This window comes from Aliivibrio sp. S3MY1 (assembly GCF_028765575.1).
Taxonomy (GTDB): domain Bacteria; phylum Pseudomonadota; class Gammaproteobacteria; order Enterobacterales; family Vibrionaceae; genus Aliivibrio.
In genome coordinates this window covers 57,672-115,342 of sequence record NZ_JARACO010000008.1, presented here as the reverse complement: position 1 = coordinate 115,342, position 57,671 = coordinate 57,672, and the positions used below count along the sequence as shown (strand labels likewise).

At 39.8% G+C, this 57,671-nt stretch carries 53 protein-coding genes (2 of these 53 cut by a window edge); 13 read left to right on the top strand and 40 right to left on the bottom strand.

Annotated features, from left to right (window positions below):
* The 17 genes in view from PVK62_RS07565 to PVK62_RS07485 are tightly spaced (at most 13 nt apart) and all read right to left on the bottom strand, a layout consistent with a single transcriptional unit that may run on beyond the window.
* On the bottom strand, positions 1-792 hold the 5' portion of the coding sequence (locus tag PVK62_RS07565; protein WP_274443797.1) for a beta-ketoacyl-ACP synthase. It extends 444 nt beyond the left edge of the window; only the first 792 of its 1,236 coding nucleotides appear in the window; it begins with the start codon at positions 790-792; the stop codon falls past the left edge of the window.
* Positions 789-1,514 carry a 3-ketoacyl-ACP reductase FabG2 gene (locus PVK62_RS07560; protein WP_274443796.1) on the bottom strand — a complete coding sequence of 242 codons (726 nt, stop codon included), beginning with the start codon at positions 1,512-1,514 and terminating at the stop codon, positions 789-791. Before PVK62_RS07560 ends, PVK62_RS07565 begins: the two co-directional genes overlap by 4 nt.
* An 8-nt stretch (positions 1,515-1,522) precedes the next feature.
* A complete protein-coding gene (locus tag PVK62_RS07555) occupies positions 1,523-1,993 on the bottom strand; it encodes a hotdog family protein (protein WP_274443795.1) in 471 nt (156 codons plus the stop codon).
* A complete protein-coding gene (locus tag PVK62_RS07550; protein WP_274443794.1) occupies positions 1,990-3,180 on the bottom strand; it encodes a beta-ketoacyl-[acyl-carrier-protein] synthase family protein in 1,191 nt (396 codons plus the stop codon). Before PVK62_RS07550 ends, PVK62_RS07555 begins: the two co-directional genes overlap by 4 nt.
* Before the next feature lie 5 nt (positions 3,181-3,185).
* On the bottom strand, positions 3,186-3,815 hold the full coding sequence (locus PVK62_RS07545; RefSeq protein WP_274443793.1) for a DUF3261 domain-containing protein: 630 nt from the start codon (positions 3,813-3,815) through the stop codon (positions 3,186-3,188).
* Positions 3,815-6,151 carry an MMPL family transporter gene (locus PVK62_RS07540; RefSeq protein WP_274443792.1) on the bottom strand — a complete coding sequence of 779 codons (2,337 nt, stop codon included), beginning with the start codon at positions 6,149-6,151 and terminating at the stop codon, positions 3,815-3,817. Before PVK62_RS07540 ends, PVK62_RS07545 begins: the two co-directional genes overlap by 1 nt.
* A gap of 13 nt (positions 6,152-6,164) precedes the next feature.
* Positions 6,165-6,785: a LolA family protein gene (locus tag PVK62_RS07535; protein WP_274443791.1), complete on the bottom strand. Its 621-nt coding sequence runs from the start codon at positions 6,783-6,785 to the stop codon at positions 6,165-6,167.
* Positions 6,778-7,245, bottom strand: coding sequence for an acyl-CoA thioesterase (locus PVK62_RS07530; RefSeq protein WP_274443790.1), 468 nt, complete (start codon positions 7,243-7,245; stop codon positions 6,778-6,780). Before PVK62_RS07530 ends, PVK62_RS07535 begins: the two co-directional genes overlap by 8 nt.
* On the bottom strand, positions 7,245-8,780 hold the full coding sequence (locus PVK62_RS07525) for an HAL/PAL/TAL family ammonia-lyase (RefSeq protein ID WP_130086620.1): 1,536 nt from the start codon (positions 8,778-8,780) through the stop codon (positions 7,245-7,247). Before PVK62_RS07525 ends, PVK62_RS07530 begins: the two co-directional genes overlap by 1 nt.
* Positions 8,770-10,461: a glycosyltransferase family 2 protein gene (locus PVK62_RS07520; protein WP_274443789.1), complete on the bottom strand. Its 1,692-nt coding sequence runs from the start codon at positions 10,459-10,461 to the stop codon at positions 8,770-8,772. Before PVK62_RS07520 ends, PVK62_RS07525 begins: the two co-directional genes overlap by 11 nt.
* 1 nt (position 10,462) lies before the next feature.
* Positions 10,463-10,837 carry a 3-hydroxyacyl-ACP dehydratase FabZ family protein gene (locus PVK62_RS07515; protein ID WP_274443788.1) on the bottom strand — a complete coding sequence of 125 codons (375 nt, stop codon included), beginning with the start codon at positions 10,835-10,837 and terminating at the stop codon, positions 10,463-10,465.
* Positions 10,838-10,848: 11 nt separating this feature from the next.
* Positions 10,849-12,237 (bottom strand): AMP-binding protein, encoded by a 1,389-nt coding sequence (locus tag PVK62_RS07510; RefSeq protein WP_274443819.1) that lies wholly within the window; start codon positions 12,235-12,237, stop codon positions 10,849-10,851.
* Positions 12,213-12,773: a hypothetical protein gene (locus PVK62_RS07505; protein ID WP_274443787.1), complete on the bottom strand. Its 561-nt coding sequence runs from the start codon at positions 12,771-12,773 to the stop codon at positions 12,213-12,215. The genes PVK62_RS07510 and PVK62_RS07505 overlap by 25 nt, the downstream gene beginning before the upstream one ends.
* Complete coding sequence (locus PVK62_RS07500; protein WP_130043148.1) at positions 12,773-13,024, bottom strand: acyl carrier protein; 252 nt, start codon at positions 13,022-13,024, stop codon at positions 12,773-12,775. Before PVK62_RS07500 ends, PVK62_RS07505 begins: the two co-directional genes overlap by 1 nt.
* Positions 13,025-13,035: 11 nt before the next feature.
* A complete protein-coding gene (locus tag PVK62_RS07495) occupies positions 13,036-13,293 on the bottom strand; it encodes a phosphopantetheine-binding protein (RefSeq protein ID WP_242504782.1) in 258 nt (85 codons plus the stop codon).
* Positions 13,294-13,300: 7 nt separating this feature from the next.
* Entirely contained in the window at positions 13,301-14,098 is a 798-nt protein-coding gene (locus PVK62_RS07490; RefSeq protein WP_274443786.1) for a lysophospholipid acyltransferase family protein, read from the bottom strand.
* Positions 14,099-14,101: 3 nt separating this feature from the next.
* Positions 14,102-14,821 carry a beta-ketoacyl synthase chain length factor gene (locus PVK62_RS07485; protein ID WP_274443785.1) on the bottom strand — a complete coding sequence of 240 codons (720 nt, stop codon included), beginning with the start codon at positions 14,819-14,821 and terminating at the stop codon, positions 14,102-14,104.
* A 139-nt stretch (positions 14,822-14,960) separates the two neighbouring features.
* Here PVK62_RS07485 and PVK62_RS07480 point away from each other — a divergent pair, with 139 nt between their 5' ends.
* From PVK62_RS07480 to PVK62_RS07470, 3 genes are all read left to right on the top strand, one after another.
* Complete coding sequence (locus tag PVK62_RS07480) at positions 14,961-15,536, top strand: hypothetical protein (RefSeq protein ID WP_274443784.1); 576 nt, start codon at positions 14,961-14,963, stop codon at positions 15,534-15,536.
* Positions 15,537-15,641: 105 nt separating this feature from the next.
* Complete coding sequence (locus PVK62_RS07475; RefSeq protein ID WP_274443783.1) at positions 15,642-16,709, top strand: methyltransferase; 1,068 nt, start codon at positions 15,642-15,644, stop codon at positions 16,707-16,709.
* Between the two features lie 27 nt (positions 16,710-16,736).
* Complete coding sequence (locus PVK62_RS07470) at positions 16,737-17,975, top strand: NAD(P)/FAD-dependent oxidoreductase (protein ID WP_443111764.1); 1,239 nt, start codon at positions 16,737-16,739, stop codon at positions 17,973-17,975.
* A gap of 83 nt (positions 17,976-18,058) precedes the next feature.
* Here PVK62_RS07470 and PVK62_RS07465 read toward each other — a convergent pair whose 3' ends face one another.
* Positions 18,059-18,655 carry a VOC family protein gene (locus PVK62_RS07465; RefSeq protein ID WP_274443781.1) on the bottom strand — a complete coding sequence of 199 codons (597 nt, stop codon included), beginning with the start codon at positions 18,653-18,655 and terminating at the stop codon, positions 18,059-18,061.
* 207 nt (positions 18,656-18,862) lie between these two features.
* Here PVK62_RS07465 and argS point away from each other — a divergent pair, with 207 nt between their 5' ends.
* Positions 18,863-20,596 carry an arginine--tRNA ligase gene (gene argS / locus PVK62_RS07460; RefSeq protein ID WP_274443780.1) on the top strand — a complete coding sequence of 578 codons (1,734 nt, stop codon included), beginning with the start codon at positions 18,863-18,865 and terminating at the stop codon, positions 20,594-20,596.
* A 105-nt stretch (positions 20,597-20,701) separates the two neighbouring features.
* On the opposite strand, the gene PVK62_RS07455 is transcribed toward argS, so the two are convergent.
* Together PVK62_RS07455 and yfbV are read right to left on the bottom strand one after the other, a co-directional pair.
* Positions 20,702-22,570, bottom strand: a complete 1,869-nt coding sequence (locus PVK62_RS07455) for a methyl-accepting chemotaxis protein (protein WP_274443779.1) — start codon at positions 22,568-22,570, stop codon at positions 20,702-20,704.
* Between the two features lie 253 nt (positions 22,571-22,823).
* The gene (gene yfbV, locus PVK62_RS07450; RefSeq protein WP_274443778.1) at positions 22,824-23,273 is read right to left on the bottom strand and encodes a terminus macrodomain insulation protein YfbV; all 450 of its coding nucleotides are present in this window, start codon (positions 23,271-23,273) and stop codon (positions 22,824-22,826) included.
* Positions 23,274-23,591: 318 nt separating this feature from the next.
* Between yfbV and PVK62_RS07445 the strand changes: the two genes are divergently transcribed.
* Positions 23,592-24,788: an acetate kinase gene (locus PVK62_RS07445; protein ID WP_274443777.1), complete on the top strand. Its 1,197-nt coding sequence runs from the start codon at positions 23,592-23,594 to the stop codon at positions 24,786-24,788.
* 101 nt (positions 24,789-24,889) lie between these two features.
* Positions 24,890-27,055, top strand: a complete 2,166-nt coding sequence (pta, locus tag PVK62_RS07440) for a phosphate acetyltransferase (protein WP_274443776.1) — start codon at positions 24,890-24,892, stop codon at positions 27,053-27,055.
* Positions 27,056-27,202: 147 nt separating this feature from the next.
* Here pta and PVK62_RS07435 read toward each other — a convergent pair whose 3' ends face one another.
* From PVK62_RS07435 to znuA, 6 genes are all read right to left on the bottom strand, one after another.
* Complete coding sequence (locus PVK62_RS07435; RefSeq protein WP_274443775.1) at positions 27,203-27,445, bottom strand: FeoC-like transcriptional regulator; 243 nt, start codon at positions 27,443-27,445, stop codon at positions 27,203-27,205.
* Positions 27,442-29,718: a Fe(2+) transporter permease subunit FeoB gene (gene feoB, locus PVK62_RS07430; protein WP_274443774.1), complete on the bottom strand. Its 2,277-nt coding sequence runs from the start codon at positions 29,716-29,718 to the stop codon at positions 27,442-27,444. Before feoB ends, PVK62_RS07435 begins: the two co-directional genes overlap by 4 nt.
* Before the next feature lies 1 nt (position 29,719).
* Positions 29,720-29,947, bottom strand: coding sequence for a FeoA family protein (locus tag PVK62_RS07425; protein WP_045101569.1), 228 nt, complete (start codon positions 29,945-29,947; stop codon positions 29,720-29,722).
* Between the two features lie 516 nt (positions 29,948-30,463).
* Positions 30,464-33,868, bottom strand: a complete 3,405-nt coding sequence (locus PVK62_RS07420; RefSeq protein WP_274443773.1) for a hybrid sensor histidine kinase/response regulator transcription factor — start codon at positions 33,866-33,868, stop codon at positions 30,464-30,466.
* Positions 33,869-34,027: 159 nt separating this feature from the next.
* Entirely contained in the window at positions 34,028-35,368 is a 1,341-nt protein-coding gene (gene mepM, locus PVK62_RS07415) for a murein DD-endopeptidase MepM (protein WP_274443818.1), read from the bottom strand.
* The gene (gene znuA, locus PVK62_RS07410) at positions 35,365-36,258 is read right to left on the bottom strand and encodes a zinc ABC transporter substrate-binding protein ZnuA (protein WP_274443772.1); all 894 of its coding nucleotides are present in this window, start codon (positions 36,256-36,258) and stop codon (positions 35,365-35,367) included. The genes mepM and znuA overlap by 4 nt, the downstream gene beginning before the upstream one ends.
* 88 nt (positions 36,259-36,346) lie before the next feature.
* Between znuA and znuC the strand changes: the two genes are divergently transcribed.
* Both znuC and znuB read left to right on the top strand, forming a co-directional pair.
* Positions 36,347-37,117, top strand: coding sequence for a zinc ABC transporter ATP-binding protein ZnuC (gene znuC, locus PVK62_RS07405; RefSeq protein WP_274443771.1), 771 nt, complete (start codon positions 36,347-36,349; stop codon positions 37,115-37,117).
* Positions 37,114-37,899 (top strand): zinc ABC transporter permease subunit ZnuB, encoded by a 786-nt coding sequence (gene znuB, locus PVK62_RS07400; protein WP_274443770.1) that lies wholly within the window; start codon positions 37,114-37,116, stop codon positions 37,897-37,899. Before znuC ends, znuB begins: the two co-directional genes overlap by 4 nt.
* A gap of 72 nt (positions 37,900-37,971) precedes the next feature.
* Here znuB and PVK62_RS07395 read toward each other — a convergent pair whose 3' ends face one another.
* From PVK62_RS07395 to sdhC, 9 genes are all read right to left on the bottom strand, one after another.
* Entirely contained in the window at positions 37,972-39,582 is a 1,611-nt protein-coding gene (locus PVK62_RS07395) for a methyl-accepting chemotaxis protein (RefSeq protein WP_274443769.1), read from the bottom strand.
* A gap of 322 nt (positions 39,583-39,904) precedes the next feature.
* Positions 39,905-40,777 (bottom strand): succinate--CoA ligase subunit alpha, encoded by an 873-nt coding sequence (gene sucD / locus PVK62_RS07390; RefSeq protein ID WP_274443768.1) that lies wholly within the window; start codon positions 40,775-40,777, stop codon positions 39,905-39,907.
* Positions 40,777-41,943 (bottom strand): ADP-forming succinate--CoA ligase subunit beta, encoded by a 1,167-nt coding sequence (gene sucC / locus PVK62_RS07385; protein ID WP_130043127.1) that lies wholly within the window; start codon positions 41,941-41,943, stop codon positions 40,777-40,779. The genes sucD and sucC overlap by 1 nt, the downstream gene beginning before the upstream one ends.
* Before the next feature lie 152 nt (positions 41,944-42,095).
* Positions 42,096-43,307: a 2-oxoglutarate dehydrogenase complex dihydrolipoyllysine-residue succinyltransferase gene (gene odhB, locus PVK62_RS07380; protein WP_274443767.1), complete on the bottom strand. Its 1,212-nt coding sequence runs from the start codon at positions 43,305-43,307 to the stop codon at positions 42,096-42,098.
* Between the two features lie 19 nt (positions 43,308-43,326).
* Positions 43,327-46,143: a 2-oxoglutarate dehydrogenase E1 component gene (sucA, locus tag PVK62_RS07375; RefSeq protein ID WP_274449355.1), complete on the bottom strand. Its 2,817-nt coding sequence runs from the start codon at positions 46,141-46,143 to the stop codon at positions 43,327-43,329.
* A 122-nt stretch (positions 46,144-46,265) separates the two neighbouring features.
* A complete protein-coding gene (locus PVK62_RS07370; protein ID WP_274443765.1) occupies positions 46,266-46,979 on the bottom strand; it encodes a succinate dehydrogenase iron-sulfur subunit in 714 nt (237 codons plus the stop codon).
* A gap of 14 nt (positions 46,980-46,993) precedes the next feature.
* On the bottom strand, positions 46,994-48,760 hold the full coding sequence (sdhA, locus tag PVK62_RS07365) for a succinate dehydrogenase flavoprotein subunit (protein WP_274443764.1): 1,767 nt from the start codon (positions 48,758-48,760) through the stop codon (positions 46,994-46,996).
* Complete coding sequence (sdhD, locus tag PVK62_RS07360) at positions 48,760-49,107, bottom strand: succinate dehydrogenase, hydrophobic membrane anchor protein (protein WP_274443763.1); 348 nt, start codon at positions 49,105-49,107, stop codon at positions 48,760-48,762. The genes sdhA and sdhD overlap by 1 nt, the downstream gene beginning before the upstream one ends.
* Positions 49,101-49,496, bottom strand: coding sequence for a succinate dehydrogenase cytochrome b556 subunit (gene sdhC / locus PVK62_RS07355; RefSeq protein WP_274443817.1), 396 nt, complete (start codon positions 49,494-49,496; stop codon positions 49,101-49,103). The genes sdhD and sdhC overlap by 7 nt, the downstream gene beginning before the upstream one ends.
* A 393-nt stretch (positions 49,497-49,889) precedes the next feature.
* Here sdhC and PVK62_RS07350 point away from each other — a divergent pair, with 393 nt between their 5' ends.
* On the top strand, positions 49,890-51,179 hold the full coding sequence (locus PVK62_RS07350) for a citrate synthase (RefSeq protein ID WP_274443762.1): 1,290 nt from the start codon (positions 49,890-49,892) through the stop codon (positions 51,177-51,179).
* A gap of 100 nt (positions 51,180-51,279) precedes the next feature.
* Here PVK62_RS07350 and PVK62_RS07345 read toward each other — a convergent pair whose 3' ends face one another.
* The 3 genes from PVK62_RS07345 to seqA all read right to left on the bottom strand — a co-directional run bounded on the left by PVK62_RS07345 (position 51,280) and on the right by seqA (position 54,445).
* Positions 51,280-52,035 (bottom strand): Nif3-like dinuclear metal center hexameric protein, encoded by a 756-nt coding sequence (locus tag PVK62_RS07345; RefSeq protein ID WP_274443816.1) that lies wholly within the window; start codon positions 52,033-52,035, stop codon positions 51,280-51,282.
* A gap of 73 nt (positions 52,036-52,108) precedes the next feature.
* Positions 52,109-53,755 carry a phosphoglucomutase (alpha-D-glucose-1,6-bisphosphate-dependent) gene (pgm, locus tag PVK62_RS07340; protein WP_274443761.1) on the bottom strand — a complete coding sequence of 549 codons (1,647 nt, stop codon included), beginning with the start codon at positions 53,753-53,755 and terminating at the stop codon, positions 52,109-52,111.
* A 141-nt stretch (positions 53,756-53,896) separates the two neighbouring features.
* Positions 53,897-54,445 (bottom strand): replication initiation negative regulator SeqA, encoded by a 549-nt coding sequence (seqA, locus tag PVK62_RS07335; RefSeq protein ID WP_274443760.1) that lies wholly within the window; start codon positions 54,443-54,445, stop codon positions 53,897-53,899.
* A 94-nt stretch (positions 54,446-54,539) separates the two neighbouring features.
* Between seqA and PVK62_RS07330 the strand changes: the two genes are divergently transcribed.
* The 3 genes from PVK62_RS07330 (at position 54,540) to fldA (ending at position 56,210) form a co-directional block, all read left to right on the top strand.
* A complete protein-coding gene (locus tag PVK62_RS07330; protein ID WP_274443759.1) occupies positions 54,540-55,316 on the top strand; it encodes an alpha/beta fold hydrolase in 777 nt (258 codons plus the stop codon).
* A gap of 86 nt (positions 55,317-55,402) precedes the next feature.
* On the top strand, positions 55,403-55,624 hold the full coding sequence (locus PVK62_RS07325; protein ID WP_122035661.1) for a DUF2788 domain-containing protein: 222 nt from the start codon (positions 55,403-55,405) through the stop codon (positions 55,622-55,624).
* A gap of 58 nt (positions 55,625-55,682) precedes the next feature.
* On the top strand, positions 55,683-56,210 hold the full coding sequence (gene fldA, locus PVK62_RS07320; protein WP_274443758.1) for a flavodoxin FldA: 528 nt from the start codon (positions 55,683-55,685) through the stop codon (positions 56,208-56,210).
* A gap of 52 nt (positions 56,211-56,262) precedes the next feature.
* Here the strand turns inward: fldA and PVK62_RS07315 are convergent, their stop codons facing one another.
* A complete protein-coding gene (locus tag PVK62_RS07315; protein WP_274443757.1) occupies positions 56,263-56,727 on the bottom strand; it encodes a DUF4442 domain-containing protein in 465 nt (154 codons plus the stop codon).
* A 180-nt stretch (positions 56,728-56,907) separates the two neighbouring features.
* Between PVK62_RS07315 and fcrX the strand changes: the two genes are divergently transcribed.
* On the top strand, positions 56,908-57,351 hold the full coding sequence (fcrX, locus tag PVK62_RS07310) for a ferric iron uptake transcriptional regulator FcrX (protein WP_274443756.1): 444 nt from the start codon (positions 56,908-56,910) through the stop codon (positions 57,349-57,351).
* A gap of 78 nt (positions 57,352-57,429) precedes the next feature.
* On the opposite strand, the gene glnS is transcribed toward fcrX, so the two are convergent.
* On the bottom strand, positions 57,430-57,671 hold the final stretch of the coding sequence (glnS, locus tag PVK62_RS07305) for a glutamine--tRNA ligase (protein ID WP_274443755.1). Its footprint extends 1,417 nt past the window's final position; only the last 242 of its 1,659 coding nucleotides appear in the window; the start codon falls outside the window, past its right edge — the gene reads right to left on this strand; it ends in the stop codon at positions 57,430-57,432.

Here is a 57,671-nt window from a genome sequence, read left to right as displayed (position 1 = left end):
GTTACTCGCAAAACCAACTAACTCAGCATAGATGGTCGCGCCACGAGCTTTGGCGTGTTCATATTCTTCTAATACTAATGCACCTGCCCCTTCACCAATCACGAGACCATCACGGTCTTGATCATATGGACTAGGTGAGGTTTTAGGCTCATCATTTTTTAAGCTTGTTGCAAACAGAGTATCAAATACCGCCGATTCTGTTGGGCATAACTCTTCAGCACCACCAGCAACCATTGCGGTTTGATAACCGTGTTTAATGGCTTCATACGCGTAACCAATCGCTTGACTACCTGACGTACACGCACTGCTTGTTGGGATAACACGCCCACGTAAACCAAAGAATAAACCCACATTTACTGCTGCGGTATGAGGCATCATTTTTACGTAAGTCGTTGCAGTAATAGCCTTGGTGCTTTTCTCACTCAGCATGACACCGAATGCACCAACAGCGTCTGTTGAGCCCGTCGATGATCCAAAAGCAATACCCGTTTGACCGTTGGTTAAAACGTCATTACCAATCAAACCACTCTGCTCTAGTGCCTGCTCAGAAGCAACAGTAGATAATAGTGATACTCGACCCATTGAACGGATCTTTTTACGGGTGTAATGCTTTGGTAACGTAAAGTCATCAATCGGGGCAGCAAGCTTGGTATTTAGGCCATCATAGACTTCAAAGCTTGGCATGTATTGGGTGGCATTTTCACACTTACGAAGGTTTTCGCCTACCGTGTTCCAATCACTACCTAAAGCGGTAACACCAGACATGCCAGTTACAACTACACGACGACTCATACTAAACCACCATTAATAGAAATAACTTGGCGAGTCACATAACCTGCAACATCTGACATAAGGTAACTCACAAGCCCTGCAACTTCTTCTGGATCCCCCATACGACGCAGTGGTACTTGTGGTAATGCATGCTCTTTTACATGCTCATCAACCATGCCAGTATCAATCAAACCTGGTGCGACACAGTTTACGGTAATTTTTCGTTTTGCTAGTTCTAATGCTAACGATTTAGTCGCACCAATAACACCCGCTTTAGCGGCGCTGTAGTTGGTTTGCCCACGGTTACCCACAATGCCAGAGACTGACGCTAGTGTCACAATACGGCCACCTTTACGTAGTTGAACCATAGGCATTACGCAAGGGTGAAGTACATTGTAGAAGCTGTCTAAGTTGGTATGAATAACTCCATCCCACTCTTCTTCTGTCATTGCTGGGAATGCCGTATCACGAGTAATACCTGCATTACTCACAACGCCATAATACGCACCATGAATTTCAATATCGTTTTCTAATCTCTCTTTACACTGTGCGCGATCGCTAATATCAAATTGAATTAAGCGCCCTGAGCCACCGTTTTCTTCAATCGTTGCTAGTGTTTGCTCTGCGCCTGCTTGATCACTCATATAGTGAACAACTACATAAAACCCATCTTTTGCTAGCTGCTCTGAGATAGCGCGACCAATGCCTTTACTGGCTCCGGTCACTAATACTTGTCTTGTCATTATTCCCTCTACTGCTTGTCTTGCTTAGGAGCGAGAAGCTCTTCTAATTTTTCTTCTGTTGGTACAAATACATTAAGCTGGCTCGAAGCCACTTGCTGACCTTTTGATTCAATATAACAACTGAATACCGCCATGCCATTATTCTCAAGTATTTGCTCTGCAAAAATGTCGAGTGTGTCGCCTTGTTGAAACTCACTGCACTCCGCTTGGTATTTACGACTACCGAGCAAAAAGCCTATCGGTGGCTTATTGCCCTTTTTCCATGCGTGATAACCTGACCAACCAGCAACACTTTGTGCCATGAACTCAATGCCTACCCACGCCGGAAGTGTTTTGGTTTCATGATTAAAGAAAATATTCTTATCACTGATAGTCACTCGACAATGAATAGACAACTCTTGTACATCAATCAACTCATCAACTAAAGCTAATGGCATATCATGAGGTAAAAGGTCGATTAAATCTGGAATACGGCTCATGAATGATACCCAAAAATTAAACTAATATTATTGCCACCAAAAGCAAAAGAGTTACTGATGATCGCTTTCTTTTCTAAACTCTGACTTTGAACTAAGTTAATCTCGGCTAATTCAAGATCAATCTCACCATCGTTGATTTGCATAGGTAATGCTAAATTGAATTTGAGTATATGCCAACAAATTGAAGCCTCAATGATACCCGCAGCCCCTAGCGTATGTCCGGTTAATGGCTTAGTTGAACTGATTGGTGTTTGAGAACCAAAAACAGCATGCGCCGCTTTCGATTCCATCGCATCATTCAATGGTGTCGCTGTACCGTGAGCATTAATGTAGCCAATGTCCGTAGCATTAAGTCCTGCATCTTTTAAAGCTTTCTCCATCGCTTCTATCGCGCCTTTTCCTTCTGGATGAGGTGCTGATATATGATGCGCATCTGAACTGTCACCTGCACCTAATAGAGCAATGGGATCATCGGAGTCTTTTTGCTCTGCGCTCAGTAGCATATACGCACTTGCTTCACCGATGTTAATCCCTTTTCTATTTGGACTAAATGGCAAACAAGGCGTATTTGATAACGCTTCAAGGCTATTAAAACCGTTCAGCGTTAACTTACATAACGTATCTGTGCCACCAACGATAACCGCGTCCACAAAGCCTGATTTTAATAATCGCTTTGCTGATAAAAACACGCGACCGCTAGAAGAACACGCGGTTGAAATTGCATACGTTGGACCTGTAAGCTCTAAATACTCTGCGATAAATTCCGCAGGATTACCCAGCTCTTGCTTGTGATAATGATAGCCATCAGAAAACTCGCCAGTATTTAGCTTAGCACTTAGCGCGACTTCACCATCAGAGATCCCTGAAGTACTTGTCCCTACCACCACAGCAATACGATCAGCGCCGTACTTTTCTTTTGCTTGCTGAATTTGAGCTTCAATTTGCTGTAATGCTGAAAGTACTAATTGGTTATTTCGTGTATCAAATGTGGCTAATCGTGATGGAACGGCTGGCAATTCACCTTCTGCTTTTCCAACAACGGTCGATTTTCCATCGTTCAGCCATCCCTCTTCAACTCTCATTGATGGCGCTTTAGTTCCTTGAAGAGTCTGATGTATATCAGCCATCTCTTTGCCTAATGCGGAATGCGAACCACAGGCATGAATATAGACAGGAAAGTCACTCATTTTATTTATCCATTATTCTTTTGAGTTTGTGTTTCTTGTGAATGTGAAAAAGTTTTAATGGTGATCACATAGCCCAAATTTGGACTGTTTAAAATAATATCTCCACTAAATTTGTCGCTGATAGAGTCATAGGTTGCATCAAGTACAAGATTACCTGCATCATCACGTAATACTCGATGATTGCCATTTTCAGTTAATGTCCAATCAATGCTATCAAGTGGTGACTGCCACGCTTGCAGAGGCCATAAAGTAATCATCACATTAAACAACACTTGATCTGGAGGCGGAAGCGTATCTGTAAGCCCTGCCATCACGTAGGTATCTAAGGTTAAACCATCATAATCTAAGCTAAGTAGCCGAGAGCCCCATGAAGCAAAACCAGCAAGAACCAAATCATTACCCGTTAACTGTAATTGAACAGGAAGCTGTTGTTTAGATCCTTGAAACTCCACCGAGATCAACTGGCTCAACGATAAGTCACTGCCATATTCATCAGGTTGAGGTAAGGTAACAAAGATGCCTTGAGCTACCTCAACTTGATTAGGCTGTTTGATCGGTTTTGATGCACATCCCATAAGGATAAACGACAAAATAAAGACTCTAAAATAACGGAATGTTAACGGCTTACTCTGCATTATCTATCCCTTTTACTGTGAATATGAGAGGGTGTTAATTGACTGAGTGGGGCAAGTAACCAAGCGACAATGATACCTGTTAATACCGTAATACCAAAACTGTGGATGGCTTGGGTCTCACTTAAAGCCAATAATCCAAAGGAAAGAATGGTGGTTAGTGCCGATAAGGAAATCGCCAGTAAGGTACTTTCTTTATGAGAGCTATCCACTTGTTTGTTCTGCTCGGCAAAAAACAGGGTGTAATCAATCCCTATTCCTAAAATCAACATCAAGGCCAGTAGATTAAACAAATTTAATGGCACCCCTGTTAATACAGTTACCGCAAGACCTGCGCAACCAGCAATAAACGGAGGCAGTACAATTAAAAAGGCTTGTTTGACTTTATAGCGTGGCAATAGCAGTAAAAATATTGCCGCATACGCGATTAATAACAACTCGGTAATTCGTTGACGGTATTGAGCAAATAAAGTGGAAATTTCTTCGGCTTTATTGAGATAGGTCGCGTCATTATTTTTAGCAAATTCACTCAATGTGGCACTGTCTACTTCTTGATTAAAGGTGATCACCGAAGCAAATACCTCATCAATATGACCAAGCCATAAAAAGCCCACCGTCTCTGATATTGAGGATGCTAAAAAGCCCTCTATCGTTAATGCTTGATATGGCTGCAATGCTGCTAATGGTTGCTTTTGCTGTATCACTTCTTGATAAGCGTCCGCTTGCTCTTCATATAAACCTGTCACAAGCTGATAGTTCTCTTGTTGTGTTTTTTGTGAGGGTACATAGCGGCTGATGGATTGGAAACCACCAAAGTTACCACCCTGCTCAAGCTTATCTGATACTCGCTCTAACTTTTGTAATAATGCTTCTTCTGTCTTTGCTCTGACCAACAATAATTGTTGAGATCCACCCACACCGGTGATGGCTTTTATCTCTCTTTCTTGCTGTTGTAATACTTGAGGAAGCGCTTGAAGTTGGCGAATATCATCATCGTATTTCGCCTGTGTTACCCCAAATACTGAAGCGATTAAAAGACTCAGTGGCAATACTAAGCGGATCAGCGGTTGTTGCCATACCAATAGCCATTGACTTAATGCTCGTTGAGCAGGAATAACATGGTGCTTACTCGGCTTACTGGCTAATACAGGATACCAACAGACAACGGTAAAATAAGCGGCGGTTAAGCCAATCGCAGAAAAGAGGGATAATTGCTGTAAGCCAGGGAACGGCGCAATCAACATGCCAAGATAGCCAATTAAACTGGTAATTAAGCCCAGTGTGATTGCAGGTAAAAGCTGTTTAATGCCTTCGACAGAGTTCCACTTAGCTCCGGCATTTAAACGATCAGTTAAAAAATGAAATGCATAATCTATCGAGACACCGATTAAACTGGCACCAAAGACCAAACTAAATAAATGAATAGACCCAAATAAGCTAATGGTTAATACATAGGCACAGAATAAGCCAGTGGTTATGGATAACAATGCTAACGCTAATGGCAGCGTACTGCGATAGACCACTAAAACCAGTACAAAAATACCAATCAATGAGCCTAACCCTATAGTGCTGATCTCGCCTTTTGCACTCTCTGTTCCATGAGCTGCATAAAAGATAACGCCAGTATGTTGAATATCAACGTCAAACTGGGTTTCTATCTTCTGCTCTACTGCCAGTAAATCAGGCAATTGCTGCTGTAAAGAGAGCTGATAGGATGATCCGGCAAGATCGGCGGTGATCACGATGTATTTCTGTTGATCCACCGTGGCGGTTAAGTAGCCATTCTCAATTTGGATATTACCTGAGCTTTGAACCAAGCCTGATAAATAATCTCGAAACAGTAAAAAGGGATCGCTTTCTAACTCAGCGCCAGTAACACCAGAAAAAGGATTGTATAACGCATGTAATACTTTCTGTACTTGTTGCTCTGGTTTATTCGTTAGCTGTTGCTTTTGTTTATCACTTAGCAATTGTGCTCGCGCAGGAAAGTAGTATTGACCCCACGCCTGCTGCTGATCTTCACTCACCGTTGCCGTCACTGAATCAAACATCGGCAATTCAGTTAAGGCTTGGCTAAAACTATCAACCGCTGTAATCAGTGTTTTATCTTGGCCCTGTGTTTGATGTAGGACAAACACCACTTTATCGCTCATGGTGTTGGCAATATTATCAAAGGCTTGTTGAGCGACCGGATCTTGTTGATTCTCTGGCAGTAGCGCTAGGATATTAGTTTCAATCGGTAATGCACTTTTGGTGCTGGCTTGATAGCCAAACACACCCAAGATTATCAGCAATACCAATGACCAAATTAACGCCAGCAAACGCGGTTTCATTATCATCTATTTAATACCGTTAAAAGGCAAATGCAGCTAACTCTTTTTCAGTTAAGGTGTTTGGTTGAGTGGATTGCTGAGTAAATACCATTTCAGTAACATCGCCACGAACTTCACTTAATACAACTCGGTTCAGATACTGTTCACCTTCAATCTTAATTGACTTAAATACACGATCGATTGGTGAGGTTTTTGGTATAAGTAGCAATGTCCAACCGTCTTTCGCGCCTGAAAGTTGCAATGTAAAATTCTCTTTTATCGCGTCAGTGTCGCCTTTAAACAAAGACAAAAATAAACGCGTAAAATAGAACGCCATCGGGTTATCAGAATCATTCATTACTTGAGCTTCACCATTAATTGATTGGCGAAGTTTGTTCTGAGTTAATGTTAGATTAATTGGAAATGGCTTGGTTTGTTGCCACAATAGCCCTTTTTCATGATCCAACAAAAAAGTGCCTGATGTTGATAAAGGTTGATTAAACATCTGCATGGTTCGAACTTGCTGAAACTCACCACGAACCAGTGTCGATTGTGCTAATTGCTGTTGTAAATCACTAATGCCAAAAGCAAAGCTATTCACGCTAAATAATAAAAAGCCCACAGCAATCCATAATGCACAGTAATGTTTAAAATTACCCACGTTGGTAAGCCTCTACTTTATCCGTAAATATACGAGGTGAGACAAAGCTCATCTCTTCAGTTTCAATTGAAACTGCAACTTGCATGGTGTGAGCTTTGGTCATTCTAACGCCTGAATCAGCATCATAAATAACGTAATCTACACGCATACGGTTTTCCCATTCAGTTAGTGTGGCCACCACTCGGATCTTATGATCATAAGGAATCGATTTTACGTATTTCACACGAGTGTCAATGATGGGCCAAACATAGCCTGATGCCATCATCTCTCGGTAGCTATACCCTATCTTCTCAAGCATTTCATGACGTGCTTTTTCAAAGAAACGAAAATAGTTACCGTGATACACCACGCCCATAGGATCGGCATCCTGAAAGGCGGTGGTGATCAACACTTCTGTGCTTAATGCTTTGATTTCAAGTGTGTCGCTTTTATCTTCAATATTAACCACAGAGTTTGACATTAGTACAGTGTCCAATGTTGTTGTTGAATTTTATCAATAAAGTTACGTAAATCTTGCTCTAATGGGCGATCTTCATCCACAAAGGTAAACTCAGACAACACCGCATCACGCATGGTTTTTAACTCAACACTTAGCTCGTCATCACTTAACTCACCTTGTCTCTCACGTAGCACTAACGCTTGAGTCGCCGCTAGTAGAGAGGCAGAGGTAACTTGTTCTGTTAGCTGAAGTACACGTAAACAATCACGTGACGCAATAGTACCCATGCTCACTTTATCTTGGTTATGACACTCTGTTGAACGTGAGAATACACTTGCTGGCATCGTGCCTTTAAGCGCTTCGGCTGTCCATGCTGAGATACCAATTTGTACCGCTTTAAAGCCATGGTTAATAGGTTTACGAGCGCCCGTTGCGCCAGTTAGGTTGAATGGTAAGCCGTTATTAAACTTATAATCCATTAACTGTGCCATTTGACGATCCAGTAGATCAGCAATGTTAGCAACCGCTGTTTTGAGCATGTCCATCGCCATCGCAATATGACCACCGTAGAAATGACCGCCATGAAGAACACGCTCATTATCACCATCAATAATTGGATTATCGTTAGCACTGTTCAATTCGTTCTCAATCATTTGGCGTAAGAACGGTAGGCTATCTTGCAGAACACCAATTACGTGTGGCGCACAGCGTAGAGAGTAACGGTCTTGTAGGCGATCACTGTTTCTTGGTGGCGTTTCATTATGTAAATCAGAACGTAACCATGATGCTATTTGTTGTTGGCCTGGATGCGGTTTTACCGCAAATAAGGCTTCATCAAAATGGAAGTCATTGCCCTGCATGCCAACAGATACCATTGCGGTGATCTTGGTTGCCATTTGCGCTAGGTACTCAGCTCGTTTATACGCTAAACACGCCAATGCCGTCATTACTGACGTACCATTCATTAACGCTAAACCTTCTTTCGGTTTCAGTTTAATTGGTGTGATGTTCAGCTCTTTAAACACATCAGCCGTTGCTCGGATCTCACCTTTATAGATAACTTCACGCTCACCAATTAATGCCGCCGCAAGATATGATAACGGCGTTAAGTCACCACTTGCGCCCACTGAGCCTTCTTGAGGAATGCGCGGTGAAATTCCATGATTAATTAGGGTGACAATTTGATTTAACAAATCGTGCGTGACGCCTGAAACGCCTTGAGATAAAGAACACAAACGAGTGGCTAACACCGCACGAGATTGTTGCTCATCTAGATTTTCACCTAAACCACAGCCGTGGAAACGTGTTAAATGTAATGGTAGCTCATCCACTAAATCCATAGGGATCGCAACCGTACAAGAATCACCATAACCCGTCGTTACGCCATAGATAACGCCCTCTTCTTTTAGAAGTCGTTCAAGAAACTCAACACCACGATCAATTTTAGCAGTGAATTCGTCAGCGTTATTTAATTGTGCATTTGCACCATTTGCAATCTCAACAACGTCTTCAATCGTCAGACGTCCCTTACCAAATGTAATTGAATTAGTTGTCATCTTTCTTTCCAGTTAACTGCCAAAAATTAAAAAAGTTATACCACTGTGATGGTGCCTTTAATGTGTAATGCTCCAAACGCTGGGCATAATTTTGTACGACTTCTTGCAAAGCCTCTTCTCGTTGTCCACGAGGTAAAATAATTTGTTCTGAAAACGGTTCAAAATACACATCAAAACGGGGATCTTTTTGTGTATCGTCACGCAATCCAAACATCAAATAAACCGGTTGCTTTAAAATAGACGCCAACATGAATGGCCCCTGCGGGAACGGTGCTGGTTTACCTAAGAAATCCGCCCAAATAACGCGATCTTCTTTGGTGACAGAGGTCCTGTCTCCCACAATCACAATCCATTCACCGGCATCAATTTTCTGTTGCAATAAAATGGCGGTATCTGGCCCCATTTTACTGACCTGAATTAAATTGATATCTGATTGAGGATTCACGGTGCTCATGACGGCATTAAAACGCTCAGCATGTTCAGTAAATACTAACGCATTAATTTTTAAATTTTTATGACGGCGACTTAATGCTCGACATAACTCTAAATTACCTAAATGTGAGCCGAGCATAACAATGCCTTTTTCACGTTTAAATAATTCCTCATAATATTCAACACCATGAACGGTTAAGTTTTTCTCTGAGAAATCACCACGCCATGCTGCTAACTTATCTAACATGGTTTCACCAAATGACACCAAGTGGCGATAAGGAGTAAGTTTTTCAGGCAGAGTGATGCCTTTAATTCGGGCGTATGCATTTACCTGCTGAATAAAATCATCAGACGCTTGTTTTACTGAGCCGCCACGTAAGTAGTAATACGCCATCACAGGCTTTAGCAATACCGAAAACACGCCACGACCAAACGTTGAGTAAATCCAAAGCAGAAATTGAATACCCAAAATCGTACCGCGCTCAGCGTGTGAAGACCAATGATCGTCTTGCACAGGTTGGCGACGAAGCAACGACGGAATACGAGGCAACATACCAAAAACAAGTTTTGTATGCATCCAGCTAATTTTTACGTTATCCCATAGTGCATCAAAATGAGAAATGCCATCTTCTGGATAAATAACACGGGTATTAACAAAACGAACGTCAGTTTCATTCCAGTACATACGAACCATGATTTCAGTATCAAAGTCCATTCGACGACCAATAACCACACGCTCTAAAACACCTATCGTTGGTCCGATTGGGTAAGATCGGAAACCACACATACTGTCTTTAATGGCAAATGAAAGCGTCTCAATCCAAACCCAAACATGGGTAACATAGCGACCATATAAACGCGACTTAGGTACACTCTCGTCATAAACAGGTTGGCCTGAAATTAATGCGGTAGGATACGTTTCTGACTCTTTAATCAGTTTAGGTAAAGCCTCTAAATCATGCTGCCCATCAGCATCAATCTGAATCGCATGGCTAAAACTTTGTTGATATGCGGCTTCAATTCCGGCAATAACAGCGCCGCCTTTGCCTTGGTTTTCAGCTAACGTAATTAAAGTGACTCCTTCATTACTTGCTGCTACATCCGCTAATATCTGTTTTGTTTCTGTATTACTGCCATCATCAACAATTAACATTGGGTAACCAAAGTTCAGTAATGATTCAACTACCGCCGGGACAGTTTTGCCGTGGTTATAACAAGGAATAAGAAAACAAGGACGGAAGGTTGTCATGTTATTGTCCTAATAAAATTCGGCCAGAGGAGTGTTTACTCATGCTCTCGCCTTGTTTAGAACTAAAAGTAAAATACAGCTTTTCTTTGTCTTTTACCCAACGAAGCTCTAGTTCAACGTCTGTATTAGGTAAGATTGGCTCCTGAAATTTTAAAACTTCCATGCCTTGAAAAACAGAATTCGCTTGTAGATACATCTGACCATAATAAATCGCCCAATCTACCTGAGTAACCCCTGGTAATAATGGATGGCCAGGAAAATGCCCTGTAAAATCCCAAATATCATCATCCACACGTAGTGTAATAACAACACTTGGCTGATGTTGATCTTCTGTGTCTATTTCCGTAGAAATAATGGTCGGTTTACGTTTTGTCATGAGTACTTCTTTTAATCATTAACATCATTAAATAACTGCTGTAAATCGTGCATTTGACGCTTACCTTGACTATTTAATGGGATCTCTTCAACCGCTCTAAAGCGACGTGGAATGCCTACCGGCTCTAGCCACTCTCTTAATTCAGAGCGTAATTTTAACCAAAACTTACCTTTAGAGCCTTGTTTCATTAATTTGTTCCCTGTATCGGAAAGAACAATAACCGCAGCTAATACAGTACGTTTCGCTTCTTCCATTGGGATCACGGCCGCTTCATTAATCCACTCAAGTTGCATCAAACGCTTTTCAACTTCAGTAAGTGATAACCGCTTTTCTTCAATTTTAATGACTCTATCCACTCGCCCTTTTAGCATGAACTGTCCATTATCCAACAAATCACAGTAATCACTGGTCGGATACCATAATGATTGATCAATAAAGGGGGATAATAACTCTAGGCAATGCTCAATATTTAAGCGAGCTTGATGAGATGGAAAAAATGTCCACGGCGACATAGGTTCCATTTGTTGGCGATACCCAACCCCACCAGTTTCAGTACTTCCATACACTTCAAATGGGCGTAAAGAGAGTTTAATTTCACTTTGCTCAGCTCCTTCAATGACCAAAGGACCACCTGAAGAAAAAACCATTTGATAGCGATTGTAACCTTCATGATCAGCAAGGCGCTTTAATAAGGCTGGGCTGCAAATGAGTGTTTTTTTATGCTCTGGTTGATGAGATAAAATTTGTTCAGGATAAATGAAATTTGTTCGACAGAACGCACGACTTGCACACAAGGGCCATAACACTCTAAATAACAACCCATAAATATGTTGATGAGAAACGGTACTGTAAATTTCAGTCGCGTCTAACTTGTCACCCCATAACTGTTCCAATTGCTGGATTTCATTACTCAGTAACTGCAACGTTTTTTCAATTGGTTTGGGGGTATCAGTAGAGCCAGAGGTGAATAAAGTAAGGCGGATGTTACCTAACACTAACGGGGATAATACGCTTATAACATTGTCGCTGATGGTTTGATAATCGCAATGATGTTTGCATGGCATGACTTGAATTATGTCATCATGCAACAAGGATTCAAAATGTTCAGATAATTCAGTTAGTGCCGCAGGTTGATGATTTCCTGGTAAAATAATGTGTTTTCCAGCATGAGCCAAAGCAAGAAAAGAGACGGAAAACTGATAGCTGTCGCTAAAACATAACGCCCATTTTTTTTCTGGTTGATGAGATAAATAACCACACACTCGTTGCACATCATGCTGAAACTGCGGATAACTCACGTAGGTGTGTTGTTCATCAAAACACACATTATGAGTTAGGTTGTCTTGATTGGTAAGATGGGAAAGTGCTGTGTAGGTCATGCTTCTTTTCTCTTTATCCATTGACGCACTAGCCATTCAGTGACAAATAAAGTCCCTATCAGTAAATAGCTAATAAAACCGTTATACAACATCCATACTTTTATCTCTAAAAAACAAGTAGAGAGTGAAATCGAACCGTTAATTACAAAAAAAACACACCACACTTTGGTTACGGTTCTAGTGTAGGCCACGCCACTCGGCGGAAGCTCTGGTTCTTGAAGGCGAGCAAAACGCTCTATCATGCTTTGAGATTGAAATAGCGTCCAAAAAAAGACAGTGAACATGACAACATTAACGATCACAGGGTAAAAGGTGAACCACCCTTCTGATCGAAATAACCAGCCCAATCCAGCAAGAATAATTCCTGCCCCACCACTGATCATAGCAATGTATTTAAGCTCTTTTATTGGAACTTGTTTTCCACCAACCATTCGCACCAAAAACAACACCGCTAGCACGCCCGCTACCGTCGTTATCCCACCAAACTGGAGACCGTAGTAAACCGCTAGCGGATAAGCAAGCAGTGCAATGGCTGACAGTACCGTCAGCCAACGCATTATTTTAGCAACGCTGCTACTGAGTTAACCACGTCATCAACAGTGCGAACTTCTTTGAACTCTTCTGGCTTAATTTTTTTACCTGTTACTTTTTGTAAGTGAACCACTAAATCAACCGCATCAATACTGTCTAAATCTAGATCAGTATATAGTTGAGCTTCAGGCGTGATATCCGCTTCATCGATTTCAAATAATTCAACCAGTGCAGCTGTCACTTGCTCTAATACTTGCTCTCTATTTACCTCTGTCATGACTTACTCTCTTACGCTTTATTTGCAGTAATATATGCCGCTAAGTTTGCTACTGACGCAAAATGTTCACGGGTTTGAGTGTCATCAGCATCCAATACTAAGCTGTATTTTTTCTTGATGGCTAAACCTAACTCTAGAGCATCGATTGAATCTAACCCTAAACCGTCACCGAACAATGGTGCGTCAGTTTCAATATCATCTACTGAGATATCTTCTAAATTCAGAGCTTCAATAATTAATAACTTAATTTCGTTGTGTAGTGCTTCCATCAATGACCTACTTATTTTCTTTTGATGTATTAAATTCATTTTGAGGATACAAAGCTGTATCTAAAAATCGATTCACGTTTCGAGCCGCTGAAGAAGGTGAATCAGCGCCATCGATAAAAGGGGCAATGGCGACCTTTTCTTTCACTTCAATATGAAAAAAAGGACGGACATCAGGTACTTGATACCACTTAGCTTCTTTGGTTAAAAAACTTGGCGTGACTGTTACATGAACAATGCGTATATCACTTTCGCTACGCACCGCTATTTGAGCAGCCCCACGCTGAAGCTTAGAGGTAATCCCTGGCGTCGTTCGGGTTCCTTCTGGAAAAACCAATAGCACATTTCCAGAATTTAACTTCTCTGAGCACTCTTCTAAAAATGCTTCAGGCTCTCTGTTTGGAATATAACCTGCCGCTCTAACAATCCCGCGGATAAACGGATTATGCCATAGAGCCGCTTTAACAATACAATCACACTGTTTCAATTGTGAAGCAATTAAAACATAATCGATCAAACTGGGGTGATTTGCGACAATCAAACAATTTTTATCGTCCTGCAAGCGTTCAGCACCATCAAATTGATATTTAATCGCGCGGCTATAATGCATTGTTTTACAAAAGAGAAGAAAACTTCTTTGTATAATCGCCTGGACTCTTATTTCACGTTGTTTGGCATTTTTCGCTGTAAACGTTAATAGCGGAAAAATAATAAACGTTAAGCAAAGCGCACCAATTCCAAATAAAGAAAAACAGAATCCAGTGGCCACAATTCGCCAGCATTTATCAATACGTAAAATCAAAGTCATGTGTTATTTATGCGTCCATGTCCATTGTGTTGAAGAGCTCTCTATCATCCATTGAGACTGCGATCCTACTAACTTAGAAATACATTGCAAGCCATGAGGCATTACACCCGATTTGATTGAGGGTTTATTGTTCCATTGTAGAGAAAAATCATCACCCGCACTCAATATAAGACCAAAAGCGTAGCCCTGATACTCTTGTTGTTCAAATTCTTGATAATGTGACGGAAGTGGCTCATCAAAGTCAATAACTAAAACACGGTGATCCGAGTTATCACTCAAATATGCAGCTGCTTCTATTAATGCAGAATGAAATGTATTTTCGCCTGCTGCAATCGAAGTCACTGGAATGGCTTTTTTGGCTGTAATTGTGAACAAACCAGCAGCGGTATTGTGGACCGATTGAGAAAACGCCATTGGAGAGGCATCTTCACCTTTTAAAATGTCTTCTAGTAAAGCACAGGTTCTGGTTAATTCTCCATGACGGCTAGCAAAGATTAAATAATCAACCTCTTGTTCTTGAACTAAAGTAAGCGCAGTTTGAACCGCCAACTTACTTAATGAGCTCATCCTTCTTCGAGCCATCGCGGGGATTTTATCGACAGGGGCTTTCTCTCCCTCAGGCCAGATGAAATTAGTTTTCTGCCATTTCTGCCACGCTGTTTTTGTGTCTATTCCAGCAGAAATCGCGTGCCAATCAATAATGTTAAAATTTGCGTATGCCATGATGTCCATCTAGTCGTAAAAATATTACAATTTATTTCCCTACTCGTATAGGATATATGAATTCAGTGACTTGGCGCAAATACAAAAGTGGCAAGCCATACGGTAAATTAATATGAAAATAAATAATAAGGGATTAATTATGTCATTTTACAAACCATGCTTACTCGCTACTGCCGCCATTATACTATCCGGTTGTGCAGGCGTTATTCCTCTGACGGATAAAGTAACTGGTGAAGATTTAATTCAAACCAACAAACCGGTTTACACCTTAGTAAACCTGCATCCTGATGAAAAAAGAATGAAGCTTTATTCTGTTAACTTTCAACAAGATGGTTTAATTCCCGTTTGTACTCAAGTTAATATTGTTGATGTGACAAATAAAAATTTAACCTTCAAAATTAGCAGTACAGATAAGCAATATAACTTAACGAAACACAAATCCTCCCCTGATTTTTCTAAATATCTAAGTCATTATTTTGGTACTGAATGTAATAACTCAAAAATAAAAAAACTCAGTGCTCTGGATCAAAAAGGGATAAAAAAAGGAGTAGTTACAGAAGGGATGACTAAAGAAGGGGTTAAATATGCGATTGGCTTCCCACCAGAGCATAAAACTCCTGACTTAAATAGCAATAAGTGGCGATATTGGAAAAATAGATTTAACACCTTTAACGTTGAATTTAAGGATAATAAAGTCTCCAATATTATCGACTAATCTATTGAACTTTAATAAATATCAGTGGTTTCTTGCTTTTAAACAAAGTTTGTCTCAGCACCACTGATATGATCATTTTCATCTTCTAACACTATGGCTAATTTCGTGACTCAATATAAAAACGACCCTTTTAATGCACTAGAAGCAAAAACAGAAGCACAGAAACTTTCTTTTGCCCCTATCGTTTTTCAAACCGCTCGTACTCTCAGAGATCTTGGTATTCTTGCCGCGCTAGATAAAGCAACTGATCAAGGCTTAAATGCCGTTCAATTATCTCAAGAGACTGGCGTCTCTGAATATGGCGTTAAAGTCCTTCTTGATATGGCACTTAGCGCACATATTGTGACATGGGATGAGCCAAATTACGTACTTGCTAATCTTGGGCATTTTTTATTGCACGATGGCATGACTAATGCGAATTTAGATTTCACTGCCGATGTTTGCTATGCCGCAATGATGCACCTAACAGAAGCAATTCAGGAGGGCACTCCTGCTGGCTTGAAAGAGCTTGGGGATTGGCCAACTATCTATGAAGGCTTATCTCGACTGCCAGAAAAAGCAAAAGAGAGCTGGTTTAAGTTTGATCATTTCTATTCTGACCGTTCATTTCCTATTTTATTAGAAAAAGTATTAAGCAAAAAACCTAAGCGTCTTTTTGATATTGGTGGTAACACGGGTAAATGGGCACTGCAATGCTGTAACTACGATCAAGATGTGAATGTCACGATTATTGATTTGCCACAACAGATCGAAATGGCCCTAAAAAATGCAGAACAACAAGGCTTTGCTGATCGTATTAATGGTCATCCAACTAACATGCTAGATAAAACACAGCCTTTACCTCAAGGTGCTGATGTGTGGTGGATGAGCCAATTTTTAGATTGCTTCTCCCCTATGGAGATTTTAAGCATTCTAAAACGCGTTCGTGCCGCAATGTCTGCTGATGCAACCGTTTATATTCTTGAGCTATTTTGGGATGAGCAAAAATACGATGCTGCATCATATAGCTTAAATGCGACGTCACTATACTTCACCTGTTTAGCTAACGGTAATAGTCGCTTCTATCGTTGCAGCGATTTCTTAGAAATTATTGAAGAAGCAGGTTTTGCCGTTGCTGAGCAAACTAATAATATTGGTTTAGGTCATTCACTACTTGAGCTTAGAGCTAAATAGGAGCCATCTGTGCTATCAAAACAATCAATCAACTCAGAATCAACTCAAGTTGCTATTATTGGTGCCGGTCCGTCAGGTTCGATTGCTGCTGCGTTATTAAAAAAACACAATATTAATTGCATCATCTTAGAGAAATCTACATTTCCTCGCTTTTCAATTGGTGAGAGTTTGCTTCCTGCCTGCATGGAATCAATTAAAAAAGCAGGAATGCTTGAGGCTGTAGAAAAAGCCAATTTTCAATATAAGAATGGGGCCGCTTTTCATTTTGATGGTTCGTTTACTTCATTTGATTTTACTAATAAGTTTTCAGAGGGTGCAGGAACCACTTATCAGGTTCAGCGTGGTAACTTTGATAAAGTGCTTGCTGACAGTGCTCAAGAGCAAGGGGTAGACATTCGTTACCAACATGAAATTACTGATGTTGATGTCTCTCAACCTAAAGCGATCCTTTCTGTGTTAGATACTCAAGGTAACCCTTATAACATTGAAGCAGATTTTATCTTAGATGCAAGTGGATTCGGTCGTGTATTACCAAGATTGTTAAACCTAGAAGAACCGTCTTGCTTACCACCACGAAAAGCCATTTTCACCCACATTACTGACAATATTGTTAACGAAAACTATGACAGAGATAAAATCCTTATTTCTGTACATCCAATCAACACGCAAGTATGGTACTGGCTAATCCCATTCAGTAATGGAACCTGTTCTTTTGGTGTGGTTGGTGAGCCTGAGTTTTTTGCAGATTACCCTAGTGATAATCTCGAGGCATTAAAACAACTGGCAACTGAGGATAACAACCTCAAGCAATTACTTGCCAATGCCGAGTACCCAAATCCATGTGGTGAGATCATGGGTTATTCAGCCAATGTCACCAAACTGTTTGATCGTAACTTTGCACTTTTAGGTAATGCTGGTGAATTTCTTGACCCTGTATTTTCTTCTGGTGTAACCATTGCGATGAAATCGGCAGAGTTAGCTGCAGAGTCGTTGATTAAGCAATTTAACCAAGAAGAGGTTGATTGGCAGGTTGATTACTCAGATAAACTAATGAAGGGCGTAAATACCTTCCGTTGCTATGTGGAAGGTTGGTACGAAGGGTCATTCCAAGATGTTATCTTCCATGAAGATTCAAACCCTAAAATTAAACAAATGATCTGTGCTATTTTGGCAGGTTATGCGTGGGATGAAGAAAACCCTTTTGTTGCTGAACCAGAGCGCCGTTTAAAAGTGGTCGCTGAATTATGTAAGCCATTAGCTCAGTAAATCTTCATAATAGATAAATACCTAAAAAAGGCATCCAAACTCTGGATTGGATGCCTTTTATATTTTTTAGATATTAAGCCTATTTAGGCCTGCTCACTCTCGATAACCGCTTTGAGGCTATGTGGATGAAGCTTTATACATACACCTTGATATTTAAAAGCAACGGTATAATTTGCAATTCGCTCTGCATCACCTGATGGACAACTCTGTTTAACTTTTACACCCAAAGACACTAAGTTATCCCACTTCTCTTTTAGCGTTGGGAAGGTTTTTAATACGTAATCTAAAAACGCCTCTTGAGAATCTACAGCACATGGGATCACCCACTCTATATGCTCCCAACCTTGTTGCGGGTAACTTTTTCCGCTCGGATATGGCAACTCTAAACATTCAATAGACCAACCACTAACCTCTAAAGGTTGATTAAAGCCTAGTGCAATGATTGGGCGACCATTGATCTCATTATTTGACCATTCTTCAGCTTGTTGTAACCACGCTTGATGAGCGGCTTCTGCAACCTCTCGATCATTAATTCGTAGGGCAATATGATCTGCTTGATATTGAGTTAAATCAATCTCTAATACATCCAGTAATGCTTGAATCCTCCCAATGAAAGAAGGCAAGGCAGTAATCAATTGCTGAGGCTCTAATTGTTGCTGTTTTAATAATAGTGATGACATGAAGGCAACCTAACGGTAAAAAGGAGAAACCGAATTGTATCAACCTCTTTACTTGATGTTTAGAACCTTTCGAAAAATAGCCCCTAAGTTGCAATAAAAAATAACAGAAACTATTAAATATCCCCTGTTTTATTGCTATTATTACCCACTATTTTGCTTTCCATGCAACAGCATTCCTGTTTAACAGCGATATGAAGGATAACCTCTTTGAATATTCAATCACTTATTAACGACAAAGTTTCTCAAGCCTTAGAAGCAGCAGGCGCGCCAGCAGGCAGCCCTGCCGCCGTTCGTCAATCTGCAAAAGCACAATTTGGTGACTACCAAGCTAACGGCGTAATGGGCGTAGCTAAGCGACTAGGTACAAACCCACGAGAATTTGCTCAGAAAGTACTGGATGTTTTGGATCTTGATGGCATCGCTAGCAAAACTGAAATTGCAGGCCCTGGCTTTATCAATATTTTCTTATCAGAAGAATTTCTAGCACAACAAGCAGAAGCAGCATTAGCTGATGAACGCCTAGGTGTAGCTAAAGAAAAACAACAAAACATCGTTGCAGATTACTCTGCGCCAAACGTTGCAAAAGAAATGCACGTGGGTCACTTACGTTCAACTATCATCGGTGATGCTGTTGTTCGTACTCTTGAGTTTTTAGGTCACAACGTTACACGCGCTAACCACATCGGTGACTGGGGTACTCAATTTGGTATGCTTATCGCAAACCTTGAGCGCATTCAAAAAGAGAAAGGCGAAGTTTCTATGGAACTGTCTGATCTTGAAGGTTTCTACCGTGAATCTAAAAAACTGTATGACGAAGACGAAGAGTTTGCAGTAACAGCTCGTGGCTACGTTGTAAAACTTCAAGGCGGCGATGAGTTCTGTGCAGAAATGTGGAAGAAGCTTGTTGACGTAACTATGGTTCAAAACCAACGCAACTACGATCGTCTAAACGTGTCACTGACTCGTGATAACGTAATGGGTGAAAGCATGTACAACAGCATGCTTGCTCCAATCGTTGCTGATCTTCAAAAACAAGGTCTAGCGGTTGAGAGTGATGGCGCTCAAGTGGTTTACCTTGACGAATATAAGAACAAAGATGGCGAGCCTATGGGCGTTATCGTTCAAAAACGTGATGGCGGCTTCCTTTACACAACCACTGATATTGCTTGTGCTAAATACCGTTTCGAAGAGCTGAATGCTGATCGTGTTCTTTACTTCATCGATTCTCGTCAACACCAACATCTAATGCAAGCATGGACTATTGTTCGTAAAGCGGGCTATGTTCCTGAGAGCGTATCTTTAGAGCATCACGCGTTTGGTATGATGCTAGGTAAAGATGGTCGTCCATTTAAAACTCGTGCAGGTGGTACGGTTCGTCTGGCTGATCTTCTTGATGAAGCAGAGCAACGTGCAACCACACTAATCGAAGAGAAAAACAAAGATCTATCTGCTGAAGAAAAAGCAAAAATTGCGACTACGGTTGCAATGGCAGCAGTTAAGTACTCTGATCTTTCTAAGCACCGTACGACAGATTACATCTTTGATTGGGACAACATGCTTGCATTTGAGGGCAACACAGCGCCTTACATGCAATATGCTTACACTCGTGTTGCTTCTATCTTCAGCAAAGCTGGCTTGTCTATGGATGAGTTAACGGGTGAAGTTAAGATCTCTGACGAGAAAGAAAAAGCACTTGTTTCTAAGTTAATGCAATTTGAAGAAGCCGTTCAAGCAGTAGCAAGTGAAGGTCAACCTCACTTAATGTGTGCTTACCTATTTGAACTTGCTGGTCAATTCTCTAGTTTCTACGAAGCGTGTCCAATTCTTAACAATGAAGATGACGCGGTTAAGCAAAGCCGCCTGAAACTAGCTGCACTAACCGCTAAAACAATCAAACAAGGTCTAGACCTATTAGGTATTGAAACGCTAGAGCGTATGTAATATCAACAACCTAGCCGAATAAAAAATGCCGCTAACGTGAGTTAGCGGCATTTTTGTATTAATATAAGCAGCAAGAGTACGTAAACTCTTACTGGCATATTTTCGTTAAATCTTAAACTGAGATACTTGCTCATTTAATGAATCAGCATGCATTTTTAGCTCTTGAGCTTGGCCTAGGCTGCTCTGAGCCGATAACATGATATCTTCACTGGTCTCTTTTATCGTCATCGTATTATCATTCATTTCAAGAATCACTTGGCTTTGTTCTTCTGCAGCAGTAGCTATCTGAGTCGCCATATCTGAAATTAATGAAATAGCTTGGTTACTTTCATTCAAACTTTCAGCTAGATGATCGATGTCATTCACTGTTCCTTCAACCGTTTGTTTATTTGACTCCATTGCCTCAACTACTTTACTTGTCGATTTTTGCAATGTTTCAATCATTGAATAAATCTCTTGCGTTGAATCTTGTGTTCGTTTCGATAATACACGAACTTCATCTGCAACAACGGCAAAACCTCGGCCTTGCTCACCAGCACGAGCTGCTTCAATCGCCGCATTCAATGCCAATAGATTCGTTTGTTCTGCAATAGCTTGAATCGTTACCAAAATCCCAGAAATAGAATTTACATGGCTATTTAACTCACTAATCACATCTGTCGTATTTGATACTTCAAGAGCCAATTGTTGAACAGAGTGGCGTGTCGAACTCGCTAACGTTAATCCATCTTCAGAATTTTTCGTTGATTGCTGTGCTGCCGTCGCTGTTTGTGCAGCATTCATCGCGATATCGCTCGCCGCTCCGGACATTTGATTCATCGCTGTTGCTACAGAAATCAGATGTTCTTGCTGACTTGCTAAACTCTTCATTGTTAATTGGCTATTTTCCACACCATGTGACGCGTCTTTTTCTAAATCCACACTTTGTTGATTGATATGACGGATCAGAGCGTGTTGGCTATCTGTAAATACATTAAAGCTGTTTGCCAATTCACCAATTTCATCATGAGATTCGATTTTTAAGCGCTGTGTTAAATCGCCATTACCATTAGCAATAGTACCTAATGCATGCGTAATTCGTAATAATGGAGCAAACATCACATTCATAACATAAACCATGATAAGAATACTAAGTAACAAAACAATACCTGCACTCAATAACTGATTGGTTAATTGTACTTTTAATGGCGCGTCTAATGTTTCTTTATCAATCGCAAGTAATAACGTCCAATTAAGATCTGGGATTGTTATTGCCCAAACCAATTTATCTTTGCCTTGAGAATCAAAGATCACTTGAGTAAGTTGTTTATTTTTAGATGCTTGTTCTACCTGTTGGATATTTAGTTGAGCACTCACTTTCGATATTGATTTTTGAACTAACTCTTTATTTTTGTAGGCAATGATCTTACCGTCTTTATCAATAAGTAAGGCTTCCCCATTATCAGGTAAAGCCATTTCTGATACTTGCTTAATTAGAGTAGCAATTGATAAATCCGATGCCACAACTGCATCATCAGTGGCTTTTGCTATTGTCACTACTGTATCTTTTAAAATTGGCTCTAGATAAGGCGAGGTTACTAACGTTGAGCTTTGCTTTTGAGCATCCATATACCAATCGGCATCACGTAGATCTAAGTCTGTTACGTCAAGAGTTGGATCAGACGTAAGCAAACGGCCATCATAATAAGTATAATAACTAATTAAAAACCCACCTGAACTTTGTGCCAAATACAGTAAATCTTCGCTATCATTTTTGTGATTAGCTAAACCATTTACAATATTTATTCTAAAGTTCATCCACTCATCAATTTTTGTTGAGTGCAGATCAGAAAGGCGATTTAATTGTTGTAATGCCGTTTCATACACATGTTTTTTTTGCTCAGAGTAACTCTGCCAAGAAAGAAGAAAAACAACAGAAACTAGCGACAAAAGGGTAATAAAAAGAATTTTTTTCTTTAATGAATAATTTTTCATATATACAACTAATAAATATGTTTTGTTAAAAAAACAAAATACACTTTATGCTTATTGTGAAAACACCATCGATGAAATCAAACTTATCCTTAATAAACTTCATTATTGAGTATCATTTAAGCGTTAAAAATGACTGACAACTTGTCAGTCATCACGGACAAGAAAGCCGAACATCTAAGGCTACTCTTAAACGTTCAGCTCTCATTTTTACCTTTTAAAGGGATTGCTGTGAGCAATTTATACTAATATTTCATTAAAACCAACGTTCAAATTCACTACGATCTAACTGTTTAAACGCCTTATTTAAAATGTTAGCTAACTCTTTATAACGTGGTTGGCTCTTCATTGGCTCTAATGCAGCCCCTGATTCAATAATTTTTTGATATAACTCACGATACCAATTTGCTAATGCTGGTGGTAATACTGTATTTGCTCGATTACCTAACCACCAAAACCCTTGTAATGGCATACTTAGTGCGAATAGAGCAATAATAATCGCTTGCGGCAACGCGGCAGTATTATTGAAAGCCATTTGAGTCAGAACACTAATAACAGCAACAGCTGGCATTACCTTTACAGCAAACTTAGTCGCTTTAATCACTCGTTGCTCTGGGAACATTGGAGCTAACTCTTTTCGCTCAGGCCAAGCATCCATGTAAGTCTGACCGTCTCGAAATCGGAATAGAAAACCGTTTTCACTCATATTGCCCCCTTAATTTCTAAACAAAAGTTTAATTATTCAAAAAAATAGAGAATAAACTTGATTAGAATTAATATTATCTTAAAATATTTTTGTTATCTTAGCGCACAATCGTTATCCTATGCGCTGATTTATTTTTTAGCTGTAGTTCTACTATAAGCTAAAAAAGGATAAATCAGCAAGGACTGCTGTAATGCTCTTTCTAAGGATAGCCAACTTTTTTATGCAAATGCGGTAATAATTTTTAAATTAACTGCATTTGTCATTGTTATGTCACTACGGCATAACTTTAATTACTGATGAATAAATAGGTATTTATACATGTCTAAGCTGGTTTTAGTTTTAAACTGCGGTAGTTCTTCTCTTAAATTTGCGGTTGTTGACGCAGAATCTGGTGCTGAGCACTTAACTGGTCTTGCTGAGTGTCTTGGTCTTCCTGAAGCTCGTATGAAGTGGAAACTTGATGGCAAACATGAAGCTCAACTAGGTGAAGGTGCAGCACACGAAGAAGCACTAGCATTTATGGTAGAAACTATTCTTGCTTCTAAGCCAGAGCTTAAAGCTAACCTAGGCGCTATCGGTCACCGTATCGTACACGGTGGTGAGCAATTTACTGCATCAGCACTTATCACTGATGAAGTACTTAAAGGCATTCAAGACGCTGCAACTTTTGCACCTCTTCATAATCCTGCTCACATCATCGGTATCGAAGCTGCTAAAGCAAACTTCCCTGAGCTTCAAAACGTTGCTGTATTTGACACTGCTTTCCACCAAACAATGCCTGCAGAGTCTTACCTATACGCTCTACCGTACAACCTATACACAGATCACGGTATCCGTCGTTACGGCATGCACGGTACTTCTCACCTGTTCATCACTCGTGAAGTAGCTGGTCTACTAAACAAGCCAGTTGAAGAAGTTAACATCATCAACTGTCACCTAGGTAACGGCGCATCTGTATGTGCTATCAAGAACGGCGAATCTGTAGATACTTCTATGGGTCTTACTCCTCTTGAAGGTCTAGTAATGGGTACTCGTTGTGGTGATATCGATCCTGCGATCGTTTTCCACCTACATGACGCACTAGGTTACTCTGTTGAGCAAATCAACAACATGCTAACTAAAGAGTCTGGCCTACAAGGTCTAACTCAAGTGACTTCTGACTGTCGTTTCGTTGAAGACAACTACGGCGAGAAAGAAGAAGCAACTCGTGCGATGGATGTATTCTGTCACCGTCTAGCTAAATACGTTGCAGGTTACACAGCAACTCTAGAAGGTCGTCTAGACGCTATCACTTTCACTGGCGGCATCGGTGAAAACTCTGCTCCAATCCGTGAAATGGTTCTTAACCGTCTAGGCATCTTCGGTATCGAAGTTGATAGCGAAGCTAACCTTAAAGCGCGTTTCGGTGGTGAAGGTACTATCACTACAGCAAACAGCCGCATCCCTGCAATGGTTATCTCTACTAACGAAGAGCTAGTAATCGCAGAAGACACAGCTAAATTAACTGGTCTATAATATATCTCCTAAAAGGCTAGCCATTAGGTTAGCCTTTTTTCTTTCTATGGCTTTATTTTTTCAATAAGGTCTCTTGCCCCAATAGTGTAGAGGAATCTTCCATGTCTCGTACTATTATGCTTGTTCCAATCAGTGCTGGTGTTGGTCTAACTAGCGCAAGTTTGGGTGTTTTACGTTCTATGGAACGTAAAGGCGTAAGCGTTTCTTTTTACAAACCTATCTCTCAACCTCGTCACGGTGGTGATCAACCTGATCTAACTACTTCAATTGTGACTAGCAGTAGCGATATTAAAGCAGCAGAACCTACAACAGTTTCTCGTGCAGAAGAACTTCTACGTAACGATCAAACTGATGTTCTTTTAGAAGAAATCGTTGCTCGTTATAAGTCTATCAGTGAAGACACTGATGTGACGCTTATCGAAGGTCTTGTTCCTACTCGTAAGCACCCATTTGCTAACCAATTAAATGGTGAGATAGCAAAAACTCTGGGCGCTGAGATTGTGTTTGTAGCTACTCCTGGTACAGATAATCCTTCTCAACTTAAAGAGCGTATCGAAGTAGCATGTTCTAACTTCGGCGGCACTAAGAACAAACAAATCGCTGGCGTTATCATCAACAAGTTAAATGCACCTGTTGATGAAGCGGGCCGTACTCGCCCTGATCTATCTGAAATCTTTGATGATGCAGATGCAACGTCTAAGACTAACCTTGAAGTAATGCAAATCTTCAACTCTAGTCCTATTCGCGTTCTTGGCTGTGTGCCTTGGAAAATCGATCTAATCGCTACGCGTGCTATCGATATGGCTAAGCACCTTAATGCTGAAATCATCAATGAAGGTGAAATCGCGACTCGTCGTATTAAGAGCATCACTTTCTGTGCACGTTCTTTACCGCACATGATTGAGCACTTCAAGCCAGGTTCTTTATTAGTAACTTCTGCTGACCGTCCTGACGTTATCGTTGCTGCATGTCTTGCTGCAATGAACGGCGTTGAAATCGGTGCAATCTTACTAACTGGTGGTTACGAGATCCCTAAATCAATCGCTGAACTTTGTAAGCCTGCACTAGATGCTGGTCTTCCAATCTTCACAGCGCAAGGTAACACTTGGCAGACTTCTCTAAATCTACAAAGCTTCAGCCTTGAAGTTCCTGCAGATGATAAAGAGCGTATTGAGTTTGTTAACGAACACGTTGCTAGCCACATTGATGGCCCTTGGATTGACTCTCTATCTGAAGGTACTGAAGGCATCCGTCGTCTAAGCCCACCAGCATTCCGTTACCAGTTAACTGAATTTGCTCGTAAAGCGGCTAAGCGTATCGTTCTTCCTGAAGGTGATGAGCCTCGTACAGTTAAAGCTGCGGCTATCTGTGCTGAGCGTGGTATCGCGACTTGTGTTCTTCTTGGTAACCCAGAAGAAATCCGTCGTGTTGCAGCTCAACAAGGTGTTGAACTTGGTGCTGGCGTTGAGATCATCGATTCTGCTGCTGTACGTGAAAACTACGTTGCTCGTTTAGTTGAGCTACGTGGCGCGAAAGGCATGACTGAAGTTGTAGCTCGTGAGAAACTACAAGATTCAGTATTCCTTGGTACTATGATGCTTGAAGCGGGTGAAGTTGACGGTCTTGTGTCTGGTGCGGTTCATACCACAGCAAACACTATCGTTCCTCCATTCCAAATCATCAAAACAGCACCTGATGCTTCTATCGTATCTTCAATCTTCTTCATGCTTCTGCCTGATCAAGTTCTTGTATACGGTGACTGTGCGATCAACCCAGATCCAACAGCTGAGCAACTTGCTGAAATCGCTATCCAATCTGCTGACTCTGCAGCGGCATTTGGTATCGACCCTCGCGTTGCAATGATCTCTTACTCTACTGGTGAATCTGGTAAGGGTGCAGACGTTGATAAAGTACGTGAAGCAACAAAACTTGCTCAAGCAAAACGTCCTGATCTAATGATCGATGGTCCTCTACAGTACGATGCTGCAATCATGGAAAACGTAGCTGCTTCTAAAGCACCTAATTCTCCTGTTGCAGGTAAAGCAACTGTATTTGTATTCCCAGACCTAAACACTGGTAACACAACATACAAAGCGGTTCAACGTTCTGCTGACCTAGTATCTATCGGTCCAATGCTTCAAGGTATGCGCAAGCCAGTAAATGACTTGTCTCGTGGTGCTCTAGTAGACGATATCGTGTACACAGTAGCTCTAACGGCTATCCAAGCTTCTCAAGCAGAGCAAGCTGAAGAAAAAGTAATTAACTAATTTTATACTCTAGTAATAGAGTGTAGTTAACGAAAATAGAAAGACACGCGATGAAAATTGCGTGTCTTTTTTTATGTCTGTTCAACCCATAAAAAAACGAGAACCAATTGGCTCTCGTTTTTATTTATCACTTTAATCGTTAAATGATTATCGTATGTAAGTGGTCATTAACTCATCTTTGTATACAGGGCGATACCAGACGCGTTCAGCCTCTTGGCAACACTGAGTCTTGTCACAACCAATAAGCTCACGAGTTAACTTCCCTTTCTTCACCCAGAGCTCAAGCATTGCATCGACACCATCTTCACTCATGCTGAATTTCTTTGCTAATGCAATACGCTCTACACGGCCTTGTTCATCAATGTACTGTTTAAGCTCGGTTAAAATCATACTAAAGCAGCCTCTTGTTGCTCTACTTCTTTGCTTTTATGTTTCAAGGCAAGATAAGTCACTGCCATTACGATTAACGAAATTGCAATCCACATACTGCTTGTCATTGGTGCATTAGAAAAATTCGCAATTTGGTAGTAGAGCGTTGCTGATACATAAGCCAATAGCATTGTCCAACCCGCAATAAAGTAAGAGTACTGACGACCAAACTCACGCATGTATGCCCCCATTGCAGCCACGCATGGCGTGTAAAGCAGAATAAAGATTAAGTAAGCCATCGCACTTGCGCTTGTCACAAAGTGAGCTTGTAAATTACCAAAAATTGAATCAGCAACACCTTGGTCCTCTGCAACAGCACTAGAGTCTGTTAAATCACCGACTTCAACACCTAGTGGATCTGAATAACTTAAGCCTGATAGGTTGTCAGGAATAGACATCACCGCCTCTTCAAGACTTGCCATTAAATCAAACTCAGCACCTTCATCTGCAGGATCTGAATATAAGCTGTTTAATGTACCGACAACGGCTTCTTTTGCAAAAATACCGGTAATAATACCCACGGTTGCAGGCCAGTTATCTTCTTGAATACCAATTGGTGCTAATACTGGAGTAACAACTTGAGCGGCTTTAGATAACACAGAGTTTTCACTGTCTTCGTTACCAAATGAACCGTCCATACCCAATGAGTTAAAGAAGCTTAAAATAGTTACAACAACAACAATCGTTTTACCTGCACCAAGTACAAAGCGTTTTAGTTTCTGCCATGTTTTAATCATGATGTTACGTATTGTTGGAAATTCATAATCTGGGATTTCCATGATAAACGTATCACTACGACCCGGATAAATAGTGTGTTTTAGCAATAAACCTGTAAATACAGCCGCTAAAATACCGAAGAAATACAAACCAAATACCACGTTCTGACCATTTTCTGGGAAAAAAGCGGCAGCAAACAAAGCATAAACAGGAAGACGTGCACCACATGACATAAATGGAGCCATTGATGCCGCCAGTTTACGTTCACGCTCTTGCTCTAGGGTACGAGTCGCCATGATAGCGGGAACGTTACAACCAAAGCCGAGAACCAAAGGAACAAACGCTTTACCTGGTAAGCCAATCTTTTGCATTACTTTATCAAGTACAAATGCTGCACGAGCCATATAGCCAGAGCTTTCAAGTAAAGATAGGAATAAGTATAAACAACCGATCACTGGAATAAATGTCGCAACGGTTTGAATACCACCACCAACACCATCAGCAATAAGTGTAACTAACCAAACAGGCAAATGACCATCTAATAAATAATGGCTACCATCAACCAGTAATGCACCAACACCAATATCAAAGAAATCAATGAATGCACTACCAATGTTAATAGAGAACATAAACATCAGGTACATGACAAAGAAAAAGAAAGGAATCCCTATCCATTTATTCAAAATTACACGGTCAATTTTCTCACTAACACTATGGCTTAAACCACCTTCTTGGCGACGCAATTGCTGACATAATTGATGTAAAAATGTGTATCGACAATCTGCAATATGAAAATCAGCTTCGACTTGCGTCGTTAATACATTAGCGATATTAGCCACTGCATTTCTTTTTTCTGCTTCTAATGCATTCAATACTAATGCGTCATTTTCTAGTGCCCGGATAGCCAATGAACGACTTGATGCATAATCACTTGTAAATAATGATGACGCTTCCTCTATTGCCGTCTCAACTTGCTCACCATACGTCAACTCAAGCGGAACCATTTTTATGCCTTGAGCAATAGACTTATGTAGTTTTTCTTTAAATTTATGAACTTGACCAGTGTTGTTTGCAGAAAGTGCAAGTACAGGGCAGCCTAGTTTTTTCTCTAACCCTTTAATATCAAGAACCTGTCGTTGACGCTTTAATACATCCATTTTATTCAGTACAACGATCATTGGACGGCCCAATTCACGTAGTTGTAATGTCATATATAAACTACGCTCTAAACAAGAGGCATCCACCACATTAATAATAACGTCTGCATCATGTGTTAAAACCGCTCTCGAAGCGATAGTTTCATCAAGACTATTTACATCATTACCACTGTCTAACGCGTAGATGCCAGGTAAATCCGTTAATAAAAACTCATCACCTGAACACGTATATTTACCTGTTTTCTTTTCGACGGTTACACCAGCCCAGTTACCTACTTGTTGCTTAGCACCCGTTAGGCCATTAAATAAGGTTGTTTTACCACTGTTTGGGTTACCTACAGTTAGTACTTGATACTGCATCTTATAATTCCTTAACTGTGATCTGTTCTGCTAAATTTTTACGAATAGCGAGAGACGTGCCTCTTACGCTAATTTGTAATGGATCACCCATTGGAGCTTTACGCAAAATAGAGATTTCCGTATGCGGTAGCATTCCCATTACCATTAACTTCTTTCTTGTATCTGTTGGTAATAAAGACATATCTGTTACTACGGCTTTTTTTCCGCTATCTAATTGCGTTAGTTTCATCTTAAGCTCCACGATAGTGAGAATCATTATTATTTCGTTTCATTCTATAACTTACGCTTACATTTTTCTTGCGCTAAATCAATTTTTGTCAGTAAATTGACAAAAATCCTATAAATCAAAACGTTTATTCAGAAAAATATCTTTCGTGATACCGCTCCCAAGTCAACGTCAATTACGTCAAAAAAATCAAACAAAAAACAACGTCAAAATAATAAAAGAATAGAAACAAAACCGACAACCAATAAAAGCGTTAATTTTCAATAGCTTATATTGGAATTTGCTTAGTGGCGGATTTATACCAATAGATTGTCGTTATTTTGATATGTAAAAAAAGAAAGCCGACGTATAGTTTGTACATCGAGAGGGAAACTTCTCAAACTTTTATTCTAATGGAGGTGATAGGATTTATCTTATTACCTCGGCAGCAAGCGAAGGTATCTTTGATGCCCGCGACGTAGTCCCCCCGGCTACGTCGCGATCTTTTTTCTCATCTATCTCTTTCTTATTTCAATTCCATCACTCTTCATTTTCAGTAACAAATTGCGTTGGCGATAATCCATAATGACGCTTAAATCGTTTACTAAAATAAGATGGGTCATTAAACCCTGAATCAAATGCGGCATCAGCAACTTTACTTCCTGAGATCAATAACTCACATGCTTTTTCTAACTTAACTTCAATCAAGTACTCCATAAATGAGCGTTGAGTGATCATCTTAAATTTACGCTGAAAGTTTCGCTCAGAAATAAACAATGCTTTTACGACAGCTCGAGTACCAAACCCAGAGTCATGATAATTATCCTCAACTATTTGATAAACGCTAATGAGCCACTCTTGTTGTGGGTCTTTCTCAACCGCAGTACTGCCTTCTGGTTTTATACCTTTGGTCTTATCACTCAATATATCGCTAGCAATAGGCCAAGAGAGTGCAAGTTCATTTTCACCAAGTGTATTTTTTTTGATTTCAAAATGACCTCCATTTTGTACTGTTAATTGCTTAACAGAAGAAAGGCCTAAAGCTTGGTTGAGTACTTCTATAACCTCGGTTAAATCTACTCGCTTCAATTCTTCTAATTCATCGACACTAATGCAATCTCCTTCACTAAAGAAGTAAGCGATGACTCTCTGATCATGACAATCAATACGGACTGTCACTTGCTCACCACACTGACTTCTTTTTAATAAATTGAAAAGTAAATTATTAAAAATCGCATCAATCAATAGCGGCTGAACAAAGACAGAGCAACTTGTCGAATGATCATCTAAATAAAGTTCAACGCCTTTTGCATGATACTCATCTTTCCAGCTCTTAACTGCCGCCCTTAATAACGGTGTAAATACCTGATTGGTTCGATTATTTTTTTGCAACATGACAAAAGGCTCAATATTCGTTAACTGCTTCAATAGCGTTAAGCTGTATTCACACTGATTCGCCAGAAGTAAATTAGTTAATGACCCTCTCTTTTGTAAGTTAGTTTGAATCTCTCTGATTGGTTGCTCTACTTGTTCTGCCATTTCCGATATTACATGCTGCCTCACTGTAAGTAATTTCTGTAATTGTCGATTGCTTGATATTAATGCCTTACCTTGGTTACTTAACTGAAGCGTTTTCCGCTCTACTCGTTTTTTCAATTGCTCATTACTTTTTTTAATCTCTTTTGATCGCCAAAAGTAAATACCAACCACACTAAGCAGAAGAAAACTAAACATTGAAAATATGAACCAAGGTGAGAAAAACCAAGGGACTTCGACATAGAAGAAAAACTCGGTAACTTGACTGGTTCTGTGACCAATATTACGAGGCTTAATTCTTAAAGTATATTTTCCAGGTTTTAAAGAATAAAAAATAAGTGAGTTGCCATCAATATTTTGCCATGTGGTATCACTAGCACCAACTAACTGATAGGAAAGGGCGGTGTTTTGAAATTCAGGTAAAACTCCGAATAAAAAAGAAATACTTGCGCCATAGGGTATCTGTTCTAAACGCTTTTCATCCATACCATAACTGACTGTAGAATGGTCAATGTTAATCTGACCAAAAACCACATGCGGGTTAGTGATTTGATACTCAAGTAATTCTTGTTCATTCGCGAAAAAAAGGCCATCTTTACTCACAAACATCATTGTTCCATTGGATGAAATGGAACATAGCCCAGTTAATAATTCATTATTAATTAGACCTCTTTGACTACCAAAGTGCTTGGTTAAACGACCTTGGTGAGTATATAAAGAAAGACCTTTACTTGATGACAGCCAGACACCATTACTAGTCGATAATACGCAATGAGGTGTTGTGTATTTTTCAGATAATGGGATATCTCTTCTTCTTTTATTCTGCTCACTGATCTGCAACCCATAGTTACTTATTATCCATGAGTTTCCATATTCCGTATCGACCATATCAAGAACGCTACCAGCACTAGCATAGACGTAATCAAATGTCAGAGAGCCATTTTCGTATAGATACATCCCCATATTAGTACCAATAGATAGTTGGCCATTTTTATTTTCATATAAATGGGTAATTTTACTAGGATATTTATTCTCTAAAAACCAAGAGAAACCTAAGTCGATCAACTGAGTGGTATTGGTATTATATTTGTACAAACCATCATGACTGGAAAACCATAAAATACCGGAAGAATCCATTAGTAGGTTATCAATATTCTTATTCTTAATTCCCTTAAGCCCCTTGGGCAAGCTGATTTCTTTTGTAGTACTATCAACTTGATAAACACCAGATGTCGTCCCTACCCATACAAAACCTTGCCCATAGCTAAGATCATTTACGTGCTGTGGCATTACTTTATGAATAGTAGATTCTAAATCCAACGAATTTATCCAAAATAACCCGGTACGGGAACTAAACCAGGCATTGTCATCTGGCGTTTGCAAAATAGCGGTAATTTCATTCATGTCTAATCTCCCATTCGCTTCTTTATAACGAACACGGGAAAATAATTGACTACCATCAGAGTAATAACTGACACCATTATCGGTGGCAACCCAAACTCCATTCTTCTTATCTTCGAGTAAGGCATAAATCTTATTGCCTTCCAGTGAGTAACCATCCCGAACAATCGATTGAAAGTATTCAAGTTGTTGGTTTGAAAAATTCCATTTATATAAACCATTATCGGTTCCAAACCAAAATGATTCCTTTGTCTCTGCAAACGACAATAACGATTTTTTGATTGGTATCTTACGATCGATCGTTACCTGCTCTTCTGTTAACTCTGTTAACCAAATACTGTCATGTGTGCCAAGAATTATTTGCCCTTTTTCTTCTGAATAAAAAATAGCATCAATGTACTGCCCCAAAAATAGCGGGGTATACGTTTTTGTTGCCAGATCAAATTCAAATAGCCCTTTTGAAGTTGCCACTAGCCAGCGACTATCAATGTGAATAGCATCTGTTATTTCTATCTCATTGATAATATAACTGGTATTCGAACCGATAATATTCGCACTAATAAATGAGTTATCTTCAGGTTCGTAAATAAAAAACTGCTCTCCATCATGCCCCCAAAACACACCATTACTCTGGTGTAAGCTGCGTTGTTTACTGTCCAGAGGTAGTTCGTATTCAATATTAAAACCTGCCTGTTCAGACCAACTCTGAATTTTATTCTCTTTAATAAACCAAAATTTATCATCAATATATGAAATTTCTCTTGGTCGTTGTGTACCTGATTTTTCACCTAGTGTGAAAATATTTTGTCCATCAAATAAATGAATTTGTCCATACACGTCGTACATCCAAATCGCACCATCATCACGTAAGAAAAGCTGCTGAGCCATTATATACTGGCCATCTGTATGAATTGGCATTGGATAAAAGATCGTATTGCTTGCAAAAGAAGAAGTAAAAGTAGAGAAAGAGAGAAAAATACTTAGCGTAAGTATTCTGAATAAAGACATCTACTCGCCTTGGAATAAAAAGAAAGGATCCAATATGATAGAAAAAGTCTACTTATATAGCAATGAGGGAAATTCGATTATCAATGTTGGCGAGAGGAAAAAAAAGCCCTTTTTATTCGATAAATAAAAAAGGCTTTAATTGAGGTTAATTAACTATTCTTAAACTTGATCTCGTAGTGCATCAATAGTTAATTGAGCTTGCTGTTTAAAGTGCGCTCTTTCCGCTTTAGTTACAGGGGATGCCTGAGGTAATGGCACTTTCAATGCATTTACTGCACGACCATTTTTAATTAGCTCATAATGTAAGTGAGGGCCAGTTGAGCGACCAGTATTACCACTTAAAGCAATCTTATCTCCCATTGATACTTTCTGCCCCTTTTTCACTAAAATCTTACTTAAGTGAAGATAACGCGTCATGTACTCACGCCCATGTTTGATAATCACATAGTTACCCGCAAGAGAGTGATGTAAAGCTCGCACAACAACACCATCACCAGTGGCATAAACTGCGGTTCCTACAGGAGCGGCAAAATCGGTTCCGTTATGTGGTGAAATACGCCCTGTTATTGGGTGTTTACGGTATGGATTAAATGACGAACTAACTCTGAAACGCTGATGTGTTGGGTAGCGTTCTAATGCTCGGTTCAAACTGCGCCCTTGTACATCATAATAATGCCCATCGGTATGTTTAAGTAATGTAATTTCTCTATTACCGTTTTTATACAATACCGCCTCTACATCACCTGATGACACCGCTTTACCATCAATAAACTCTCTATTGATTTCTACTGCAAATTTATCACCTTTACGCGCTTCTTTGCCAAAATCAAATTTCCACTGCAATTGCTTCGCTAGTACCTGAATTTGACCTGGTGTTAGACCTGCTGCTCGTGCTGAATTATAAAAATTACTGGTCACTCTACCTGTTAGAAATACCGGTTTAATTTCACCTTTCTCTTCTACTTGCTCGAAGGTATATTGGTTTCCATTCCAAGCGTAAACATCCGTATTTTTAATATTACGATGAATTTTTAACTCAGTTAATTTCCCACTTTCATCCTGTTGCCATTCTAAATCAACACCAACACGCATATTTGCCGCTGATTTATTCACTTCAAGCAGTGAATACATATCAGCTATTGGCAGTGCATATTGATTAAAAATAGCACCTAACGTTTCACCTGAAGCGACAGTATGAGAATGTAAGATATCTTTTGCGGCTAATTGTTCATCTAGTTCATCTTTAGGCGCATTAAATTCAGGATCATTAGGTTCAAAAATAGTGCCTACTGGTTCACTGTTCTGATCTGCTAATGTTTGAAGATTTTCGCTTGATAAAGAAACCTCATTTCTATTTGAAACAGAAGAAGTCCTCTGTAAGCTATCTGTTGGTTTCCAAATAAAAATAGCGCAAGTAAATAGGAATAACGACAATAGAACAATCTTATGCCTTTTAGATAGCGAACCAAATCTAGTGGTGATAACTTCTTTATATTTTATTGACTTAGACAACGTGATAACTCATTACTGATGGTTGATAAAAATATAAAATAAGCACCCTCTTCATCTGCTTGTTGTATCGCTAAAGGATCTAATTCACCTTTATGCACCTCAGTGCCTCTGGTAATTGTTGTCACAATTGCTGGTTCAAACTGAGGCTCTGCAAAGACACATACTGCTTGCTGATTTAAAAGTGATTTTTTTATATTAATCAAAGTTTTTGCACCCGGTTTTCTATCCGGACTCACCGTAAAGTGCCCCAAGTTATTCATTCCAAAATAACGTTCAAAATAACCATATGCATCATGAAATACGAAGTACCCCTTATCTTGCACTGGTTTCAGTTGGTCTGAAATTGTCTTCACTGCCTGTGTTAACTTATTTTCAAACACTGCAAGGTTAGACTGATATTGTTCTTTATTCAATGGATCCTTTTTAATCAACTGTACTGTTATCTCTTTTGCGACACCTAGTGATTCCTTTGGACCTAACCAGAAATGCGGGTCGGTATTGTGATGATGACCATCGTCTTCGCCATGAGCATCGTGATCATGTTGATCAAAATGGAAAAAATCAACCGAACTAAACTGGCTAATCGTTACTACATTTTTTTGATCTTCTAATATTTTACTTAGAAAGGGTTCTAAATCATTTCCATACCAAATGATCATATCTGCTTTTTTTACTTTCTTTATATCTGAAGGACGTAACGCATAATCATGAGGAGAAGCACTTTGTGGTACAAGATAAGATGAATCTGATACATCACGAGTTAACTCTTGCACAATTAAGTGAATTGGTTTCACTGAGGACAATACTGTCATCGCTTGGGCTTGAGCCCCTAATAAAGTGCATAAACATAAGGCAACGAATTGAATTTTTTTACTCATGATCTTCTCTTAAAAAATGTGATGGCGATTGGATTTCTAAAATGTTACATTATAACACTTACTAATTGCAAATGACTCTTATTAAAAAATGACTCCATTACTTACTTTACAAGATGTCTGCGTTGTCTTTGATGACCGCCATGTTCTCGATAATATCTCATTATCTATTGAACCAAATAAGATTATTACCCTGATCGGCCCTAACGGTGCGGGAAAATCAACATTAGTGAAGGCTATTCTCGGTTTACAAAAACCGACCAGCGGCATAATTACAAAAGAAAAAAAATTACGCATTGGTTATGTGCCTCAAAAACTGCACTTAAATGACTCTCTTCCTCTTACTGTTCATGGTTTTTTAAAATTAGCCAGAAAATACAGTCAGCAAGAACATCTTGAGGCGCTAATACTGGTTGAGGCAGAGCACTTACTTCACTCGAATATGCATAAATTATCTGGTGGGGAGTCACAACGTGTACTTCTTGCTAGAGCCTTATTACAACGCCCTGATTTGCTCGTTCTTGATGAACCTGCCCAAGGTGTCGATATCCAAGGCCAAATTAGCTTGTATGCATTAATTGAATCTATTCGCCATCGTTTTAACTGTGCTGTGTTTATGGTTTCACATGATCTGCACCTTGTAATGGCAAAAACAGATGAAGTAATTTGTCTTCAGCACCACATTTGTTGTTCTGGCGCTCCTTCTTCTATTTCTAAACATCCTAAATATATTGCATTATTTGGTCAGCAACGAGATCAACAACTCGCTTTCTATCATCATGACCATCACCATAACCATGATTTATCTGGTGAGCCAAGCGATGGGTCATGCTGCAGCAAAAATAAAAAGGCGTCATTATGATTGAGTTTTTACTTCCCGCTCTATTAGCTGGATTAGGTATAGCATTACTTGCAGGCCCACTGGGTTCTTTCGTTGTATGGCGAAAAATGGCGTATTTTGGTGATACTCTTGCTCATGCTTCTTTACTTGGATTATCGCTTGGCTTTTTATTCGATATCAATTTAAACCTAGCCTTGATTGTCTGCTGTATTGCCATCGCATTATTATTAGTGACATTACAAAAACAACGGTTAGTCGCCACTGATACCTTACTTGGAATTTTAGCGCACAGCTCCCTATCATTAGGCTTAGTTGCGGTTAGCTTTTTAGATAATGTTAGAGTTGATTTAATGTCTTATTTGTTTGGTGATTTACTTGCTGTTACTTATGAAGACTTAACTTATATCTATACTGGCGTTATCATTGTTTTAGGCTTGATATATATCGTATGGAGGCCACTACTTTCATCGACAATTAGTGAAGAACTGGCTCAAGTTGAAGGGGTAAATGTAAATTTAATGCGTTTAGTCTTAATGCTAATGGTTGGATTAGTGATTGCTATTTCAATGAAATTTGTCGGGGCTCTAATAATAACATCTTTACTAATCATCCCTGCGGCCACTGCGAGACGCTTTTCTCGCTCGCCTGAACAAATGGTGTTACTTGCTTCAATTTTTGGTTGTATCGCTGTTATTGCAGGTTTAGCTCTTTCATGGCACTACGATACACCTGCTGGCCCTTCTGTGGTTGTTTCTGGTGCTGCTATATTTATGCTATCTCAACTAAAGAAAGCACATAACTAGTAATATAAAGTAAAGCAATACTACCTTCCGTAGTATTGCTTTAACTGTATTTACTTTATATTTACTTAAATCTTAAATCTTAAATCGATTAACTATCGCAGTTAAGTTATCGGCCATCAAACCTAATCTCTCTGACTGCTTCTCCGTTGCATCAACATCTGATGCATTCTCATTCGCAAAAATATTAATCTCTGTAATGAGCTGGTTAACACTAGATGTTGCGGTTAATTGCTCTTCTGCAGATGCTGATATTTGGCTATTCATTGTTTGAATGGTTGCAACAGACTCAAAAATAGAACTGACTGTATGCTGAGTCTCTACCGTCTTTTCTGCAATTTGATGTGCATCATCCGAATTACTTTGCATTAAAGTAACGGATTTTACAGCCTCATTTTGCAATTCTGCAATCATAGCCGATATTTGTGCGGTACTGTCTTGAGTTCTACTTGCAAGCAATCTCACCTCATCAGCAACAACAGCAAAGCCTCTTCCACTTTCACCAGCTCTTGCTGCTTCAATCGCCGCATTTAGGGCTAATAAATTAGTTTGATCAGCAATACTACGGATTACATCTAAAATACTACCTATGTTTTCTGTTTTAACTTGTAAATTTTCAATGACGATTGAAACATCTTTAATATTAACGGCTAATGCTTGCATATCACTATTCATATACCCAATAGTATTAATGCAATGATTTGAAGTATTGTTAACTTCTAGAGCCGAATCAAAAGCCTGAATTGCACTTTTAGTTACTTCATCAACGCTAACAACAATTTGATCTGTTGCTACAGCTGCTTGCCCTAATTGCTCCATTTGGGATTTCATGCTGATATTCATAGTATGAGCTGACGAAGATAAATAATGAGATGATTCACTTAATTCAAGAGTTAACTTATTAATATCTGTCACTAGTTCTTTAATGTTTTGCGCCATTTCAAGAACACGCCCATATATACCAACATGACGACTGTTTGTGGCATTTATATGTGTTAGGTCACCACGAGAAATACGATCAATAACATTTAAAATAACCTCAGGATCATTACCTAGTGTTTTATTATATTTTCGTACCGTAAAAAACATAACAATACCAATAAATAAATTAACAATAAAACCAATTACTAATCCCTCAAGAAGAAAGGCTTTAAAAGTATCATTTACTTTTTTCTCTTGAACACCACTACCTAAGTACCAATTCCAATACTTGGTTTTAACTGCTATAGATTTTACTTCTGTTGTTATGTTATCTCGAGTTGTAAACCAAGAGTAGGTAATAACCTGCCCTGCGACAGTAAGGTTACTGAGAATATGGCTTTTTGCTTCAAGACTAACAATGCTTTCAAATGACTGACCGATAATTTGAGGATCTAACGGTGCAGCTAAGAAGGTTAAATTTTCATCCGTCATCCAGATATATTCATTATCTGAATAATCATAGCTCTGCATTAATTCACTAGCTAATTTTTTTGCTTTAATTTCATCTAGCTCACCAGAAACTACTTTTTGCTCTAAAGTTGCAATCGTATTTTTAGCATTAGTTAATAAATTCTCTAACCTCGTTACGTTATTTATTTCTAATGTATATCTAACATTGTAGGCACCCATAATAATAGACCCAAACATCGCAGCAGAAAAAATTAAATAGATAATTACATACTTAGATTTAGCATTAAATTGCATGTGTATTCTCAAATTAAATAACCATTAATAATTTATACCAATACTGTTATTGGTATTAAGTGCTATTCATCCTTTTATTTATATATATATACGACCCGAGTAAATAGCCTGCTTATTTAAACAAATCATATACTTGTTTATGTCGGTATGAGTCGTATCCTGAGAAAGAAAAGCACTCAATCCTATCAAAAAGATGATTATTGTTTATACTCATTTCGCCCGCTACATTTGTAAGTGAATGCTTCTAGAAGTTACAAATACACAAAAGCCATTCATATTTCTATAAATGGCTTTTGATTCATTCATGTTTTAGCTTAAATAATTACCAACCAGTCACTTCACGAAGTGCTTTGCCGATATCAGCAAGGCTTTTTACTGTTTTAACGCCTGCTTCTTCAAGTGCTGCAAACTTATCTTCCGCTGTACCTTTACCGCCAGAAATAATCGCACCGGCATGGCCCATACGCTTACCAGGAGGAGCAGTAACGCCTGCAATGTAAGATACAACTGGTTTTGTAACATTGTGCTTAATAAACTCAGCAGCTTCTTCTTCCGCTGTTCCGCCGATCTCGCCAATCATTATAATTGCTTCTGTTTCTGGATCTTCTTGGAACAGTTTTAAGATATCAATGAAGTTTGAACCCGGAATTGGATCACCACCGATACCAACACACGTTGATTGGCCAAAGCCTTCATCTGTTGTTTGCTTAACCGCTTCATAAGTCAGCGTACCTGAACGAGATACGATACCAACTTTACCTTTCTTATGAATGTGACCAGGCATGATACCAATCTTACATTCATCAGGAGTGATCACACCCGGACAGTTAGGACCAATCATTACTACGCCTTCAGCATCTAGGCGAACTTTAACGTCAAGAAGATCAAGGGTTGGAATACCCTCTGTAATCGTTACGATAAGCTTAATGCCCGCATCGATTGCTTCAAGAATTGCGTCTTTACAGAAAGGAGCCGGTACATAAATAACAGAAGCCGTTGCACCAGTTGCTTCAACAGCATCACGAACGGTGTTAAATACAGGAAGACCAAGATGAATTTGACCGCCTTTGCCTGGTGATACGCCACCAACCATTTTTGTCCCGTAATTAAGAGCTTGCTCAGAGTGGAAAGTACCTTGACCACCAGTGAAACCTTGGCAGATAACTTTTGTATCTTTATTAATGAGTACAGACATTATTTTCCCTCCGCAGCAGCAACAACTTTTTCAGCAGCTTCAGTTAATGATGTAGCCGCAATAATATTTAGGCCACTTTCAGCCAGTTTTTGTGAACCTAGTGGTGCGTTGTTACCTTCAAGACGAACAACAACAGGAACTTCTACCCCAACCTCTTCAACAGCACCAATAATGCCATCAGCAATTAGGTCACAACGTACAATACCACCAAAGATATTTACTAGAACGGCTTTAACATTGCTGTCTGATAGAATGATTTTGAACGCTTCAGTTACTCGCTCTTTTGTCGCACCGCCGCCAACATCAAGGAAGTTAGCAGGTTGGCCACCGTGTAGATTGACGATGTCCATTGTGCCCATAGCAAGACCAGCGCCGTTAACCATACAACCAATGCTACCATCAAGAGCAACGTAGTTTAGTTCCCACTGTGCAGCATGCGCTTCGCGCTCATCTTCTTGAGATGGATCATGCATTTCACGTAGCTTTGGTTGACGGTACATTGCGTTTGAATCAATGTTAATTTTACCATCTAGACACAGAAGATTGCCTTCTGCAGTCACAACAAGAGGGTTAATTTCCAGTAGAGCTAAGTCATACTCAGCAAACATATTGCCAAGTCCTAAAAAGATCTTAACAAATTGCTTGATTTGATCGCCTTCAAGACCAAGCTTAAATGCTAATTCACGACCTTGAAAGGCTTGAGGACCAACTAATGGGTCAATAGCGGCTTGGTGAATTAACTCTGGCGTTTCTTCAGCAATCTTCTCGATATCCACACCACCTTCAGTAGATGCCATGAAAACGATACGACGCGTAGCACGGTCAACAACCGCACCTAAATATAATTCGTTTGCAATATTTGATGCTTCTTCAACCAACACTTTAGTGACTGGTTGTCCGTTAGCATCGGTTTGGAAAGTCACTAGATTTTTACCTAGCCACTTTTGAGCGAACTCTTTAACGCCTTCTTTTGTATCATGTAGTTCAACACCCCCCGCTTTACCACGGCCACCGGCGTGAACTTGACATTTTACTACTTTCTTAGCAGTACTGATTCGTCCTGCTGCTTCAAAAGCTTCTTGAGGGGTATCACAAGCGTAACCTTCAGGTACAGGCAGGCCGTATTCTGCAAAGAGTTGCTTTGCTTGATATTCATGTAAATTCATTATGTTCTATCCATTTTATGTTATTCCCTTTAATGGGAATTTTTAATGTCCTAAGACGCTCTGAGGCATCTTTCTATTTTTATCCAATAATGAAGTTGAATAAGAGGCTGCCGTGAGCATGGCAGCCTTTGTTTATAACTAAAAGTTCATTATTAAACGTCTAGTAGTAAACGAGCAGGATCTTCAAGTAACTCTTTAATCGTTACAAGGAAACCTACCGACTCACGACCATCAATAAGACGGTGATCGTAAGATAATGCAAGGTACATCATTGGTAGAATTTCTACCTTTCCGTCAACCGCCATTGGACGATCTTGGATTTTATGCATACCTAAAATTGCAGCTTGTGGCGGGTTAATAATTGGAGTAGACATTAATGAACCAAACACACCACCATTAGTGATAGTAAAGTTACCACCCATTAAATCTTCAACCGCTAACTTTCCGTCACGACCTTTGATTGCAAGCTCTTTGATGCCTTTTTCAATATCAGCAAAGCCAAGCGCATCACAGTCTTTTAGTACTGGCGTTACTAAACCACGCGGTGTAGAGACCGCCATGCTGATATCAAAATAGTTATGATAAACAATATCATCGCCATCAATTGATGCGTTCACCTCAGGGTAACGTTTAAGTGCTTCGGTTACGGCTTTCACATAGAAAGACATGAAGCCTAAACGTGTACCGTGACGCTTTTCAAACTGCTCTTGATACTGCTTACGAAGTTCCATGATTGGCTTCATGTTTACTTCATTAAACGTTGTTAGCATTGCAGTGTTGTTTTTGGCTTCTAACAGACGTCTTGCGACTGTTTTACGAAGACGCGTCATTGGCACTCGTTTTTGGCTACGATGTGCTAACGCTTCTGCTGGTTTATCCACTACTTTTTCTGCGTGTGGTACTGCTTTTAATGCGGCAACATAAGCGTCAACGTCTTCACGAGTAATTCGACCACCAACACCTGTACCTTTTACATCAGATGAAGCAATGTCATGCTCACCCAGTAGACGACGAACTGCTGGACTTAGCGCATCATTACTTTCTTCTGATAAAGAAGCCGTATGGCGCTTTTCTGGTGATGATTCAGTATCCGTTGCTACGTCCTTTGTTGGCTCCCCAACCACAGCGCCTGGCTTAAGGCGAGCAAGTAATTGCTTAGAAAGAACCGTTGCACCATCCTCTTCTAAAATAGCCTCTAGTACACCAGCTTCAGGCGCTGGTACTTCAAGAACTACTTTGTCCGTTTCAATGTCTACAAGTATTTCGTCACGCTCAACTGCATCGCCAGGTTTTTTATGCCATGTTGCTACAGTAGCGTCTGCTACAGATTCAGGTAAATCTGGAACCAGAATTTCGATTGTCATATCCGTTTTCCTATACTTTCTAGTTCTTATTTAGGGTCAGAGCGTCTTCAACTAACGCTTTTTGTTGTTTCACGTGCACTGACATATAGCCAACTGCCGGAGAGGCAGACGCTGGACGTCCTGCATAATGTAAGATTGCATTATCTGGCAATGCTGAACGGAAGTTATGTTGGCTAGAGTACCAAGCGCCTTGGTTTTGAGGCTCTTCTTGACACCAAACGTAATCTTCAACATTCGCGTATTGCGCAATTGCCGCTTCTACATCTTCTTTTGGGAATGGGTAGAGCTGCTCAATACGAACAATCGCAACATCACTTTGTTCATTAGTGCGGCGTTGCTCTAATAGATCAAAATAAACTTTACCAGAACAAAATACGACACGTTTCACTTGTGCTGGGTCTAAGTCGTCAATTTCAGGAATTGCCGGTTGGAAATTTCCTTCAGCTAATTCTTCTAATGATGAAGTACACAGTGGATGACGTAATAATGATTTAGGTGACATTACAATCAGCGGACGACGCATTGGACGAACCACTTGACGTCGTAACATGTGGTAAACCTGCGCAGGTGTTGATGGAACCACCACTTGCATGTTTTGCTCAGCACACATTTGTAAAAATCGTTCAAGCCTTGCTGACGAATGTTCAGGACCTTGCCCCTCATAACCATGAGGTAACAACATAGTTAGACCACACATACGGCCCCACTTTTGCTCTCCTGATGAGATAAATTGGTCAATAACGACTTGCGCACAGTTAGCAAAGTCACCAAACTGAGCTTCCCAAATAGTTAAGCCGCCTGGTTCCGCTGTTGCATAGCCGTATTCAAAAGCAAGTACCGCCGCTTCCGAAAGTACAGAATCATGCACTTCAAATGGGCCTTGTTTATCATGAATATTAGCTAATGGCACGTAAGTACTTGCATCTGATTGATTATGAAGAACAGCATGACGATGGAAGAATGTACCACGACCCGAATCTTGGCCAGTAATACGAATGCGCTTACCTTCATCAACAAGTGTGGCATAAGCTAATGTTTCAGCCATACCCCAATCAATGGCTTTTCCACCAGAAACCATCGAAATACGGTCATTACACATTTTATTTACACGACTGTGTAATTTGTGACTTTCTGGATATTGGCAAACACGTTGACCAAGCTCAACTAGACGCGTTTTATCGAATTCACTCGCCCATTCCATATTCCAGTCATGACCGATGAAAGGTGTCCAATCCACATTATGTAGCTGCATTGGTCGCCACTCTTTCACTACCACTTCACCATGATCAAGCGCATCGCGATACTCATTGATCAGTTGTGTGGTTGTTTCCAGCTCAACTTCTTGACGCGCAACCAACATATCTGCGTAAATCTTACGAGGTGTTGGGTGCTTTTTGATTTTTTGATACATCAAAGGCTGCGTAGCATTTGGTTCATCCGCTTCATTGTGACCATGACGGCGGTAACACACTAAATCAATCACTACATCACGTTTGAATTCGTTTCGATAATCCAAAGCAATACGAGTAACGAAAGCAACCGCTTCTGGGTCATCCGCATTTACATGAAAAATTGGAGCCTGAACCATTTTAGCGATATCAGTACAATATTGCGTTGAACGTGTATCTTTGGGATTCGATGTTGTAAAACCAACTTGGTTATTAATAACAATACGAATCGTACCACCCACTTGGAATGCACGAGCTTGAGACATGTTGAATGTTTCAGCTACCACACCTTGACCCGCGATTGCAGAATCTCCATGAATTGTAATAGGGATAACTTTATCGCCTGCTGAGTCATTTAAACGGTCTTGCCGTGCACGAACAGAACCAATAACAACAGGGTTAACAATTTCAAGGTGAGACGGGTTGAATGCAAGAGCTAAATGAACATTACCACCAGGGGTAGCAAAATCGGAAGAGAAGCCTTGGTGGTATTTAACATCACCAGTACCCCATGATTCGCCATGCTTACCTGCAAATTCATCGAATAAGTCTTGTGGTTTTTTACCGAGAACATTGATAAGCATGTTCAAGCGACCACGGTGAGCCATCCCGATAACAACTTCGCGTCCCCCATTTTCACCAGCACGTCGAATGATTTCTTTTACCATCGGAACCATGGCATCACCACCTTCCAATGAGAATCGCTTCGCACCTGGGAATTTAGCGCCTAAATAACGCTCTAAGCCTTCGGCAGCCGTTAGCTCTTCAAGAAAGGTTAATTTCTCTTGTGCTGTAAAAACAGGATTACCTGCTACAGATTCTAAACGCTGTTGGATCCAACGCTTTTCTTCTGTATTAGTAATATGCATGTATTCTGCACCGACAGAGCCACAATAAGTGCCACGTAATGCGTTATACAGATCAGACAGTTTCATTGTCTCTTGCCCTGAAGCAAAAGAACCAACGTTAAATGTTTCTGATAAATCTTCATCATTCAAATTATGAAAAGAAGGCTCTAATTCAGCAACATATTCATGTTGTTGTAATGCTAATGGGTCTAAATTTGCATTTTGGTGACCACGAAAACGGTATGCATTAATTAACTGCAATACTCTTACTTGCTTAGCATCTACATCTGGATCATTAACTTGAGCGCTAACTTGCTTTGTTTCTTTCGCAAGACGACGGAAATAATCTCGTACAGGGGAATGAGCTTGTTCTGATGCGCCAGTATTTTCAACTGGAAGCGTATCAAAAACATCTCTCCATTCATCGCTAACTATTTCCGGGTCACTGAGATAGAGTTCGTAGAGATCTTCTACGTACGTTGCATTAGCGCCAGCTAAATGTGAAGACTCAAACCATGCCTTCATCACGCTATTCTGCATTATTTTCCCTTAATCCAGTAGTTTCACTTCTATCCCGGTCTTCTGTGCCGGGCTTATAAACTTCAACTTACTTACTGCCTAATATTATTTAGTCAATCAATAAGTAAGTTGAGGGAGTATGGTTATACCGCTTTTTTCAATAGCATTGTCTTAATATGACCAATTGCTTTTGTTGGATTTAACCCTTTAGGGCATACACTTACACAATTCATTATGCCATGGCAACGAAAAACACTGAAAGCATCGTCTAAATTAGACAAACGTTCATTTGTCGCTGTATCGCGGCTATCAATTAACCAACGATAAGCGGCAAGAAGCCCTGCTGGTCCGATGAACTTATCAGGGTTCCACCAGAATGATGGGCATGATGTTGTACAACATGCACACATAATACATTCATATAACCCATCTAAGTGTTCTCGTTCTGCTGGAGACTGTAGGTTTTCTCTTGAAGGCGGTGTTGCACCATCATCAATTAAGAAAGGTTTTACCTTCTCATAGTTTTCATAGAACTGACCCATGTCAACAATCAGATCACGTACAACTGGCAGCCCTGGTAATGGTCGAATGACAAGATCCCCTTTACCAATCAGCTCAGATAACGGCGTAACACAGGCTAGACCATTCTTACCATTCATATTCAAACCATCAGAACCACAAACCCCCTCACGACATGAACGACGAAATGACAGAGTAGGATCTTGCTCTTTCAGCAGGATAAGTGCATCAAGCACCATCATATCAGAGCCTTCTTCCACTTCTAACGTATACGCCTTCATATGAGGTGCATTATCTACATCAGGATTGTAACGGTAGATTGAAAAATTTAATTTCATCTTTCTGCCCTCTCTTAGTACGTACGTGCTTTAGGTGGGAATGCTTCACGATGGATAGGCTCCATGTTCACCCCACGCTTAGTCATCGATTCTGTCTCAGGGTTATACACTGAATGACATAACCAATTCGCATCATCACGCTCAGGGAAGTCAAAACGAGCATGAGCTCCACGACTTTCTGTACGGTAGTTTGCTGCAACTGCCGTCGCAAATGCCGTTTCCATCAAGTTTTCTAACTCTAAACACTCTATACGTTGCGTATTAAATTCCGTCGATTTATCAGCAAGGTAAGCATTTTTAAGGCGTTCACGAATCACTTTAAGCTCTTCAAGGCCTTTTGCCATTGCATCACCTTCACGGAATACCGAGAAGTTGTTTTGCATACATTGTTGTAAATCTTTACGAATTTGAACTGGATCTTCACCACCGGTACTGTTTTCCCAACGATTGTAACGCTCAAGAGAAGCTTCAATATCGGCATCAGTCGCAGGTTTAGCTTCAGCTTGCTTCTTCAGTGTTTCACCTAAATGAAGCCCTGTCGCACGACCAAATACCACTAAATCAAGCAGAGAGTTTCCCCCTAAGCGGTTAGCACCATGTACTGATACTGAGGCAATCTCACCACACGCAAATAGACCTTGAATTTCAACATCAGCGCCAGCGGCATCTTGTTTAATCGCCTGACCTGATACTTGTGTTGGTACGCCACCCATCATGTAATGACAAGTAGGAATAACTGGAATTGGTTCTTTTACTGGATCTACGTGAGCAAAGGTACGAGATAATTCACACACCCCAGGTAAACGTGACTCTAGTGTTTCTTTACCTAAGTGATCCAGTTTCAGTTTAATATGTGGACCCCAAGGACCATCACAACCACGGCCTTCACGGATTTCGACCATCATTGAACGAGCAACAACGTCACGGCCTGCTAGGTCTTTCGCATTTGGAGCATAGCGCTCCATGAAGCGTTCACCATCTTTATTCAATAGATAGCCACCCTCACCACGACACCCCTCCGTAACAAGAACACCCGCTCCTGCGATACCCGTTGGGTGGAATTGCCACATTTCAATATCTTGCATTGGAACACCAGCACGAATGGCCATACCTACACCATCGCCAGTGTTGATGTGCGCATTGGTTGTTGATGCGTAAATACGACCCGCACCACCCGTAGCTAAGATCGTGGCCTTAGCTTTGAAGTAACATACTTCACCGGTTTCCATACAAAGCGCAGTTGTACCTAAGATGGCACCATCTTCGTTTTTAACTAAATCAAGTGCATACCATTCTGAAAAAATCGTCGTCTTATGCTTAATATTTTGCTGATAAAGCGTATGAAGAAGTGCGTGACCCGTTCGGTCTGCAGCTGCAGCTGTTCGAGCTGCTTGCTCACCACCAAAATTTTTAGATTGCCCACCAAACGGACGCTGATAAATCGTACCGTTATCAAAACGAGAAAACGGCAACCCCATTTTCTCTAATTCAATTACTGATTCTGGACCATTTTTACACATGTACTCGATAGCATCTTGGTCACCGATATAATCAGAGCCTTTAACCGTATCATACATATGTTGCTCCCAATGATCTTCGTGTGCATTACCTAGAGCAACGGTAATACCACCTTGAGCAGAGACAGTATGAGAACGAGTTGGAAATACTTTTGATAACAAGGCACATGATAAACCTTGTTCTGAAATTTGCAGTGCAGCTCGCATACCTGCACCACCAGCGCCGATTACAACGGCATCAAATTCTCTAACAGCAATACTCACTACACACCCCACACAATAACTAAACCAGAGAAGAAATATCCCAAAAGAACTGACACTAAACCAAGCTGAAGCAGAGCACGCAACATCACAGGTTTAATATAATCAGTAAGAACTTGCCATAAGCCAATCCATGCATGGATAAGAATGGAAAGAAGCGCTAGCATAGTAAATACTTTTGTGAACAAGCCACCGAAGAAATTTGTCCATGATAGATAGGTAAGCTCTGGGCCAAATGCGCAGAAACCGACGATATATACTGTGTATAGGGTAAGAATGATCGCGCTAGCACGAATTAAGATAAAATCGTGTACACCATTACGACCGAAGGAATATACGTTAGCTACCATACCAATACTCCTGCTAAAAGTGATAATACCGCTGTAATTGCAAATGCAACCTTTGCACTATGAGTCCCAGACTCAAGCTCTTCAAAGTAACCCATATCCATCATTAAATGACGAATACCAACCACAATATGATAAGCAAGGACGGTCAGAATTCCCCACATAATGAATGTCACAAAAAAGCCATCGATATGGTCAGCAGCTTGTGCGAATCCAATAGGAGAAGAAAGCGATAGGTTGAGCAACCAAAGCAATATTCCAATAGAAACAAAAGTAATCACACCACTTACACGGTGCATAATTGAGGCGATAGCCGTTATAGGAAAACGGATCGTTTGTAGATCTAGATTGACAGGTCTTGACTTTTTAACTTTCACAAGGGGCTCACTCAGCTCCATTGAGCATTTTATTGTTATAGATACCTCTGATCTATCAAAAACCATGAAAAAATTAACATTTTCGCAACTCTTGTTGTGAGCGACATCTCTTTATGCTGCTTAATTACTAAGCTGCACTCTATTTATAAGTAGATGTAAATCACGCTAACCCTATATAAAATAAGGGACAGACCAGAAACTCTGCCGCAGTATACGATGTGAAATATCTGATTACAAATCTATAAACAATACCTACATCACATCACAGAAAATTAACCTTTTTTTCATTAAAAATATAAACGAGTGCACACATAAGCGCACAATAATTGACATTAGCCCGTGTAATGGGTACAAAGTTGTCACTCTCATATCCGGGATAGAATAAAAATATAACAAAAGGAGAATGTTATGGCAGATAAAAAGGCAACACTTCATATTGAAGGTCAAGCGCCTATTGACATGCCAATCATGGATGGAACAATTGGTCCTGAAGTGATTGATGTGCGTACATTAGGAGCAAATGGTTACTTTACCTTTGACCCAGGTTTTCTTGCCACTGCATCTTGTGAGTCTCAAATAACTTATATCGACGGTGATAAAGGGGTTTTATTACACCGTGGTTTCCCTATTGATCAATTAGCCAATAATGCTGATTATTTAGAAGTCTGTTACATCCTTTTAAATGGTCAGGCTCCAAACCGTGAAGAATACGAAACATTTAAAGATATTGTAACTCGCCATACTATGGTGCATGAGCAAATTTCAAGTTTCTTCCATGGTTTCCGTCGTGATGCTCACCCAATGGCAGTAATGTGCGGTGTGGTTGGTGCACTAGCTGCCTTCTATCACGACTCACTAGATATTAATAATGACGAGCACCGTGAAATTGCCGCATTTAGACTATTGTCAAAAATGCCAACACTTTCAGCAATGTGTTACAAGTACTCAATCGGTCAGCCATTTATTTATCCACGTAACGATCTGACTTACGCAGAAAACTTCTTACACATGATGTTTGCCAATCCATGTGAAGAATACGAAGTAAACCCTGTTGTTGCTCGCGCTATGGATAAAATTTTTACTCTACATGCTGATCACGAACAAAATGCTTCAACGTCAACAGTTCGATTAGCGGGCTCATCTGGCGCTAACCCGTTCGCATGTATTGCTGCTGGTATCGCATCTCTATGGGGACCAGCTCATGGGGGGGCAAACGAAGCATGTTTACGTATGCTTGAAGAAATTGGTTCTCTTGACAATATCGATGAGTACGTTGCAAAAGCAAAAGACAAAGATGACCCATTCCGCCTAATGGGCTTTGGTCACCGTGTTTATAAAAACTATGATCCACGTGCAACAGTAATGCGTGAAGCGTGTCATGAAGTACTAAAAGAGCTAAACATTAAAGATCCACTGTTAGATGTTGCAATGGAACTTGAACGTATTGCGCTTTCTGATGAATACTTTGTTTCTAAGAAGCTGTATCCAAACGTAGATTTTTACTCAGGGATTATCTTAAAAGCGATTGGTATTCCTGTGTCTATGTTTACTGTTATTTTCGCACTGTCTCGTACTGTTGGTTGGATTGCACACTGGAGCGAAATGCACAGTGATCCAACAAATCGTATCGGTCGTCCGCGTCAACTTTACACTGGTGAAGAGCTTCGTGAGTTTAAACCACTTCATGAGCGTGAATAGGTTAGATCTTAAATTCAGACTCAGATTTAAATCGTTAGACTTATAAGCAAAAAAGGTTGATGTATTAGCATCAACCTTTTTGATTATTCAAGAATCAAAACTATACTGGATTATCAATATCAATAAATTCCACATCAAAACCATGCTCTTTCGCTAACCATTCACCCAGAGCCTTAACACCATAGCGCTCGGTCGCATGATGACCTGCGGCAAAATAGTGAATACCTAATTCACGCGCAATATACGTCGTTCTTTCAGATACCTCGCCAGAAATAAACGCATCAATCCCTTGTTGTGCCGCTAGCTCAATGTAATCTTGTCCACCACCAGAACACCAAGCCACCGTTTTTATCTCTTTATCAACATCAGGTATTATATGTAAAGGAGCTCTGTTTAATACTTGATCAATTCGTGCACCTAACTCTTCGCCAGATAACGCAACCTCAAACTCTCCTTTCATTGCAATAGATTGAGGAATTGCTTCTAGCCCTTCTATATTTGAAATAGAGAATAAACGAGCTAATTCTGCATTGTTACCTAATGTTGGATGAATATCTAAAGGAAGGTGGTACACTAACAAATTGATATCATTTTTAATTAAAGAACGAATACGATTACCCTTCATTCCTTTAATTGATTCACTTTCACCTTTCCAAAAGTAACCATGGTGAACAAGTAAAGCATCTGCATTTTTTTCAATTGCGGCATCAATTAATGCTTGCGAAGCCGTTACACCTGTAATGATTTTTTTGACTTCACATTTGCCTTCAACTTGTAATCCATTTGGGCAATAGTCTTTAATTAATTGAGGTTTAAGCTCTTTATTTAATAACTGTTCTAGCTGAAAATTGTTCATCATTACCATCCGTTTTTTATAATAAAAAAGCAGCGACATGCGCTGCTTTTTACTAACTCTTTACTGATTTTAATTATAAGCCAGCATCTTTAAATACGTTACTTACAATCTCTTGAGCTTCTTGTTCAATCAATGCTAAATGTTCGGCACCTTTAAAGCTTTCACAGTAAATCTTGTAGATCTCTTCTGTTCCCGATGGACGAGCTGCAAACCAACCATTAACGGTTGTTACTTTAAGGCCACCAATCGCCGCGCCATTACCTGGAGCATGTGTTAAACGAGCCGTGATCTCATCACCAGCAAGCGTTGTTGCCGAGACCATTTCAGGAGACAATTTACTTAATACTGATTTTTGTGCTTTATTAGCAACGGCTTGAATTCGGTTATAGCTAGATTCACCATGCTGAACTGCAAGTTTATTGTAGTACTCTTGAGGGTTCATACCTGTTACCGCTGTTATTTCAGCCGCAAGAAGACACAAAAGAATACCATCCTTATCCGTTGACCAAGGTGTACCATCAAAGCGTAAGAAAGAAGCGCCAGCACTCTCTTCACCACCAAAACCTAAACGACCATTGTACAATCCATCAACAAACCATTTAAAGCCAACAGGTACTTCGCATAAATTACGGCCTAAATCAGCAACAACTTTATCAATAATCGCTGAAGACACTAAAGTCTTACCTACGGCAACCTCTGGTTTCCACTCTGGGCGATTACGATATAAATAATCAATGCATACCGCTAGATAATGGTTGGGATTCATTAAACCTGATGGTGTAACGATGCCATGACGATCATAATCAGGATCATTACCAAACGCTAAATCGTAATCATCTTTTAAAGATAACAAACCCGCCATTGCGTAAGGCGAAGAACAATCCATACGCACTACACCGTCTTTATCTAACGACATAAATTGGAATGAAGGATCAATCGCTTCACTTACTAACGTTAAATTTAGCTCAAAGGCTTGACCTATTTGACGCCAGTATTCAATACCAGAGCCACCAAGTGGATCTACACCTAATTTAAGATTTGCTTTTTGAATCGCGTCAATATTAATAACATTTTTAAGATCATCAATATATGGCTTCACTAAATCCACTTGCTTAACCAGATCAGATTTCATTGCGTCATCGATCGCAATGCGCTTCACACCACTTAATTCATTCGCAATATAGGCATTGGCTTGATTTTCAATCGCCGTAGTTAAGTCACCTTCCGCTGGGCCGCCGTGTGTCGGGTTATATTTTATCCCACCATCTTGAGGAGGATTATGCGAAGGGGTAATTACGAGACCATCTGCTTTATGATCATATTTGACATTATGAGTCAGAATTGCATGAGATATGCCTGGTGTTGGTGTATAGCCATTATCTTCTTGGATAATCACTTCAACACCATTAGCCACAAGCACTTCAATGGTAGAAATAAATGCAGGTTCAGATAAAGCGTGTGTGTCTTTTCCTAAAAAAAGTGGGCCAGTTACCCCAGTCTCTTTACGAACATCAACAACAGCTTGAGCAATAGCCCAAATATGATGCTGATTAAACGTTGCTTTATCAGAAGTTCCTCGGTGCCCAGAGGTACCAAACTGAACTTTTTGATCGGGATTAGTTGCATCTGGTTCTAATAAAAAGTAATGAGCAACTAATGCAGGGATGTTGTGTAAATCTTCTTGCTGAGCTTTCTGCCCAGCGCGAGGATGTATAGCCATTTGACGATTCCTTGTGACAAATTATAATTTGAGTTATACCAATTTGGCTAAGCTTTTGATCAGATAATTGCGTAGAAAAATCGACGTTAGCAAGTAAGAATAAGAAAATACTTATGCTTATTGGTATAATTGCTCAAAAATTTAAATCGCCGAGCACACTTTTTCTGTCAAATCATGATGGAAACCCATACGCTCCATCAACAATTCAACCATGTGGCGCTTGCGATTCGTATTTGTATTCGTGATAACCCAAAATGGAGTGCCATTGATTTCTCTTGGCTTGGTTGTTTTACCACTAGCAATCAATGTGTCTTGATTGTCTGCAAAATAAACTCGAGTTCTTCCCTTCACTTCCGTCGCTTCAGAGAATGCTTTTGAGTCAATTTTATATAATTCTGAAAGTACCGTTAAAAAACGGTCGATTGCTTTGTCTAATGCTGAGAATTCATCAGAGATTAATAAGGTACGTACCGCTTTAACACGATCTACTGATATCTCTTTACCTGCATCTTTGCTAACTACAATGCCTTTTTTCTGAACTTCAACAGAAGTAGAAACAGAAATAGCAGAGTCTAAAGGTGATGTCTGCATTAAGAGACGACGTAAAATATCAGAGGCACTTTCACCGATGTGTTGAGTTTGGCTCGCAATAAAGCGGTATAGTTCTTCGTCTACTTCAATTGTCTTCATTATATGGTTCGTATTCTATAATCTATTTATGAAGGCACGATTATACATTGTATAATCGTGATACTCTACGACAAACCTAACACTACGCAGAAAAATGAAGCTACTTAACTATAAAGAACAAGGAAATGGGGATCCTTTGATCCTTATTCATGGCCTATTTGGTAATTTAGATAATCTCGGGTTACTTGCGCGACAATTTGAAAATGATTATCGAGTGATCAGTGTTGATCTTCGAAACCATGGACAGTCATTTCAATCTGACGAGCATAATTACCACGTGCTTGCCGCTGATGTGATTCAATTACTTGAACATTTATCCATTTCATCCGCGCACCTTATTGGCCACTCTATGGGGGGTAAAGTTGCGATGGCTATTGCAAACATCAAACCATCATTGCTGGCTTCACTCGTGGTATTAGATATGGCTCCTATCGCTTATCCAGAGCGAAAACACGATGCTGTATTTTCTGGTCTTCAACAATTAGTTGAGACCCCCCCAGCCAGCCGTAAAGAAGCAGACTCAATACTTGCTCGCTCTATCGTTGAGCCGGGTGTTCGTCAGTTTTTAAGTAAATCACTGTATAAAAACGGCGACCGTCTCGCACTTCGTTTTAATGTAAGTGCCTTATTCGATAATTATTCTCATATTATTGGTTGGGATAAAATAACTCCGTTCGCTGGAAATGTTCTATTTGTAAAAGGTCAGAATTCCGATTACATCATCGCCGACTACCAACAAGACATTATGGCGCAATTTCCAAATGCAAAAGCACACGTCGTTAATGGCACTGGACACTGGCTACATGCAGAAAAACCAGACACCATTTATCGAGTCATAAATCGTTTTATAGAAAAAGTAGCTCTACGATAAGCCATACCAACAAAGTCAAAGCTATGATATAGTTTTGCCAAATTATTCGATCAAATTAAGGTCGCTAACTTAGATAAGGGTGATTCATGCTATATGAACATTTTGATCTCATTGAATCTATTGGCTTAGATTTACTGTTTGCCTCGATATTCTTCTTTATCGGCATGGCGATTAAAGATGTCCTTAAACAAGCAAATGTTCCTCCTTTTGGCCGAAAAATCGTTTGGCTTGTTCTATTCTTAGGTTGTGCAGGCTTTATAGCAAAAGGACTTATTCAACTAAGCTGGGAAGGTTCCGGTCTTGGTTGATATCCAGATCTAATACTAACTATTTTTAATTAACACAGACAATACAGGTATTCATCATATGGCAAGTGTAGGACTCTTCTTTGGTAGCGATACAGGTAACACTGAGGCTATTGGCAAGATGATTCAAAAACAGCTTGGTAAAAAGCTGGTTCATGTTCAAGACATTGCAAAAAGCAGTAAAGAAGACATTGATAATTTCGATCTTCTTCTTTTAGGTATCCCTACATGGTACTACGGTGAAGCTCAATGTGATTGGGATGATTTCTTTCCTGAATTAGAAGGTATTGATTTCTCAACTAAACTTGTTGCTATCTTTGGTTGTGGTGATCAAGAAGATTACGCTGAATACTTCTGTGATGCTATGGGCAATATCCGTGATATCGTTGAAGCGAAAGGCGGAACTATCATTGGTCATTGGCCAACTGAAGGTTATGAATTTGAAGCATCTAAAGCATTAGTCGACGAAAATAATTTCGTTGGTCTATGTATTGATGAAGATCGTCAACCTGAGCTAACAGAAACACGTGTTACTGCATGGGTTACTCAAATTCATGAAGAAATGTGTCTTGCAGAATTAGAAGACTAATTCTCATTATGATGCTCTCTCCTTATCTTTTATCATAAAAGAATAGAGAGCATCATCTAAACTCTGGTTTTTTCCTTACATACAAGGTTCTATTCACCCGCGCGACTGCTTTTCCTTTTTTATCATATATATATACTTCAAATTTCGGAAAACACTTCTCTCCAGCTTCAGTCAGCAGCTTAATTTCTTTAATTTTCTCGTTTGAAATCAAAAAGTGTGCATTTAACTCACTGGTACCTGGTGAAATAAAATCTATTTCCGATTGCTTATCCCAAACAAAATACTCCTCTCTCAGTATCCCCATTAACATTAACGAAAACACAGGATCTGTCATAGAAAAAATACTTCCTCCGTACTGGCTTCTATTTGCATTACGACTCCAAAAACGATCTTTTAATATCACTCGCACTTCTTGAAAATCAGGAGCAATCGTTTGGATAGAGATCCCAGCCCCCCAAAATGGTGGCCAAATATTCAATGCCCTTCTGACTATTTTTGGGGTAAAGTACTTATACATGTTTATCATCCTTAATTCTGGTCTGACCTCATAATAATAACGTTTTCAACAAAAGATCAACATCTATTTTTTTATAAGAGATCGTGCAGATAAGGTATCAACTGGATTGAATGTTCCCTATAATTAACTTATTAAAACTGCACAAAAAATCGATGCAGAATGTCAACACAGGAAAAGTCGATGTCAGATAACAACCAAGCACTAAAAAAAGCCGGTTTAAAGGTTACTCTTCCACGCCTAAAGATTTTAGAAGTACTTCAACAACCAGATTGCCAACACATCAGTGCAGAAGATTTGTATAAAAAATTAATAGATATTGGCGAAGAAATTGGTCTTGCTACTGTATATCGTGTATTAAACCAATTTGATGATGCAGGTATCGTTACTCGTCACCACTTTGAAGGTGGTAAATCTGTATTTGAATTAGCAACTCAACATCATCATGATCATTTAGTTTGCCTAGATTGTGGTAAAGTGATCGAATTCTCTGATGAAATGATTGAAGAGCGTCAAAAAGAAATTGCACAAAAATATAATGTACGACTAACAAACCACAGTTTATATCTATACGGCCACTGTATTACTGGCGACTGCATTGAAAATAATGAAGCTCATAACGGTTAATCGTTCAATATAACAAATAGAAGTCATAAAAAAACCAGCATTTCTGCTGGTTTTTTATTGTTTATTACTTAGTGAAGATTAACCTTCCCAAGTATCACGTAAGCCTACTGTACGGTTGAAAACAAGAGCCTCTGGTGTAGAGTCTTTGTTATCAATACAGAAGTAACCAGTACGCTCAAACTGATAGCCCGCTTCTGCTTCTGCTGTTGCTAAGCTTGGTTCTACAAAACCATTCTTAGTGATCAATGACTCAGGATTAATACTCTCTGAGAAATCTTCTAAAGCTGCAGGGTTTGGCACGTTGAATAAACGATCGTATA

Excerpts from the sequence above, each read along its gene's own strand:
- pta (WP_274443776.1), top strand. The coding sequence starts at position 24,890 with ATGTCTCGTACTATTATGCTTGTTCCAATCAGTGCTGGTGTTGGTCTA.
- PVK62_RS07485 (WP_274443785.1), bottom strand. The coding sequence starts at position 14,821 with ATGGCATACGCAAATTTTAACATTATTGATTGGCACGCGATTTCTGCT.
- PVK62_RS07520 (WP_274443789.1), bottom strand. The coding sequence starts at position 10,461 with ATGACAACCTTCCGTCCTTGTTTTCTTATTCCTTGTTATAACCACGGC.
- PVK62_RS07315 (WP_274443757.1), bottom strand. The coding sequence starts at position 56,727 with ATGTATAAGTACTTTACCCCAAAAATAGTCAGAAGGGCATTGAATATT.
- PVK62_RS07530 (WP_274443790.1), bottom strand. The coding sequence starts at position 7,245 with ATGTCAAACTCTGTGGTTAATATTGAAGATAAAAGCGACACACTTGAA.
- PVK62_RS07510 (WP_274443819.1), bottom strand. The coding sequence starts at position 12,237 with ATGGATAAAGAGAAAAGAAGCATGACCTACACAGCACTTTCCCATCTT.
- PVK62_RS07445 (WP_274443777.1), top strand. The coding sequence starts at position 23,592 with ATGTCTAAGCTGGTTTTAGTTTTAAACTGCGGTAGTTCTTCTCTTAAA.
- PVK62_RS07435 (WP_274443775.1), bottom strand. The coding sequence starts at position 27,445 with ATGATTTTAACCGAGCTTAAACAGTACATTGATGAACAAGGCCGTGTA.
- pgm (WP_274443761.1), bottom strand. The coding sequence starts at position 53,755 with ATGGCTATACATCCTCGCGCTGGGCAGAAAGCTCAGCAAGAAGATTTA.
- PVK62_RS07560 (WP_274443796.1), bottom strand. The coding sequence starts at position 1,514 with ATGACAAGACAAGTATTAGTGACCGGAGCCAGTAAAGGCATTGGTCGC.
- PVK62_RS07540 (WP_274443792.1), bottom strand. The coding sequence starts at position 6,151 with ATGATAATGAAACCGCGTTTGCTGGCGTTAATTTGGTCATTGGTATTG.
- znuB (WP_274443770.1), top strand. The coding sequence starts at position 37,114 with ATGATTGAGTTTTTACTTCCCGCTCTATTAGCTGGATTAGGTATAGCA.
- PVK62_RS07325 (WP_122035661.1), top strand. The coding sequence starts at position 55,403 with ATGCTATATGAACATTTTGATCTCATTGAATCTATTGGCTTAGATTTA.
- znuC (WP_274443771.1), top strand. The coding sequence starts at position 36,347 with ATGACTCCATTACTTACTTTACAAGATGTCTGCGTTGTCTTTGATGAC.
- odhB (WP_274443767.1), bottom strand. The coding sequence starts at position 43,307 with ATGACAATCGAAATTCTGGTTCCAGATTTACCTGAATCTGTAGCAGAC.
- fldA (WP_274443758.1), top strand. The coding sequence starts at position 55,683 with ATGGCAAGTGTAGGACTCTTCTTTGGTAGCGATACAGGTAACACTGAG.
- sucD (WP_274443768.1), bottom strand. The coding sequence starts at position 40,777 with ATGTCTGTACTCATTAATAAAGATACAAAAGTTATCTGCCAAGGTTTC.
- PVK62_RS07370 (WP_274443765.1), bottom strand. The coding sequence starts at position 46,979 with ATGAAATTAAATTTTTCAATCTACCGTTACAATCCTGATGTAGATAAT.
- PVK62_RS07330 (WP_274443759.1), top strand. The coding sequence starts at position 54,540 with ATGAAGCTACTTAACTATAAAGAACAAGGAAATGGGGATCCTTTGATC.
- PVK62_RS07525 (WP_130086620.1), bottom strand. The coding sequence starts at position 8,780 with ATGACAACTAATTCAATTACATTTGGTAAGGGACGTCTGACGATTGAA.
- PVK62_RS07345 (WP_274443816.1), bottom strand. The coding sequence starts at position 52,035 with ATGAACAATTTTCAGCTAGAACAGTTATTAAATAAAGAGCTTAAACCT.
- PVK62_RS07515 (WP_274443788.1), bottom strand. The coding sequence starts at position 10,837 with ATGACAAAACGTAAACCGACCATTATTTCTACGGAAATAGACACAGAA.
- PVK62_RS07455 (WP_274443779.1), bottom strand. The coding sequence starts at position 22,570 with ATGAAAAATTATTCATTAAAGAAAAAAATTCTTTTTATTACCCTTTTG.
- PVK62_RS07505 (WP_274443787.1), bottom strand. The coding sequence starts at position 12,773 with ATGCGTTGGCTGACGGTACTGTCAGCCATTGCACTGCTTGCTTATCCG.
- sucC (WP_130043127.1), bottom strand. The coding sequence starts at position 41,943 with ATGAATTTACATGAATATCAAGCAAAGCAACTCTTTGCAGAATACGGC.
- feoB (WP_274443774.1), bottom strand. The coding sequence starts at position 29,718 with ATGCAGTATCAAGTACTAACTGTAGGTAACCCAAACAGTGGTAAAACA.
- seqA (WP_274443760.1), bottom strand. The coding sequence starts at position 54,445 with ATGAAGACAATTGAAGTAGACGAAGAACTATACCGCTTTATTGCGAGC.
- PVK62_RS07480 (WP_274443784.1), top strand. The coding sequence starts at position 14,961 with ATGTCATTTTACAAACCATGCTTACTCGCTACTGCCGCCATTATACTA.
- sdhD (WP_274443763.1), bottom strand. The coding sequence starts at position 49,107 with ATGGTAGCTAACGTATATTCCTTCGGTCGTAATGGTGTACACGATTTT.
- PVK62_RS07425 (WP_045101569.1), bottom strand. The coding sequence starts at position 29,947 with ATGAAACTAACGCAATTAGATAGCGGAAAAAAAGCCGTAGTAACAGAT.
- PVK62_RS07490 (WP_274443786.1), bottom strand. The coding sequence starts at position 14,098 with ATGACTTTGATTTTACGTATTGATAAATGCTGGCGAATTGTGGCCACT.
- PVK62_RS07395 (WP_274443769.1), bottom strand. The coding sequence starts at position 39,582 with ATGCAATTTAATGCTAAATCTAAGTATGTAATTATCTATTTAATTTTT.
- yfbV (WP_274443778.1), bottom strand. The coding sequence starts at position 23,273 with ATGAGTGAAAACGGTTTTCTATTCCGATTTCGAGACGGTCAGACTTAC.
- PVK62_RS07495 (WP_242504782.1), bottom strand. The coding sequence starts at position 13,293 with ATGGAAGCACTACACAACGAAATTAAGTTATTAATTATTGAAGCTCTG.
- fcrX (WP_274443756.1), top strand. The coding sequence starts at position 56,908 with ATGTCAGATAACAACCAAGCACTAAAAAAAGCCGGTTTAAAGGTTACT.
- sucA (WP_274449355.1), bottom strand. The coding sequence starts at position 46,143 with ATGCAGAATAGCGTGATGAAGGCATGGTTTGAGTCTTCACATTTAGCT.
- PVK62_RS07555 (WP_274443795.1), bottom strand. The coding sequence starts at position 1,993 with ATGAGCCGTATTCCAGATTTAATCGACCTTTTACCTCATGATATGCCA.
- PVK62_RS07465 (WP_274443781.1), bottom strand. The coding sequence starts at position 18,655 with ATGTCATCACTATTATTAAAACAGCAACAATTAGAGCCTCAGCAATTG.
- znuA (WP_274443772.1), bottom strand. The coding sequence starts at position 36,258 with ATGAGTAAAAAAATTCAATTCGTTGCCTTATGTTTATGCACTTTATTA.
- PVK62_RS07420 (WP_274443773.1), bottom strand. The coding sequence starts at position 33,868 with ATGTCTTTATTCAGAATACTTACGCTAAGTATTTTTCTCTCTTTCTCT.
- PVK62_RS07350 (WP_274443762.1), top strand. The coding sequence starts at position 49,890 with ATGGCAGATAAAAAGGCAACACTTCATATTGAAGGTCAAGCGCCTATT.
- PVK62_RS07550 (WP_274443794.1), bottom strand. The coding sequence starts at position 3,180 with ATGAGTGACTTTCCTGTCTATATTCATGCCTGTGGTTCGCATTCCGCA.
- PVK62_RS07500 (WP_130043148.1), bottom strand. The coding sequence starts at position 13,024 with ATGACAGAGGTAAATAGAGAGCAAGTATTAGAGCAAGTGACAGCTGCA.
- PVK62_RS07545 (WP_274443793.1), bottom strand. The coding sequence starts at position 3,815 with ATGCAGAGTAAGCCGTTAACATTCCGTTATTTTAGAGTCTTTATTTTG.